This is a genomic window from Frederiksenia canicola, assembly GCF_011455495.1.
Classification (GTDB): Bacteria; Pseudomonadota; Gammaproteobacteria; order Enterobacterales; family Pasteurellaceae; genus Frederiksenia; species Frederiksenia canicola.
In genome coordinates this window covers 1,499,457-1,557,127 of sequence record NZ_CP015029.1, presented here as the reverse complement: position 1 = coordinate 1,557,127, position 57,671 = coordinate 1,499,457, and the positions used below count along the sequence as shown (strand labels likewise).

Annotated in this window: 56 protein-coding genes (2 of these 56 cut by a window edge); 5 read left to right on the top strand and 51 right to left on the bottom strand. The window is 43.7% G+C overall.

Annotated features, from left to right (window positions below):
• The 10 genes from A4G17_RS07625 to lolA all read right to left on the bottom strand — a co-directional run.
• Positions 1-522 carry the 5' portion of an SDR family NAD(P)-dependent oxidoreductase gene (locus A4G17_RS07625; RefSeq protein ID WP_236940997.1) on the bottom strand. It extends 234 nt beyond the left edge of the window, so only the first 522 of its 756 coding nucleotides appear in the window; it begins with the start codon at positions 520-522; its stop codon lies off the left edge, out of view.
• A 73-nt stretch (positions 523-595) separates the two neighbouring features.
• Positions 596-1,678 (bottom strand): 3-phosphoserine/phosphohydroxythreonine transaminase, encoded by a 1,083-nt coding sequence (gene serC / locus A4G17_RS07620; protein ID WP_123956167.1) that lies wholly within the window; start codon positions 1,676-1,678, stop codon positions 596-598.
• A 62-nt stretch (positions 1,679-1,740) separates the two neighbouring features.
• Positions 1,741-6,201: a chromosome partition protein MukB gene (gene mukB / locus A4G17_RS07615; protein WP_123956168.1), complete on the bottom strand. Its 4,461-nt coding sequence runs from the start codon at positions 6,199-6,201 to the stop codon at positions 1,741-1,743.
• Positions 6,201-6,926 (bottom strand): chromosome partition protein MukE, encoded by a 726-nt coding sequence (gene mukE / locus A4G17_RS07610; protein WP_123956169.1) that lies wholly within the window; start codon positions 6,924-6,926, stop codon positions 6,201-6,203. Before mukE ends, mukB begins: the two co-directional genes overlap by 1 nt.
• A gap of 49 nt (positions 6,927-6,975) precedes the next feature.
• On the bottom strand, positions 6,976-7,914 hold the full coding sequence (gene tehA, locus A4G17_RS07605; RefSeq protein WP_123956170.1) for a dicarboxylate transporter/tellurite-resistance protein TehA: 939 nt from the start codon (positions 7,912-7,914) through the stop codon (positions 6,976-6,978).
• 15 nt (positions 7,915-7,929) lie between these two features.
• Positions 7,930-9,261: a chromosome partition protein MukF gene (mukF, locus tag A4G17_RS07600; protein ID WP_123956171.1), complete on the bottom strand. Its 1,332-nt coding sequence runs from the start codon at positions 9,259-9,261 to the stop codon at positions 7,930-7,932.
• Positions 9,262-9,343: 82 nt separating this feature from the next.
• Positions 9,344-10,261: an ATP-grasp domain-containing protein gene (locus A4G17_RS07595; protein ID WP_123956172.1), complete on the bottom strand. Its 918-nt coding sequence runs from the start codon at positions 10,259-10,261 to the stop codon at positions 9,344-9,346.
• Between the two features lie 10 nt (positions 10,262-10,271).
• Positions 10,272-11,039 (bottom strand): monofunctional biosynthetic peptidoglycan transglycosylase, encoded by a 768-nt coding sequence (mtgA, locus tag A4G17_RS07590; RefSeq protein WP_123956173.1) that lies wholly within the window; start codon positions 11,037-11,039, stop codon positions 10,272-10,274.
• A complete protein-coding gene (trpR, locus tag A4G17_RS07585) occupies positions 11,026-11,334 on the bottom strand; it encodes a trp operon repressor (RefSeq protein WP_123956174.1) in 309 nt (102 codons plus the stop codon). The genes mtgA and trpR overlap by 14 nt, the downstream gene beginning before the upstream one ends.
• 50 nt (positions 11,335-11,384) lie before the next feature.
• A complete protein-coding gene (lolA, locus tag A4G17_RS07580; protein ID WP_123956175.1) occupies positions 11,385-12,005 on the bottom strand; it encodes an outer membrane lipoprotein periplasmic chaperone LolA in 621 nt (206 codons plus the stop codon).
• A 286-nt stretch (positions 12,006-12,291) separates the two neighbouring features.
• Here lolA and A4G17_RS07575 point away from each other — a divergent pair, with 286 nt between their 5' ends.
• On the top strand, positions 12,292-12,861 hold the full coding sequence (locus A4G17_RS07575) for a YceB family lipoprotein (protein WP_123956176.1): 570 nt from the start codon (positions 12,292-12,294) through the stop codon (positions 12,859-12,861).
• Between the two features lie 78 nt (positions 12,862-12,939).
• Here A4G17_RS07575 and A4G17_RS07570 read toward each other — a convergent pair whose 3' ends face one another.
• From A4G17_RS07570 to icd, 3 genes are all read right to left on the bottom strand, one after another.
• Positions 12,940-14,223 carry a citrate synthase gene (locus tag A4G17_RS07570; RefSeq protein WP_123956177.1) on the bottom strand — a complete coding sequence of 428 codons (1,284 nt, stop codon included), beginning with the start codon at positions 14,221-14,223 and terminating at the stop codon, positions 12,940-12,942.
• 229 nt (positions 14,224-14,452) lie between these two features.
• Positions 14,453-17,056, bottom strand: a complete 2,604-nt coding sequence (acnB, locus tag A4G17_RS07565) for a bifunctional aconitate hydratase 2/2-methylisocitrate dehydratase (protein ID WP_123956178.1) — start codon at positions 17,054-17,056, stop codon at positions 14,453-14,455.
• A 203-nt stretch (positions 17,057-17,259) separates the two neighbouring features.
• Positions 17,260-18,510 (bottom strand): NADP-dependent isocitrate dehydrogenase, encoded by a 1,251-nt coding sequence (gene icd / locus A4G17_RS07560; RefSeq protein ID WP_123956179.1) that lies wholly within the window; start codon positions 18,508-18,510, stop codon positions 17,260-17,262.
• A gap of 380 nt (positions 18,511-18,890) precedes the next feature.
• Between icd and metF the strand changes: the two genes are divergently transcribed.
• Together metF and A4G17_RS07550 are read left to right on the top strand one after the other, a co-directional pair.
• Positions 18,891-19,772, top strand: a complete 882-nt coding sequence (gene metF / locus A4G17_RS07555; RefSeq protein ID WP_123956180.1) for a methylenetetrahydrofolate reductase — start codon at positions 18,891-18,893, stop codon at positions 19,770-19,772.
• Between the two features lie 367 nt (positions 19,773-20,139).
• On the top strand, positions 20,140-25,077 hold the full coding sequence (locus A4G17_RS07550; protein WP_123956181.1) for an exo-alpha-sialidase: 4,938 nt from the start codon (positions 20,140-20,142) through the stop codon (positions 25,075-25,077).
• 76 nt (positions 25,078-25,153) lie between these two features.
• Here A4G17_RS07550 and folC read toward each other — a convergent pair whose 3' ends face one another.
• Positions 25,154-26,464 carry a bifunctional tetrahydrofolate synthase/dihydrofolate synthase gene (folC, locus tag A4G17_RS07545; protein WP_123956182.1) on the bottom strand — a complete coding sequence of 437 codons (1,311 nt, stop codon included), beginning with the start codon at positions 26,462-26,464 and terminating at the stop codon, positions 25,154-25,156.
• Positions 26,464-27,375 (bottom strand): acetyl-CoA carboxylase, carboxyltransferase subunit beta, encoded by a 912-nt coding sequence (gene accD / locus A4G17_RS07540; protein WP_123956183.1) that lies wholly within the window; start codon positions 27,373-27,375, stop codon positions 26,464-26,466. Before accD ends, folC begins: the two co-directional genes overlap by 1 nt.
• A 215-nt stretch (positions 27,376-27,590) precedes the next feature.
• Between accD and A4G17_RS07535 the strand changes: the two genes are divergently transcribed.
• Positions 27,591-28,781, top strand: coding sequence for an amino acid aminotransferase (locus A4G17_RS07535; RefSeq protein ID WP_207948578.1), 1,191 nt, complete (start codon positions 27,591-27,593; stop codon positions 28,779-28,781).
• Between the two features lie 157 nt (positions 28,782-28,938).
• Positions 28,939-30,342: an asparagine--tRNA ligase gene (gene asnS, locus A4G17_RS07530; protein WP_123956185.1), complete on the top strand. Its 1,404-nt coding sequence runs from the start codon at positions 28,939-28,941 to the stop codon at positions 30,340-30,342.
• A 119-nt stretch (positions 30,343-30,461) separates the two neighbouring features.
• Here asnS and A4G17_RS07525 read toward each other — a convergent pair whose 3' ends face one another.
• The 36 genes from A4G17_RS07525 to A4G17_RS07355 all read right to left on the bottom strand — a co-directional run.
• Positions 30,462-30,986 carry an RICIN domain-containing protein gene (locus A4G17_RS07525; protein ID WP_123956186.1) on the bottom strand — a complete coding sequence of 175 codons (525 nt, stop codon included), beginning with the start codon at positions 30,984-30,986 and terminating at the stop codon, positions 30,462-30,464.
• Positions 30,987-30,994: 8 nt separating this feature from the next.
• Positions 30,995-31,834 carry a cytolethal distending toxin subunit B family protein gene (locus A4G17_RS07520; protein WP_123956187.1) on the bottom strand — a complete coding sequence of 280 codons (840 nt, stop codon included), beginning with the start codon at positions 31,832-31,834 and terminating at the stop codon, positions 30,995-30,997.
• Positions 31,835-31,842: 8 nt separating this feature from the next.
• Positions 31,843-32,544: a cytolethal distending toxin subunit A/C gene (locus A4G17_RS07515; protein WP_123956188.1), complete on the bottom strand. Its 702-nt coding sequence runs from the start codon at positions 32,542-32,544 to the stop codon at positions 31,843-31,845.
• Between the two features lie 403 nt (positions 32,545-32,947).
• On the bottom strand, positions 32,948-33,790 hold the full coding sequence (locus A4G17_RS07510; RefSeq protein WP_123956189.1) for a class I SAM-dependent methyltransferase: 843 nt from the start codon (positions 33,788-33,790) through the stop codon (positions 32,948-32,950).
• A gap of 52 nt (positions 33,791-33,842) precedes the next feature.
• Positions 33,843-33,953 (bottom strand): Com family DNA-binding transcriptional regulator, encoded by a 111-nt coding sequence (locus A4G17_RS10395; RefSeq protein WP_123956190.1) that lies wholly within the window; start codon positions 33,951-33,953, stop codon positions 33,843-33,845.
• A 260-nt stretch (positions 33,954-34,213) separates the two neighbouring features.
• Positions 34,214-34,504: a hypothetical protein gene (locus tag A4G17_RS07500; protein ID WP_123956191.1), complete on the bottom strand. Its 291-nt coding sequence runs from the start codon at positions 34,502-34,504 to the stop codon at positions 34,214-34,216.
• A gap of 63 nt (positions 34,505-34,567) precedes the next feature.
• Entirely contained in the window at positions 34,568-34,729 is a 162-nt protein-coding gene (locus A4G17_RS07495) for a hypothetical protein (protein ID WP_165894268.1), read from the bottom strand.
• Positions 34,730-34,743: 14 nt separating this feature from the next.
• A complete protein-coding gene (locus tag A4G17_RS07490; protein ID WP_123956192.1) occupies positions 34,744-39,027 on the bottom strand; it encodes a TipJ family phage tail tip protein in 4,284 nt (1,427 codons plus the stop codon).
• A gap of 2 nt (positions 39,028-39,029) precedes the next feature.
• Entirely contained in the window at positions 39,030-39,677 is a 648-nt protein-coding gene (locus A4G17_RS07485; protein WP_123956193.1) for a tail assembly protein, read from the bottom strand.
• Positions 39,614-40,375 carry a C40 family peptidase gene (locus tag A4G17_RS07480; RefSeq protein WP_123956194.1) on the bottom strand — a complete coding sequence of 254 codons (762 nt, stop codon included), beginning with the start codon at positions 40,373-40,375 and terminating at the stop codon, positions 39,614-39,616. Before A4G17_RS07480 ends, A4G17_RS07485 begins: the two co-directional genes overlap by 64 nt.
• A gap of 4 nt (positions 40,376-40,379) precedes the next feature.
• Positions 40,380-41,093, bottom strand: a complete 714-nt coding sequence (locus A4G17_RS07475; protein ID WP_123956195.1) for a phage minor tail protein L — start codon at positions 41,091-41,093, stop codon at positions 40,380-40,382.
• On the bottom strand, positions 41,093-41,425 hold the full coding sequence (locus A4G17_RS07470; protein ID WP_123956196.1) for a phage tail protein: 333 nt from the start codon (positions 41,423-41,425) through the stop codon (positions 41,093-41,095). Before A4G17_RS07470 ends, A4G17_RS07475 begins: the two co-directional genes overlap by 1 nt.
• Positions 41,426-41,489: 64 nt before the next feature.
• Positions 41,490-45,020 (bottom strand): phage tail tape measure protein, encoded by a 3,531-nt coding sequence (locus tag A4G17_RS07465; RefSeq protein ID WP_123956197.1) that lies wholly within the window; start codon positions 45,018-45,020, stop codon positions 41,490-41,492.
• A 75-nt stretch (positions 45,021-45,095) separates the two neighbouring features.
• Positions 45,096-45,413 (bottom strand): hypothetical protein, encoded by a 318-nt coding sequence (locus A4G17_RS07460; protein ID WP_123956198.1) that lies wholly within the window; start codon positions 45,411-45,413, stop codon positions 45,096-45,098.
• A gap of 95 nt (positions 45,414-45,508) precedes the next feature.
• Entirely contained in the window at positions 45,509-45,802 is a 294-nt protein-coding gene (locus tag A4G17_RS07455) for a HigA family addiction module antitoxin (protein WP_123956199.1), read from the bottom strand.
• 9 nt (positions 45,803-45,811) lie between these two features.
• On the bottom strand, positions 45,812-46,087 hold the full coding sequence (locus tag A4G17_RS07450) for a type II toxin-antitoxin system RelE/ParE family toxin (RefSeq protein WP_123956200.1): 276 nt from the start codon (positions 46,085-46,087) through the stop codon (positions 45,812-45,814).
• A 109-nt stretch (positions 46,088-46,196) separates the two neighbouring features.
• Complete coding sequence (locus A4G17_RS07445; RefSeq protein WP_123956201.1) at positions 46,197-46,550, bottom strand: hypothetical protein; 354 nt, start codon at positions 46,548-46,550, stop codon at positions 46,197-46,199.
• A gap of 30 nt (positions 46,551-46,580) precedes the next feature.
• Positions 46,581-46,970: a hypothetical protein gene (locus A4G17_RS10245; protein ID WP_207948544.1), complete on the bottom strand. Its 390-nt coding sequence runs from the start codon at positions 46,968-46,970 to the stop codon at positions 46,581-46,583.
• Positions 46,971-47,069: 99 nt separating this feature from the next.
• On the bottom strand, positions 47,070-47,297 hold the full coding sequence (locus A4G17_RS07435) for a phage tail assembly protein T (RefSeq protein WP_123956202.1): 228 nt from the start codon (positions 47,295-47,297) through the stop codon (positions 47,070-47,072).
• A gap of 44 nt (positions 47,298-47,341) precedes the next feature.
• The gene (locus A4G17_RS07430; RefSeq protein WP_123956203.1) at positions 47,342-47,743 is read right to left on the bottom strand and encodes a hypothetical protein; all 402 of its coding nucleotides are present in this window, start codon (positions 47,741-47,743) and stop codon (positions 47,342-47,344) included.
• A gap of 107 nt (positions 47,744-47,850) precedes the next feature.
• Positions 47,851-48,495: a phage tail tube protein gene (locus A4G17_RS07425; RefSeq protein ID WP_123956204.1), complete on the bottom strand. Its 645-nt coding sequence runs from the start codon at positions 48,493-48,495 to the stop codon at positions 47,851-47,853.
• 2 nt (positions 48,496-48,497) lie between these two features.
• A complete protein-coding gene (locus A4G17_RS07420; protein ID WP_123956205.1) occupies positions 48,498-48,845 on the bottom strand; it encodes a DUF3168 domain-containing protein in 348 nt (115 codons plus the stop codon).
• A complete protein-coding gene (locus A4G17_RS07415; protein WP_123956206.1) occupies positions 48,845-49,318 on the bottom strand; it encodes an HK97-gp10 family putative phage morphogenesis protein in 474 nt (157 codons plus the stop codon). Before A4G17_RS07415 ends, A4G17_RS07420 begins: the two co-directional genes overlap by 1 nt.
• Positions 49,308-49,634 (bottom strand): phage head closure protein, encoded by a 327-nt coding sequence (locus A4G17_RS07410; protein ID WP_123956207.1) that lies wholly within the window; start codon positions 49,632-49,634, stop codon positions 49,308-49,310. Before A4G17_RS07410 ends, A4G17_RS07415 begins: the two co-directional genes overlap by 11 nt.
• Before the next feature lie 39 nt (positions 49,635-49,673).
• Positions 49,674-49,994 carry a head-tail connector protein gene (locus tag A4G17_RS07405; protein WP_123956208.1) on the bottom strand — a complete coding sequence of 107 codons (321 nt, stop codon included), beginning with the start codon at positions 49,992-49,994 and terminating at the stop codon, positions 49,674-49,676.
• 38 nt (positions 49,995-50,032) lie between these two features.
• Positions 50,033-51,229: a phage major capsid protein gene (locus A4G17_RS07400; protein ID WP_123956209.1), complete on the bottom strand. Its 1,197-nt coding sequence runs from the start codon at positions 51,227-51,229 to the stop codon at positions 50,033-50,035.
• A 92-nt stretch (positions 51,230-51,321) separates the two neighbouring features.
• Complete coding sequence (locus tag A4G17_RS07395; protein ID WP_123956210.1) at positions 51,322-51,921, bottom strand: HK97 family phage prohead protease; 600 nt, start codon at positions 51,919-51,921, stop codon at positions 51,322-51,324.
• Positions 51,914-53,131: a phage portal protein gene (locus tag A4G17_RS07390; protein WP_123956211.1), complete on the bottom strand. Its 1,218-nt coding sequence runs from the start codon at positions 53,129-53,131 to the stop codon at positions 51,914-51,916. The genes A4G17_RS07395 and A4G17_RS07390 overlap by 8 nt, the downstream gene beginning before the upstream one ends.
• Positions 53,128-53,280 (bottom strand): hypothetical protein, encoded by a 153-nt coding sequence (locus A4G17_RS07385; protein ID WP_165894267.1) that lies wholly within the window; start codon positions 53,278-53,280, stop codon positions 53,128-53,130. The genes A4G17_RS07390 and A4G17_RS07385 overlap by 4 nt, the downstream gene beginning before the upstream one ends.
• A gap of 44 nt (positions 53,281-53,324) precedes the next feature.
• Positions 53,325-55,028 carry a terminase large subunit gene (locus A4G17_RS07380; protein WP_123956212.1) on the bottom strand — a complete coding sequence of 568 codons (1,704 nt, stop codon included), beginning with the start codon at positions 55,026-55,028 and terminating at the stop codon, positions 53,325-53,327.
• The gene (locus tag A4G17_RS07375; protein ID WP_123956213.1) at positions 55,025-55,510 is read right to left on the bottom strand and encodes a phage terminase small subunit P27 family; all 486 of its coding nucleotides are present in this window, start codon (positions 55,508-55,510) and stop codon (positions 55,025-55,027) included. The genes A4G17_RS07380 and A4G17_RS07375 overlap by 4 nt, the downstream gene beginning before the upstream one ends.
• Before the next feature lie 138 nt (positions 55,511-55,648).
• Positions 55,649-55,831 (bottom strand): HNH endonuclease, encoded by a 183-nt coding sequence (locus A4G17_RS10390; RefSeq protein WP_236940996.1) that lies wholly within the window; start codon positions 55,829-55,831, stop codon positions 55,649-55,651.
• A 148-nt stretch (positions 55,832-55,979) separates the two neighbouring features.
• Positions 55,980-56,369 (bottom strand): hypothetical protein, encoded by a 390-nt coding sequence (locus A4G17_RS07365; protein WP_123956215.1) that lies wholly within the window; start codon positions 56,367-56,369, stop codon positions 55,980-55,982.
• A 292-nt stretch (positions 56,370-56,661) separates the two neighbouring features.
• Complete coding sequence (gene lysC / locus A4G17_RS10385; RefSeq protein ID WP_418886387.1) at positions 56,662-56,877, bottom strand: Rz1-like lysis system protein LysC; 216 nt, start codon at positions 56,875-56,877, stop codon at positions 56,662-56,664.
• A complete protein-coding gene (locus tag A4G17_RS07360) occupies positions 56,855-57,187 on the bottom strand; it encodes a DUF2570 family protein (RefSeq protein WP_165894266.1) in 333 nt (110 codons plus the stop codon). The genes lysC and A4G17_RS07360 overlap by 23 nt, the downstream gene beginning before the upstream one ends.
• On the bottom strand, positions 57,163-57,671 hold the 3' portion of the coding sequence (locus A4G17_RS07355) for a lysozyme (protein ID WP_123956218.1). Its footprint extends 31 nt past the window's final position; the window shows 509 of its 540 coding nt (coding positions 32-540); the start codon falls outside the window, past its right edge; its stop codon occupies positions 57,163-57,165. Before A4G17_RS07355 ends, A4G17_RS07360 begins: the two co-directional genes overlap by 25 nt.

Below are 57,671 nucleotides of genomic sequence, written 5' to 3'. Positions count from 1 at the left end.
AAGAATGGAAATGTTGATATTGGTCTCTTTCAATTCGTAGCTTAAGGCTTTAGAAAATGAGGTCACAAACGCTTTAGTTGCATAATAAACGCTCATTTGCGGACCAGGCATAAAACTCGCTACCGAAGACACATTGAGAATTTCGCCTTGGTTACGGGCTTTCATCGGTTGCAAGTAGAGCTTGGTTAAAATCATCACCGCTTGAATATTGAGATTAACCATCGCCATTTCACGATCTAAATCCGTTTCGCTAAACTCACCAAACACGCCAAAGCCCGCATTGTTAATTAAACGGGACACTTGCCAGCCATTTTGCTCGGTGATTTCAAACAGTTTTTTCGCATTATTCGGCTCAGACAGATCCATTTCGACAATTTCAACATTCGCATAACGCTGCTGAAACTCGTCCAAAATCGCCTTACGACGAGCCACTAAAATCAATGGCTCGCCTTGCTCCGCATAGATTTTCGCAATTTCATAACCGATGCCCGATGTTGCACCGGTGATAAGGGTATATTTCATTTGCAAAATTCTCTTAAAATCTCACCGCTTGTTACCTAAATGTAGGGCGGGACTATGTGTCCACCACTACAGATTAGGCATTTTCACATTCAAATTTCTGCATAAAGGTAATCAACGCTTCTACGCCTTGAATTGGCATCGCGTTGTAGATTGAGGCACGCATTCCGCCAAGCACTTTATGCCCTTTCAATGCTTGCAAGCCATAAGCGGTGGCTTCCGCAACAAATTTTGCATTGAGTTCATCATTGCCGGTGGTAAAGGTCACATTCATCAATGAACGGTTGGCCTTGGCGACAGTGTTGCGGTAGAACGTGCTGTGGTCGAGATACTCGTAAAGTAGTTTGGCTTTGGCTTGATTGCGGGTTTCCGTAGCTGGTACGCCGCCTGTTGCCAGCAGATGTTTGAACACCAATGAACAGAGATACCACGCAAATGTGGGTGGCGTGTTGATCATGGAGTCGTTCTTTGCCTGCGTTTCGTAGTTCCAAATTGATGGTGTTTCTTTGCGGGCTTTGCCGATTAAATCTTCCCGTATGATCACAATAGTGATCCCCGCAGGCCCGAGATTTTTTTGTGCCCCTGCGTAAATAATGCCGAACTGGTTGATGTCGATTTCACGCGAGAGAATGTTAGACGACATATCTGCGACCAACACCGCATTGCCCACTTTGGGCACCTCAAAAATTTCCACACCGCTGATAGTTTCATTCGGGCAGTAGTGAACATAGTCGTAATTTTCGGCAACATCCGAAAAATCTAAATTGCCGATTTTTAGCACATCCCCCTGCTCCAAAATCTGAACTTCATCGACTTCGCAGAATGAGCGGGCTTCTTTCGCTGCCGTTGCCGACCAATGCCCGCTGTTGAGATACAAGGCTTTGCCCTTTTCGCCGATCAAGTTCATCGGAATAGCTGCAAATTGTCCTCTCGCCCCACCTTGTAAAAACAGGATTTTGTAGTTGTTAGGGATGTGATAGAGCGTGCGGAAATCTTGCTCCGCTTGGGTGATTAGCTCCATAAACGGCTTGCCACGGTGGCTCACTTCCATCACTGAAGTGCCAAGCCCTTGCCAATTCAGTAACTCTTTTTGAGCCTGTTCCAATACTGCCTGTGGCATCATCGCAGGGCCTGCACTGAAATTAAATACTTGTGTCATTGTGTTTGCCTCTTATCAATATTTGCAAAATGTTCGTCAAAACTGACCGCTTGTGGCCTGTGCTACGCTTGCCCGAACCCTTTCAATCCAACAACATGAACGTACTCTTGGTTGTTGGCGATTTTCCGCACTAGCTTATAGGTTGTGCCTCGCTCTGGGCTGATGTTTTCTGGAGCAGCGATAAGGAGCTGCATATCCAAACGTTCACATAGTTCAAACAAGGTGTTGATAGATGTTGCATCCAAACGGGCTGCTTCATCAAGGAACAGTAAGCGAGCAGGAAGAATATCTTTGGCACGCAAACGGCGAGATTCCTCTTCCCAACTTTGCACTACCATTAATAAGATCGACATCCCTGTACCGATTGCTTCGCCCGTTGAAAGTGCACTACTCTCGGCACGCATCCAGCCATCGGCACCACGGAAGGTTTCCACTTCTAAATCGAGATAGTTGCGGTAATCTAACAATTCTTCACCAATGGTTTGCGGCGTGCGTTGCCCCATTTCGATATGCGGATTGACTCGTTTATAAAGCATCGCTAAGGCTTCTGAGAAGCTCAATTTTGCATTGTCAAACAAATCACTGTTTTCTTCTCTTTGTGATAAGGCATTGAGCAAAATGGCGTGAGTATCACGAATATTGACCACCAAACGCACCCCTTTAACCTGACCGAAGGCAATATTTTGCAAACCTTGGTTAAGCTGCAAAATGCGATTTTGTTCACGTTGGATGGTTTTGCGTAAAATATTCGCCACGCTTTCGGCACTGATCGCCAATTTTTTCTCACGACTGGTTAGCTCGTTAGTTAAACGAGAAAGCTCAATTTCCATCTGCTCAATTGCATCAATCGGATCATCGGTTTTGATGATATCTTGACGAATACGCTCTCTTAAATGCTGATAAACCGAAATAAAGAAAGCCACTTTGTTTTCAGGCTTACGGCTGTCTTCTGAAGCTCGTAAGCTATCACGAAGATATTCGTTGTCCGCTACCGCTTGCCGTAAGGCACCAAGTGCTTTATCCGAAATTGAACGTAGCTCTTCTGCCGATTGATAGGCTAATTCACGGCGGTTGAGACGTTTTTCTACATCGCTGTTACGAGACAATTTCAGCACCAAACACCAGCTGACTTTGGCCTGCACCACAATTTCCCGCTGGGCGTGATAATCCCGCTCTGCTTTGCGAACCGCTTTGGTGAGATTGTCCATTTCTGCTTCGATAACGGCCAGTTGTTTATCCAGATAGTGCTTGCGTGAACGTTGTTGGCTCAAGCGTTGTTGAATTTCATCACGGCGAGCCGTGGCACGCTCTACCGCCTCAGGATCGTTACGAATGCCATATTCGTCCATTTCTCGCAAGAGCTCTTGCAGCATCTGATTTTTCGCATCATAAGAGCTACGCAAAGCGGTAAATACTTGATTGTATTCAGTTAATTGGCTTTGTGCTTGGCGAAGTTGGGTTTTGTAGTGTTCCCGCTCACGTTGTGCATTTTCCACACGCTGACGCAACTGTTCGTTTAATGCAGGGCCTTCTGTACCCACGGTTTCCTGATAGCTGAAATGCAAACGGCGTTGCATCACATCAGCAAGGCTGAACACTTTTTGGTTTAGCAATTTTTGTTGCTCAACTGACCGCTTGTAATCGGCTTGTAGCTGCTCAAACTGATGTGGATCGCTACGTAATGCCGCTGCAATCGGTTCTAATTGGGTTAAATAGTTGCCATATTGGCGGATAAATTGTTCATCATCTTGAGCCTCCAACAACTGTTCACGGCACTCTTCAACACGATCTTGTAAGGTGTCGTCCGCAAGCAAGCTGAGCTGTGGCAACACTTTATTCAGTAGTTGTAACTGCGTTTTGCTGCTTTCAAGTTGGTGACGAAGTTGCTGTTCCTGACTACTTGCGGCAGCTAATTCCCGCTCGATGTCGTTACGCTGTTGAGACAATTGCTGCATGACCACTTCAGGATCAGGCTGGAACGCCAAAGCTAAATGGGTACCGATAAATTGGCTTAAATGTTGGTGTAAGCGTTGGCACTTCTGTACATCAAAGGCTCGTTCTGCGTGTTTTTCAGCGGTTTCATCTCGCTCAATTTTCAGTTTTTCTAACTGTTTCTCACGAGACGCTCGCCCGAATACCGCAAATTCAGAGAACTTCGAATAACGCCATTGTCGGTTAGAAAGCTGCACCACCACACCATCGCCTAACTCTTCTACAGGGAAAACGTTGTCATCAAAGGCATTAGGATCTCCTTCGATCAAATAGAGATTATCAGGACAATCATCGAGCTGCGAAAGTTGGGCTTTAGTTGCTTCTAAATCCCGCACCACAATGGCATGGCGAGCTTCGCCGTAAAGTGCGGAGAAATACGGGGCATCCTCCAACGACACATCGTCATATAATTCCGACAGTAGCACGCCGCCAAATTTTTCAGCAAGGTGATTTAAACGGCTGTCCTCCGCACCATCTGGCTGGCTAAGGCGAGAAATTTGCTCATCTAATAATTGTTCACGACGAGCCAATTCATCACGAGCCAAAGTCGCTTCACGCTCACGGCTCAACGTATTTTGCATCGCTTGCATCACGGCTTGGCTGGAAGTAAAAGTTTCCCCGCACTGCTCTTGTAAACGAGAAAGTGCCGATTGTGCCGTATGCCACGCAGGTGCATTTTGAGCAAGTTGTTGATATTGTTGGTTAAATTGCTCACGTTGCTGACGTTGGGTAGAACGCTGATCGAGCAACTCCGCTAATTCCGCTTCCACATTTTCAACTCGGGCCTGCTGCTCGTCGTAATAGCTTTCAAGATCGTCCGCCGTTGCTAACTGCAACTGTGCTTTTTGGTTGAACTCTGCCAGCAAACGGTCTGCATGTTGTTGCTGATGCAAACGCTGTTCTAATTCGGCTAATTTTTGACGTAACACCACCGCTTGTTGAGCCTGCGATTTTTGGCTTGGGAAGTTTGAAAGCAATTCACGTGCTACGGAATCGGCTTGCAAGCGGTCAGTTTCGCCGACAATTTTGCAAACCAACTCATACGCTTTATCGAATTGGGTTTTCGCCATATCCGATACCGCCAAACGCTGCTCTAAATCGAACACGTTATCGGTAATTTCGTCCGCTTGGGCAGCAAATTCAGCGTGATAATCTTCCACATTGTGCAGATCCAGTTGTGGTAAGCCACACAACTGTTTGGCTTTTTCTAACGCATTAACCGCTTGTTGATATTGCAACGCACGGGTTTGTTGTGCATCTAGTGCCTGTTGATAATCCGCCATTTGCGAACGCAGATCTTCAACTAAATCGTCCGCTTCATCAGCTCTGGCTTGTACTTGCTCGACTTTCTCGGCGACTTCTTCCACCGCCATTTGTTGCTCTTCGAGTTTGCTTGCCAACTCTTCCACTTCGTCTTGATAACGTTCCACTTTTTCTTGATGGCGGAAGGCGTTCATCACTAAATTGAGCTGATGATTGGCGTTGTGGTATTCCGTTTCTAGCTCTGCTTCCGCTTCACCTAACTCTTTCACCTCTCGGCTAAATTCAACAAAACGTTGCTGTTCTAATTCGATTTTGGATTTAGCTTGATACCATTCTTGGCGTTTTTCGATTGCTGATTGCACATTGCCACGGCGTTCGTTGGCATTTCGCATATAGTCAGCGGAAACATAGTTGGTCGATTCGGTAATCAACTTTTTGAACATATCCCGATCGGATTGAGTGACTTTAATCGCTTCCAAAGTCATTCGGTTTTCACGCAATGCCGATTCCATATCCTGAAACGCTTGGCGAACCCCCGTATTTTCTGGCAAGAGATAGTCCCGCAGTGATTTGGTGATGACGCTTGAAATCCCACCGTATAAAGAGGCTTCGATCAATTTATAGAATTTGCTACGGTCAGAAGACGAACGTAACCGTTTTGGAATCACGCCCAAATCGAATAAAAAACTGTGATAATCAGTGATCGAGTTGTACTGTTTGAACTGTACCGCCGTGCCATCAAATTTGTCTTTCAATTCATTTAACGGTAGCACTCGGGCATTTTTTTCACCCACTTGCTCAGTTAAAATTGAAATAACTGATTGATTTTCTTCAATGTTTTGAATGGAGAACGAACGAATATCGACTTTTTTGTCTCGGCCTGCAATCTGCTGCAAACGCACGCCAGTCATAATTCGCTGTTTGCGGGAGTTTTCGCTTTCCAACACCGCATAACACACCCCCGCCTTCAACTTGCCGTACAAGCCTTTATCGCGAGAGCTGGACGTTGAACCCGCTTCCGTGGTATTACGGAAATTGAGTAAGCTTAAATCAGGGATCAAAGCGGTAACAAACCCCGCCATGGTGGTCGATTTACCTGCACCGTTACCACCTGATAGCGTTGTCACCAGTTCGTCTAAATCAAAAGTACGTGCAAAAAAACCGTTCCAGTTAATCAGGGTAAGAGAACGAAACTTCCCACGTGCGACGCCTTCAGGGCGAGCAAGCGGTGCGATAATCTGATTATTTTGCAATGCTACTTGTTCCATTATTCTTCACCTTGTTCTTCTGTGTCATCGCTGTCAGTTTCATTTGCAAGATCATCTTCAAAACTGACCGCTTGTTGCTTGAGTAATTCAGGAGTGGTGGCTTCGCCATCGCGGATTAAGCGTAATTGGGCTTCGCGTGGGTCATCGCCTGTTCGTACTTCTGCACCGAAACGGAAAGCCGCTTCAGAAATCACGAATTTTTTGCTGTGTTGGTCGCCAATGCGGGTAATGATGCCGATACGTTGCAAGCGGCGTAATGCTCCACCCACTTTTTCAGCGAGTTTAGCTTTGTCTAAATCAGAACCCGTTGAACGTGGGTTGATTGCTTTGAGCAATTTGCTTTCATCGGCAAGATTGAGCAATTCATCATAAACATCATCGAAGCTAAAAATTCCTTGCTGTGCCAAGCGTTCAGGGCTTAAATAGAGGTAACACAACACTTTACCGACTAACATTTCCATTTCCGACATTGCACTACGAGCGATAAGCGTAGACGCTTTCGGACGCAGGTAGAAAAAGCCTTCAGGGGCACGAATCAATTCAACATGATAGCGGCGATAAAATAGCTCAAGTTCCGCTTGGAAATCCATTAAAAAGGCGTGTTCGTCCAAAGCTTCAAGGCTGATGTGTCGCCCTGCTCGCAGTTGGCTGTCAAGGGCTGGGAAAATCGGATTGGCAATCGCTTGTGCCAATTTGGTTGGGATAAGATCTTGAGTGTCTGTCATTGTCTTTCTCTATTGGTAAAATTTCTTCAAAAAGTGACCGCTTGTTCAGCTATTTTAACCAGAATTTGCCTTGCACGATTTTCAGTAAAGTGCCAAGACAAAGTAATAAAATCATTAAGTTAGCAAAGGCAAAAACGCCAATAGCAAAAGGGTGTAATTCGCTGTGATGAGCAAAGGAAACGGCGGTATTTGCCATTGAGCCTAAGCCAAAGGAAAATGCCCATAAGCCGATGGAAAACTGTCTTTGGCAGATCCAAGGGAAAATACGGGCTAAAAAAAGCAGTTGTAAAAAACCGTACCCCCATAAAAATTTGATGAACAGATCAATCTCTCCACCATTGATCGTGAGATATGCCGCCCCGCCAACAAAGCTAGGGGCAAGTACAATCCCCAAAGATGAACGAATAGCAGGGTCAATCGTTGCTTTTCTTAAATGTTGTAATAAAACCGGTTCGAACATCACCCAAGCGATAAACCCTGCACCGAGGAAAAAATAGGCAATGTCCGTATAGCCTAATAAGGCTAGTGAGGTAGCACTGGTAAAGTTTGCCGCGACGGAAGGCAAATAAAAAGGTGGGACGGTGGCGTTTTGGGTAAATTTCTCATTCTGCCATAATCCGCCAAGTTGCACTGTGGCATAGCTAACCTGTGCAACTACGCCAAGCCAAACCAATACTTCACCAAAAGCAAGCTGCCAATGATAAAACAGATCGCCAATCAACATCGTAGTGATCGGAATTAACGCCACATAGGAAAAACGAACAGGGCAATTAAGTTCCTCTTTAACGAGTTCAGGATAGCGAATAATTTTGTAAGCATACAGGCTGATAAACAGTAACCAAATCGCAATCGCGATTGTGCCAAGGACACTACCAACGGTTTCCGCAAATGGAAATAATTCCGTAGCATGAAACCATGCAATCGAAGTCGCACATAAACCAAGTACTATTGCGAAATATTGTGTTGGCATTGGGAAGGGTTTGGACATTATTTTTCCTAATCACTACTTATTATACTGATCAATCACATTCGCCTGTACTTCTGCCCCATTGTCGTTAATGGCTTGCCAATGTGGGTAAATGGCTTGATTGTCTTGGCTGGCCATACCGAGTTTAACGGCTTGATCAACGATAATCCGAGCTACATCAAAATGGCGAGAAAGTGGATATCTCGCCAGTTGTTCTCGTAAAATTTCGCTTAAATCGAGCGGTTTCGCATGTTCACGGAAAGGTGCAAGTTGTGCTTGCATCATTGCCACGATCTGTTCTTGTACCTCAGAAAGTGATTCATATTCGAGTTCCGTTGGCAATTCGCCCACCGCTTCTGCTTCATTGAATTCAGTTTCATCATCACGCAAATCAAGTAAGCTATCGGCTTTGGCAATATAGAGCTGCCACGGGTTGTCGAAATAGCCTTGAATAGATTGCCGCAATCGCTGACCGAAGACGCGGTTTTTATCCATATCAATCGCCGTACGAATAAATTTGTGTACGTGGCGATCGTAGCCAATCCATAGGTCAATCGCCTGCTGCCCCCAGCTAATGATGCGGTCTAGCTTGTTTTGCAAATTGATTACCAAATCATCGACAAAATCCAAATCATCTCGTCCAATTAAACAGCTTTGGATACGCAAAAGTTGGGCTTGCAACTTATCGCCTGCAGCATTGAGCGTATCTTGCAATTCACGCAAATTGCCCGAAGTTTCATCTAATAATTGTTGGCAAGTGGCAATGGCTTCGTGCCAATTTTGGCTTAATAACGCCGCAATTCGCTCACGAATATCTTGCTGATTTTCGTCCATCATTCGTTGGGACAGATCGATGCTATCAAAAATTTCTGCCACTGAATATTTGAGTGGGGCGAACACCTGATTTCGCCAAAAACGCTCATCACCGCCTTCTTCTGCTGAAGCCGATGCACGCTGAATTTCGTCCGCCACAATTGAAAGCTGTATGGATAAACGCAAGGTCGAAAATTCCCGCTGACGAATGTAGTAGTCCGCAACACCTACACCAAGCGGGGTTAAGCGATAAATCGCCAAACCCTCCGTAAATTCACTGCTAAAACGATTAACAAAACGTTGTTTTACCAAATCATTAATTGCATTATTGGCACGTTGAGTTAATGTCGCATCGGACTGTTCAAAAGCCGCGGAAACATGGCGGAAAAGATCCTGTAAATCACTTTCAAGCAATTCACCATCGGTTCTCTCATTATTGTAAAGGGAAATCGCCAACAAAAATGCTAAGCGTTCTGTAGAAAGGGAAAGGGAAAACTCGCGATCTTTCGTCCACGAAATTAATTCAGGCAGCGTTTGAGCCAGTTCATCGTACATAGGCGGTTAGTTTTTGAGTAAGTCGTCCAAAAAATGGCGATCATTGTACTCTAAGTCAGGCAAAATGGGAAAGAAAATGGGGCTACAAGCGGTCAGATTCTATTAATTTTTTGCAAAAATCGATCATCTTGCCTGCAATATCCACGCCACTCACTTTCTCAATCATTTCTAAACCTGGGCTAGCATTGACTTCCAAGACTAATAACCCAGACTGGGATCGAATGAGATCCACTCCTGCCACATTTAAACCCAAGGCTTTTGTCGCTTGAATGGCAATGTGTTGCTCTGCGGTGGAAAGTTGAATAGAGGTGGCATGGCCGCCTTGGTGAATATTGGCACGAAACTCACCACTTGCTCCTTGGCGAACCATTGCTGCAACCACTTCATCACCAATCACAAAGGCTCGAATGTCCTGCCCGTGGGACTCGCTAATAAATTGCTGCTGTATAGTCGAAATTTGAGCGGCTTTTAAGGTATCAAGCAAACTCACAGAACTGCTTTTCTGATCAGATTTCATCACGCCAATGCCTTGCGAGCCACTTAACGTTTTAATGATGATCGGGTGAGAAAAACCATTCAAACTCGCTGAAGTGGCAAAAAGTTCGCCTGTAAATGCGGTATTTGGTACGGCAATTCCGCTTGCGATGAGGGTTTGCAGGCTCTGCCATTTATCACGGGCTAAACGGAAACTTTGGGCATTATTCAATACCGCTATGCCTTGTAATTCAAAATGGCGTAATACATTGCAGCCCATTTCGGTGCTAGCGGTGCCAAACCGCCCTATCACTGCAGCGTAGTTGGACAATTTTTCGGGCTCGGGACGACTTTTTTCGTAGCGTTCACCCTGCTGATAATAGCAAGTCAATACTCCGTTTTCTAAACGTAGCTGGAAGCGGTTCGGATCAAGAATATCCATTGTACAGTCCCGCTGCTCTGCTGCCGTTTTTAAACGTTGGCAGCTGTATAAACGGGGTTCACGACAAAGCATTAACAGTTTCATTTTCAGATCTCTAATCAAGTTTTTCCAAATAGTGGCGACCGCCTAAATTTTGTACTTGTCGGATAATCCATTGTTGGCGTTTTCGCATGGTGTTATTTGGTCGATTGACTTGATAAATAAATGGATTCGGCAAAGATGCTGCCAATAATGCGGCTTCTTGTTGCGTGAGATTTTTCGCTGATTTGCCGAAATAATGCTTTGCTGCCGCCTCTACACCAAAAATACCTCGACCAAATTCGGCAATATTCAAATACACTTCTAATACTCGCCGCTTGCTCCATAGGCTTTCAACTAAAAAGGTGAGTGGTATTTCCAGCCCTTTTCTCACCCAACTCGTGCCGTGCCACAAATAGAGGTTTTTCACAGTTTGTTGCGAAATGGTCGATGCCCCACGCGGTTTTTTATCACTTTTCGCATTACGTTTTAATGCAATCAACACGGCATCCACATCGATCCCGAAATGGTTATCGAAATTTTGATCTTCACCTGCAATCACCGCCATTTGCATTTGCCATGCAATGTCGTCAATGCTAACCCAATCGTAATCAATGCGATAATCGCTATGCAGCAGGTTTTCAACTTTTTTCTGCACCATATAGGCAGAAAATGGCACAGGAATAACGGAAAAAATCAGCGTTAAGCAGAGATAAAAATTCGCCACGGCGAAACCAATTCGACTGGTTAAAAACCATAACCATGCTTTGACGCCATGCAAATTTTTAGGCACAAAAAAACGGCGTAAAAACCCTTGTTGCATTCGCTTTTTACGCTTTGTCATGTAGTTTTTCGCTTACCCAATCACGAATATTTGGATCAACGATTTTAAGCATATTTGAGCCACGAGTTATCGTTGCTGCACTTGTATTGAGTTGCTGTTGAATTTCTCTTTGTGAAATCTCACTGTTTAACAACGCATTGACGATTTGCACCCGTAACCCTAGAGAATTACGTTCATCTGTCGTTAAAAACATTTCCAACAACGCTTCTAATCGCTCTTCTGCAACCGCTTGTTTGAGTAATTCGACAAATTGTTGCCATTCGGCAGGATCACGTTGCTGGTAAATTGCTTTCATTATCGTCTTCTCCATGTGCAAAAAATTGATAGAATCTGACCGCTTGTAGGCTACTTCCGCTGGTCGTCCAACTCTACCCCTTTCGGTACAGTAAATTTAAACATTTCTGTTGGAATATGAGCGTTACTAATATTACGCAAGACATATAAATTGCTTTGTCCGTCACGTTCAATGGTACTAAAACCTTTCATTAAGCCGTTTGAATCAATACGCACATCAAATTGTTTGATGCTGCTTTGTTTTGATTTTGGTTTCAGTATGAAAGTATCCGCATTTTGAGTAACATCGTATTTATCCCAATGGTTTTTATCATTGCTGGTGAGCAATACAAATGGCGTGTTATTCACGGCATCTTTCACCCAATTTGCCGTCACTTGTGAGACGAATGGATCGTAGAACCAAAGCGTTTCACCATCCGATACAATGGTATTTTCCTGTGGTCTCAATGTTTCTAGATGAAATAAGTTTGGGCGTTTGACACGAAATTTTCCTTTTCCTTTTTGAATTTCTTTGCCTTTGCTAGAACGAACGGTTTGATCAAAGTCTGCATTATATTGATCCACTAAATCTAAGCGTCTTTGTAATTCAGTAACAGCTTGTGCATCAGCAAATGCCACTTGGCTTAATGTAAAAAGCGATAATCCCAATAGGGATGCGTTAAGTAATTTCATATTAAATCCTTATGTTAGGAAAAACTGGCTATTTGAACATTCATTATCAGAAAAGTTCGTGTTAGAAGCTTATACCTGTTCCGATACCAACGCCTACACCAAACCCACTTGAACCGCTACCCGCATTCACACTACCACCGACCGAACACGCTGCCAACATGCATATTGCACAAATTACCAACATTTTTTTCATTTTTTATTTCCTTTCCAATAAAATTATTGTACCGTTGAAATATCAACTGCTCACTAGTTTAAAGAGAGCGATACCATTTTAAAAGGGGACAGGATGAAATTTTTACGAAAATCTGCATTAGTTTTACTCCCACTTACCATATCCATCTCTCATGCCGCACCAATTTCAATTACGGAAGCTGAAATTAACCACTATCTTTCGAGAAATCTAGCGAAAAAAATCGCACTTAATGATCGTGTCGGCATTCCTAATCTTTTTCAACTGGATTATAAATTGCGTAACGTTGCCACGAAAATTGGCCAAACCGAAGAAAAACGAGTGGAAGTGATGGGAAATGTTGATGGATTATTAAAACTGAAAGGCAAACAATATGATATTAAATTACATTTGAACTTGGATACATTGCCCTACTACGATGCAGAAAAAGGAGCATTGTTTCTCAAAGATATTCGTTTAATTCACTGGACGCTCTCCCCTGAAAAATATCATTCGGAAATCTCTCCCTTTGTCGCCCCTCTTGTACAAGGGCTTGCCAGTATTTTAGATAACACGCCAGTTTATACTCTTGATGAAACCAAATCCAAAGAAGCCTTATTCAAAAAATTTGGTCAGAAAATTACAGTAGAAAAAGGAGCGATTCGCTTAGAAACATCTATTTTTTGAACCAACAAGCGGTTAGATCCGAGCCGTTTTTTGCAAATTGCTATAATGAAAAGGACGCCACTAGGGCGTCCTTAATTTTTAGTCTTCAATATGGCGCTCTGTATGGCCCGTATAAATTTGACGTGGACGAACGATTTTAAGACTTTCTTCATACATCTCTTTCCAGTTTGCAATCCAGCCAACGGTTCTAGCTAAGGCGAAAATCACCGTAAACATCGAAGTTGGAATTCCAATTGCTTGTAAAATAATGCCTGAATAGAAATCCACATTCGGATAGAGTTTTCGCTCAATGAAGTATGGATCGCTCAATGCAATACGCTCTAATTCCATCGCCACTTCCAATAGCGGGGTTGATACGCCCAACTCTTTTAATACTTCGTGGCAAGTTTCACGCATCACTTTGGCGCGTGGGTCGTAGTTTTTATACACACGGTGACCAAAGCCCATCAATCTGAATGGGTCATTTTTATCTTTCGCACGTGCAATAAATTCAGGAATACGATCAACCGTACCAATTTCTTGTAACATTTTGATACAAGCTTCGTTTGCACCACCGTGGGCTGGTCCCCAAAGAGAGGCGATCCCTGCTGCGATACATGCAAATGGGTTTGGACCTGAAGATGCTACACCACGCACCGCTGAAGTAGATGCATTTTGTTCGTGGTCCGCATGCAGGGTAAAAATTCTGTCCATTGCTCGCTCAAGCACTGGGTTTACCACATAAGGTTCGCACGGAGTGGCAAACATCATATATAAGAAATTGCCTGCGTAAGAGAGATGATTTTGCGGGTACATAAACGGACGACCAATGCTGTATTTGTAGCACATTGCCGCTAAGGTTGGCATTTTGGCCAGCAAGCGAAGTGCCGTTTTGTAGTGAGAATCTTTGCAATTGAGATCAACAATATCGTTATAGAACGCAGCCAACGCACTACTTGCCGCACACATTACCGCCATTGGGTGAGAATCACGGCGGAAACCTTGGAATAAGCGGGTAAACTGTTCATTCACCATATAATGAGAGGTGATCTCTTTTTTGAAGTCCGCTAACTCTTTTTCTGTTGGCAGTTCGCCATTTAACAATAAATAACAAACATCCAAATAGGTTTTGCGGGTTGCTAATTCATCAATCGGATAGCCACGGTGCAATAAAATCCCTTCATCACCATCAATATAAGTAATGCTTGATTCGCACAATGCGGTAGAAGTTAAGCCCTGATCGTAGGTAAAAAGATGCTCTTTTTGTAACGATTCCACCCCAATCGCATCGTAACCTAGGTTACTTTGGTAAACGGGCAGCGAGAATTTACGGCCATCGCTTAAATGAAGTTCTGCGGTTAAGGTTGGATGTAGTTTTGGCATAGTGTTCCCCTTCTTGTTTTGGGTTGTTTATAATTTAGTTGGTTAGGTTTAACCCACCAATGACCACAACAAGCGGTCAGATTCTTTAAAAGTTTTGCAATCGTTTGGGATTTTTTAGTAAGGGCAGACCGATTGTATCTGCCCGTTCTATTTGTAAAAAATCATTCAAAACTGACCGCTTTTGGTGGGAGGACACATAGAGGTCCGTCCCTACAGACTTATGTTTTATCTAACAACTCGTCTGGAAAATCAAACCATCTGCTTTTTGCATATAACTGTTGATTTCGTTGAAGTTCATATAGCGGTAAGTATCCTCTTTATCGCTGTCTAAGCGTTGAACATATTCCAAATACTCTGCTGGGGTTGGGATGCGTCCAAGTAAAGCACAAACAGCGGAAAGTTCTGCCGAAGCGAGATAGACGAATGCACCTTTACCCATACGGTTCGGGAAGTTACGGGTAGAGGTTGAAATGACGGTTGCACCGTCGGCTACGCGAGCTTGGTTCCCCATACAGAGTGAACAGCCTGGGATTTCAACTCGAGCACCGCTCTTACCATAGATGCTGTAATAACCTTCTTCAGTGAGCAAAGCAGCGTCCATTCGTGTTGGTGGCACGATCCACAAGCGAGTTGGGATCATTCCTTGATTTTGGTTGAGCAATTTACCTGCTGCTCTGAAGTGCCCGATATTGGTCATACAAGATCCGATAAAGACTTCATCGACTTTGTCACCTTGAACGTCAGACAGTTTGCGGGCATCATCAGGATCGTTCGGAGCACACACAATTGGCTCTTTGATGTCGTTCAAATCTATGTCTATCACGGCTGCATATTCGGCATCCGCATCGGCTTCCATCAATTCAGGGTTAGCAATCCACTCTTCCATTCCTTTAATACGGCGTTCAAGGGAGCGAGGGTCACCATAGCCTTCAGCGATCATCCATTTCAACAACACAATGTTCGAGTTGAGATATTCAATAATTGGTGCTTTGTCGAGTTTAATTGTACAAGCTGCAGCGGAACGCTCTGCCGAAGCATCGGAAAGTTCAAAGGCTTGTTCAACTTTGAGGTGTTCTAACCCTTCAATTTCTAAAATTCTGCCTGAGAAAATATTTTTCTTACCCGCTTTTTCCACGGTGAGCAAGCCTTGTTGAATCGCATAATATGGAATAGCGTGAACTAAATCCCGCAAGGTGATCCCAGGTTGCATTTCACCTTTGAAACGCACGAGCACTGATTCAGGCATATCCAGCGGCATCACGCCCGTTGCTGCGGCGAAAGCAACTAAACCAGAACCTGCCGGGAACGAAATTCCGATTGGGAAGCGAGTGTGTGAATCGCCACCAGTGCCGACTGTATCAGGTAAGAGCATACGGTTTAGCCACGAGTGAATAACGCCATCACCAGGGCGAAGGGAGACACCGCCACGATTCATGATGAAATCAGGTAAAGTGTGATGGGTAACCACATCAACTGGTTTTGGATAAGCCGCGGTATGGCAGAAGGATTGCATTACTAAATCGGCAGAAAAGCCTAAGCAAGCTAAATCTTTCAACTCATCACGGGTCATTGGGCCAGTGGTGTCTTGTGAGCCAACAGAAGTCATACGGGGCTCACAATACTGTCCTGCTCGAATACCTTCCACACCACAAGCACGACCAACCATTTTTTGTGCAAGGGTATAGCCTTTGCTGTTATCCCCCGCTGCTTGCGGTTTCACAAACACATCACTTTCTGGTAAGCCGAGTTCAACCCGAGCTTTGTGTGTTAAGCCACGCCCGATAATTAGCGGGATACGTCCGCCTGCACGGACTTCATCTAATAACACGTCGGTTTTTAGACTAAATTCTGCTAACACTTCGTCAGAATTGTGTTTACAGATTTTGCCTGCGTATGGATAAAGATCGATCACGTCCCCCATATGCAATTTACTTACATCAACTTCAATCGGCAGCGATCCCGCATCTTCCATTGTATTGAAGAAAATCGGAGCAATTTTACCACCTAATACAACGCCACCAGCACGTTTGTTAGGAATAAACGGAATATCATCACCCATTAACCAGAGGACTGAGTTGGTTGCCGATTTGCGTGATGAGCCAGTACCAACCACATCACCTACATACACCAGTGGGAAACCTTTTTCTTTGAGTTTTTCGATCTGCTTCATCGGACCAACCACACCGGGTTGATCAGGCTCAATACCATCCCTTTCATTTTTCAACATTGCTAATGCGTGCAATGGAATATCAGGACGAGACCATGCATCTTGTGCTGGCGAAAGGTCATCCGTGTTGGTTTCTCCAGTGACTTTAAAGACGGTGAGTGTAATTTTTTCGGCAAGTTTCGGGCGAGATAAAAACCAATCCGCATTTGCCCAAGACTCTAAAATTTGTTGAGCAAATGAGTTGCCCGCTTTTGCTTTTTCAGCAACATCGTGGAAATTATCAAACATCAATAAGGTTGAAGAAAGAGCTTCAACAGCAAGTGGGGCAAGATCAGGATTATCTAAGGCTTGAACAAGTGGTTCGATATTGTAGCCGCCTTGCATTGTGCCCAGTAATTTAACTGCATGTTGGGCTGAAATCACTGGTGAAGAGGTTTCGCCTTTGGTGAGTGCGGCAAGGAAAGAGGCTTTCACATAAGCGGCTTCATCTACCCCCGCAGGAATACGGTTTTCAAATAATTCAACAAGCACTTGAGTATCATTATTTTCAGGCTGTTTAAGTAATTCTACGAGTTGTGCTGTTTGTTCCGCATTCAGCGGTAAAGGGGCGACACCCTGTGCAGCACGTTCTTCAATGTGTTTTTGGTAATCAGTTAGAAAAGACATATAACATGTTCTCCACTCAAAAAGAAAAAGGTATAAATGAGAAACGGGCTAATAATAGCCAAAGGAATAAAAATAACAAGGATTCACCTTAATTATTTTTACAATTTGATAACAACTTCACAAAATTGCAGTTCATTAGAACAAAAAAGCAACTTAATTTGGATAAATTAAGTTGCTTTTGGTTGATTTACATCAAGGTGAAATTACATATTATTAACAATGTCTTGAGCAAACTCTGAAGTTGAACGCAAAGTCGCCCCTTCCAATGTTTCAGCAAAATCAACTGTGACAGTTTTGTTAGCAATGGTTTTTGACACTGCATTGACAACTAAATCTGCTGCTTCTAACCAGCCTAAATGACGGAGCATCATCTCGCCACTTAAAATAATCGAACCAGGGTTAGCTTTGTTCTGCCCTGCAATTTTTGGGGCGGTTCCGTGGGTTGCTTCAAAAATCGCTGCTTCAAAACCAATATTCGCCCCTGGGGAAATCCCAATACCGCCAACTTGTGCCGCCAGTGCATCAGAAATGTAATCACCGTTTAAATTCAGCGTCGCAATCACATCATAATCCGTTGGGTGCAATAAAATTTCCTGCAAAAACGCATCAGCAATACTGTCCTTAATGATGATTTCTTTGCCTGTTTTTGGGTTTTTCAGCTTATGCCAAGGGCCATTATCAATTGGTTCTGCCCCAAACTCTTTCGCCACTTGATAGCCCCACTCTTTGAATGCCCCTTCGGTAAATTTCATAATATTACCTTTATGGACTAAAGTGAGCGAGTCACGATCATTATCGATCACATATTGCAATGCTGCACGTACTAAACGTTGAGTGCCTTGTTTTGACACAGGTTTAATCCCTATTCCACAATCTTCAGTAAAGCGGATTTTTTTCACGCCCATTTCATCTTTTAAGAATGCAATAACTTTGTTTGCCTCATCAGAACCCGCAACCCATTCCACACCAGCGTAAATATCTTCGGAATTTTCACGGAAAATCACCATATCGACTAATTCAGGGTGTTTAACTGGGCTTGGCGTACCTTCATAGTAGCGAATTGGACGCAAACAGTTGTAAAGATCTAACCCTTGACGCATTGCTACATTTAACGAACGAATACCACCACCGACTGGAGTCATCAAAGGACCTTTGATGGCAACATGATAAGCTTTAATCAATTCCAAGGTTTCATCAGGTAACCACGTATTTTCGCCATAAACTTGGTTCGCTTTTTCGCCAGCGTAAATCTCTAACCACACAATTTTACGCTCACCGCCATAAGCTTTTTCGACTGCCGCATCAACTACCGTCCGCATCGCAGGGGTAACATCGACGCCAATGCCATCACCTTCAATAAACGGAATAATCGGATTATTTGGCACATTTAGTGATCCATCTGAATTTAAGCTAATCGCTTGACCTTCTGTAGGTTTTTGCACTTGACTCTGCATAGAAACTCTCCAACTTGACTGTTTTTAGGACTTATAACGGTCAAATAGCATAATCTATCCATGCTTTTTTTACAAAGTTTTTACATTTTAAATGTGAGCTAGATCTCAATTTCAATAAAATTTCTTCTAACATGAATTTCATTCATCTAAAAATGAAAAGAATAGAATTGACATCATAGTACCATTCTTTTAAAGTTTAGCCATCTAAACGGCTAGACTTCGAAAATATAAGAATAGATCAAAATCGATGATTGCAAAAAATCACACAAAACTTACCGCTTGCACAAGCGGTCAGATTTTGAGAAAGTTTTGCAAATGCCGAACAGTATGCAAACTAAACCTTATACAACAATAAAAATCCCGAAACATAGGAGTTTCCAATGAGTTATGCAAAAGAAATTGACTTGCTAAATCAAAGCGTTGCCGACTTAAATGGCAAAATTAACGTCTCTTTTGAATTTTTCCCACCGAAAAATGAAAAAATGGAAACATTGTTATGGGACTCTATTCACCGCTTAAAAGTGTTAAAACCCAAATTTGTGTCGGTGACTTATGGTGCAAATTCGGGTGAACGAAACCGCACACATACTATTGTAAAAAGTATCCAACAAGAAACGGGAATTGTTGCTGCACCACATTTAACTGGAATTGATGCAACACCTGATGAGTTGAGAGCAATTGCAAAAGATTATTGGGATAGTGGCATTCGCCACATTGTTGCCTTGCGTGGTGATGAACCTGCAGGCTACGCCAAAAAACCGTTTTACGCTTCGGATTTAGTTGCGTTGTTAAAAGACGTGGCCGATTTTGAAATTTCAGTGGCGGCATACCCTGAAGTGCATCCAGAAGCGAAATCAGCACAATCGGATCTGCTCTATCTCAAACAGAAAATAAATGCGGGAGCAAGTCGGGCAATTACTCAATTTTTCTTTGATATTGACAGCTACTTACGTTTCCGCGATCGCTGTGCAACCGTTGGCATTGATGTGGAAATTGTGCCGGGGATCTTACCTGTTTCAAACTTTAAACAGCTCGAAAAAATGGCAAAAATCACTAACGTAAAAATCCCAAGTTGGATGAGTAAAATGTACCAAGGCTTAGACGACGACCAAACCACTCGCAATCTTGTGGGTGCAAGCATCGCAATGGATATGGTAAAAATTCTTTCAAAAGAAGGGGTAAAAGATTTCCACTTCTACACACTCAACCGCTCTGAATTAAGCTATGCAATTTGCCATACGCTTGGGGTGAGACCTGAGTAATGAGAGTCTTACAAGCGGTCAGATCACCTAAAAAATTTACAACAACTGGCCGCACCTTACTCTATCAATCACTGCTTTCTAATAAATTAGAGTCTATAATTCTTTTTAATGAAAAGTAAATATCAAATGTAGCAAGAAATGATTAACTTTTTATCAACATTTTGCAGAAAGATAAAAAAACTCCAAAAAAACTTTAATATTTTGAAATAACGCCCCAAAATTAGATTAAAAAACAAACAAAAATACACAATTTATGTGATCGCTGTCATACTTTTGAAATCCTTTATTTTACTCCATTTTTTCTGCCGATAATCTCATTGTGCATTTTTCAATTATTTTTGGAGAACATTTATGAAAAAAAACGGCTTTGGCACTTTTTGTAGCTACTATCTCAGCAAATATCGCATTAGCGCAGACTGATGATAGCTACGTATTTAATTACAGTAGCACAAAAGATCTTTTTAAACCGCTCAATTTAACCGAGAAATTTGTTGAAAATGATGCGTTTAGACTCGAAAGTGGCTCTTTGACATTTAGAATCAAATCTGGTGGCGGTTTTAGTTCTGTGTTTGGTGTTGCAAATCCAAACTCTCCTCTTGATTTCCTGTCATTTTATTCTCATAGACAGAACAACAATACTGATACATTTGGCATTGAAATTAAAAGCAATAATGTTAATTTAATTAGTAATAGTGATATTAGAGCAAATATTGAGAATAATTCGAAATTTAGAAATATCACTTATACATTTGATAAAGATAACAATCAAATTAAAATTTATATTGATGGTACACTTGTTAAAACCCATACAGACTCTAAATTTTTTGCCAATATCACAACTTTAGGAAATGCTTATTTGGGTGAGACTCATAGACCAACTTCTTATAAAAATAAACCATATAGCCGCTGGCGTTTTAGTGGTGATGTTTTTCATGCTGACTTAGATAAAAAAGTGCTTACTGAAGAAGAAATTCATGAGAAACATTCTTACCTTAGTAAATTTCACGAGTACTCTTTATCAAGAAGAGCCCCCCTTGGTGCTGTTAAAAATCAACCTCAGGATATTTTCATGCCAGGGCAAGAAAATTCAGTCTCCTATCGTATTCCATCCTTACTTACCACAAAAAATGGTGTCCTAATTGCAGCCATAGATAAACGTAATCAGCATCACTCTGACTGGGGAAACATTGATACAGCTATTCGTCGTAGTACTGATGGCGGCAAAACTTGGAAAGAAGATCAAGTCATTATCGATTTAGCTAAACAACCGTATGATATTGATTACCACGGAGAACACAGAGGAAATAAACAATATCACAACTCTGCATTTTTAATTGACCCTTTGATGGTTGAAGATAAACGTAATGGTAGAGTATTTATGCTACTTGATATGTTTCCTGAAACTAGAGGGTTCTTCAGTGTCAATAATGTAGCAGGTTCGGGGTCTGGTTATAAATTGATTGATGGAAAACACTATCGTATTTTAACAGATAACACTAATAACCTTTATACCGTTCGTGAAAATGGTATTGTTTATGACGATAATAATGAACAAACAAATTATCGTGTTGAAATTGAGGGTAACAGAGAAATTGGTTTCAGAAATCTAGGCGATTTATATGAAAACGAAACTCGAGTTGGTAATATTTTCTTAAATAGTATGCATAATGATCATGACAGTGCCCCATTAAGTGCTGTGAAAACTGCATATTTATGGCTAACTCACAGTGATGATGATGGTCAAACATGGTCAACGCCTGTTGATATTACCCCACAAGTCAAAGCCGACTGGATGCGCTTCCTTGGTGTGGGTCCAGGTACAGGAATTCAGCTAAAAAATGGTAATCTTGTCATGCCAGTTTATTACACTAATGGAAAAGCGAATTCTCAAGCTGCAGCAGTCATTATTAGTAAAGACGGCGGGGTAACTTGGGAGCGAGGTGAGTCACCCATCGATCGCTGGGAATTTCATAATGGAGGCAGTCGCGAGTTGAGCCATGGTTCTAAAGAAATTACTGAATCTCAATTAATTGAATTAGATAATGGCGATCTAAAAATGTTCTCTCGTAACCGTATGAGTAACAGGGTCCTGATTTCTACCAGTAGAGACGGTGGTTACACATGGATAAATAGCCACCACATCGATGATGTATTATTGGAGCCTTATTCACAGCTTTCCGTGATTAAATATTCTAAGAGAATCAACGGCAAAGAAATGGTGATTTTTGCTAATCCACATTCTGATCCTGGATCAGGTACAGCCTGGGGTAAACGTACAAATGGTAAAGTGTGGCTGGGAGAAGTACAAAACGACGGTTCTATTGAGTGGAAATATAATACTACAATTACAACCGGCGACTATACCTACAACAGCTTAGCAGAACTACCAAACGGAGATATTGGTTTATTGTATGAAGATGATGGTAGTACAAATCATGATCACAAAATCCGCTTTATTTCATTAAATCTACAAGAGCTTGTTTGGCACGATAATTTAATTTATCGTGATCGTAGAGACACCGATAAAGATCGCCAAAAAGTTTCACTTGATTCACTATTTTCTGAAACATTCTACAAAATTGGTGATGGTGAAATGGTTAAACTGGGGAAGGGTGCTAACCCAGCCCATCTAGTTATTGAAGAAGGATCGACATTATTAAACCAAACTGCAGACTCTGAGAATAAGAAACAAGCTTACGAGACAGTATTAGTCAAAGAAAATACAACTTTACGCCTTGGAACTTCTGATCAAATGCCACTGGATAAAATTTATCTTAATAATGGTACGCTAGATCTTAATGGTAATGATATATCTGTTAGTATGGAGAACCAGCTAAAAACTGCAGTAAGTGATCAAAATATAAATGAAATCCTAGGAAACATTGTAAATGAGAACAACTCTGCATCAGCAACCTTAACTTATACCTTAACTGGTAATAAGTCTATTACGGGCAATTTAGGAAATACTCTAGGAGATTTAAATTTAACGTACAAACCAAACGCTGAAAATTCTAATCTTCTAGTTAAAGGAAATACTGTATTAAACGTAGTCGATGTAAAATCAGGAACATTGAGCTATGAAGTAAATACAAGACATGTAGCCCAAAAGCTAAATATTGCTGATAATGCCATCTTTGCTATTGGTGATAATAACACTGCAAACATTGTCCAAACAAAGCTTTCAGGGAAAAACAGCGCTGTAAATTTTGTTACTAGTGAAAATAACGTTACTGAATTCTCAACAAATTCATCTGGCGAAGGTAATTTTAATAAATCTGGAAATGGATTATTAAAATTAAATGGTAACATTGCCCATCATGGTTTAACTACACTTAGTGGAGGTAGCCTTGAATTCAATGGTACTTTAAACAATGGCCGTCTAGTATTAGAAAAGGGTACTACTTTTGGTGGAAACGCAAATATCAATGGAGATTCACTTTGGAAGCAAGGTAGTCTCATTGCCCCTGGATTTAACCAAGATACTCAAAACTTTGGTGCCCAAGTAATGCAATTTGCGAATGTAATCAATGAAGGGGCTCGGGTTTTACTTCGCGTTAATAATACCGTTGAAAATATCAGTAATTGGCAATATGACCAACTTATTGTAAATGGCCAAGTACAATCAGAAACCCCGATTCCCGTTGATGTTCAAATGATCGGTAACCACCAAGGAAATTCAGATAAAAACCAGAATGGTAAATACGATGTTGATGAGGGTATTTCTCTTATCAAGGTTGCCGCTGAATCTAACAAGCTACAACAGTTTGTTCTTAACAACCATAATACTCGTGCAAGATCTGGTAATAGTCTATTCCAATATGCTCTTGTTAGCGTAGATGAATCTATTGCTCAACGTACAGATCCAAATAAAAAATTCTTTGATTATCGTTTACAGACTCGATTAGTGGATGAGCAGGGAAATAGCCCAGAACCTGTTATTCGTAGTATTAAAAAAACAGGTTCATCGATTGCCACTCAAGATAAACCAGAGCTCAGCGAACTTGAAATTGCTAATTTAGTGCTAGAGCAAAAACAACAAGAGCTTGCAGAGAAAACTGCTGAATTAGAACGTGCAAAAGCAGAAAAACAAGCCGCGGAGCAAGACTCTCAAAGATCTACCGCTGAAAAAGTTGCCGCCGAACAAAAGGCACAACAAGCTGCTGCTGAAAAAGCAATTGCTGAACAACAAGCACAACAAGCCGCTGCTGAAAAAGCAACCGCTGAACAACAAGCACAGCAAGCAGCTGCTGAAAAAGCAATTGCTGAGCAAAAAGCACGGCAAGCGGCTGCTGAAAAAGCTCTGGCGGAAGAAGCTCTCAGAACACAGCAGGCAGAAAAAGCTGCTGAGATAGCGAAAAAGCAGCAGGAAATGGCAAACTCAGCAAGACAATATCGTGCTGCCTTACATCACAAAGTACCATCATATCTTGTAGCAAACACTGCGATGTTAAACCAAGGAGAAAGTGTACACCGCCAATTTATGGACAACATTTGGTCTGGTGATAAGAAAGGATTCTATGTGAACCAACAAAATGGTCATTCACAATATACATCTAACCTTGGCTTCACGAATTATGGTTATGGTTACAAAGCAAATCAAAGTAGTACATTATTTGGTGGCTTCGCACCATTAAGCGACAATACTGAGTTACATGCTGCAATTGGTTTTAGTAAACAGACAGTAAAACCTCAAGCTGTCGATGGCTCAAGTGAAACACGTTATAAATCCACATCATTCTTAGTTGGTTTACACAACAAATGGGATAATGTGATTCTTAACACAACGTTTGGCTATCATTCCCATCGCGGTAAAGTCTCAACGAGTGAACAGAAAAACATTGGTCGTATTGATGGTTCACAAATGCAATTTGCTGGAGAAGTTGGTTATGAAATTCCTGTTGGTCAGTTCGCAGTAACACCAATGTTGGGTTTAAGTTACCAACAACTAAAAACAGATGTAGAAGATACGCAAGATCGTTGGAACATTGCACTCAAACCATACAATGTATTCAATCAACAACTAGGGACAAACATTAGTTGGAGAAATGATGTCGTTCGTTTAAGTGCAGGTGCATTCTATGAAAATAGCAATGGGCAGCCGAAAGCGGTGAGTATTGCTGCAAATGGTCAGTATGCAGAGTTTGCAACAGGTCGTCATGGTAATGCTCTACTCTTTAAAGTGAACAGTGATTTCACTCTCGCAAAACATCTCACTTTCGGTTTACGTATTGAGCATCGTCATGCATTATCTACTGCAAAACTTAAACAAACCCAGTTTGGTGGTAAATTAGAATATCGTTTCTAATCTTATGTAAATACAAAAGCCAGTTTGGAAACAAACTGGCTTTTTCGTTTCAAGCATATATGTTCTTAACAAGCGGTCACTTTTCTCCGTTTTTTTGCAAAAACAGCATAAAATCCGCAACAGTATGGAAAGAACCAAACACAATAATCAAATCTTGCACTGTGGCAAGTTGGAATACATTTTGGCTTGCAGCAGGCACATCTTCATAGGTTTGAGCGTTTGCGGTTGGTAAAACCTGCAACAATTTCGCAGAGACTTGCTCTGCCGATTGCCCACGAAAACCGTGCAGCCCTGCACAATGCCATTCATCAATTACCTCTGCCAAAGGTTCCACGATGCCGGAGAGATCTTTATCGACCAACACACTAAACACCGCATATATTTTTTGCGAAGGTGATTTCATTGCCTGCAAACGCTCGGCAAGATAACGTGCGGCGTGCGGGTTGTGTCCGACATCGACAATCACAGATGCAAGCGGTCGGTTTCCCGCAACGTTTTGCAAATCGGATTCGGTGAGTTGCTGAAAACGCCCCGTCATTTGTGCATCTGCAATGCCTTGAGAAATCAGTTCATCGCTAATCTCAAATGGCAAGATTTTTAACACTGCAATCGCTGTTGCGGCATTCGGTACAGGGATTTTTGGCAGCGGAAATTCGAGATTTTCGGTTTGGGTTTGCCATAACAAGCAGTCGTTTTTGAGCGAAAATTGCCAATCCACATCACGTCGATAAACCTGACAATTCAGCTCTTCAGCATAATCTAATATGCTCTGCGGGCAATCAGGCTCGCCAATCACCACGGGGATATTTGCTCGGAAAATGCCCGCTTTCTCTCGCCCGATCACCTCACGGTTATCACCTAAAAATTCAACATGATCAATATCAATTGAGGTAATCACCGCCAAATTAGGATCAACGATATTGGTCGCATCTAACCGCCCACCTAAACCGACTTCTAAAATGGCGACATCAACTTGTTGGCGACGGAAAATATCTAATGCTGCCAAAGTACCAAATTCAAAATAAGTCAGTGACTGTGATTTATGTTGCTCAATGAAATCAAAGGTTTGAATGAGATCTGTATCACTGACCATTTTGCCTTGCACACGCACACGTTCGTTATAGTGAATCAGATGCGGCGAGGAATAGACGCCCACTTTCAAGCCTTTTCCCAGCAACACCGTTTCCAGCAGTTTGCAGGTCGAGCCTTTGCCGTTGGTGCCAGCCACAGTGATTACATAAGGGGCGGGGTTAAGTAAATTGAGCGTTTCTGCGACAGCTCGAATGCGGTCTAAGCCCATATCAATCGGTTTGAAATGGGATTTTTCCAAATAGGAAAGCCACGTTTCCAAAGAATCCGTGGCTTTTGGGATGATTAAATCAGTCATTATTCGTTTACAACTTCCGCCTCTGCTTCTGTTTCAATCAATTCGCCCGTTTTAAATGGCGTCGGTTGGTTGGTGAGTTTTGCCACCAAGCGAGAAAGGGTATCACGCATCTGCTTGCGATGTACGATCATATCAATCGCCCCTTTTTCAAGTAAAAACTCACTACGTTGGAAGCCTTCTGGCAATTTCTCACGCACGGTTTGCTCGATAACACGTGGGCCTGCAAAGCCGATTAATGCTTTTGGTTCCGCAATGTTGATGTCGCCTAACATCGCCAAACTCGCTGACACTCCGCCTAAAGTTGGGTCGGTTAACACCGAAATAAACGGCACACCCTGCTCTTTCATTTTGGCTAAAATCGCACTGGTTTTTGCCATTTGCATTAACGAGAACAACGCTTCTTGCATTCTTGCTCCGCCCGATGCAGAGAAACAGATAAATGGAATTTTGTCAGCTAAGGCACGTTCTGCGGCTTTCACAAATTTCGCCCCGACAACTGACCCCATCGAGCCACCCATAAATTCGAAGTTGAACGACGCAACTACCACAGGCATGTCGTACAATTTGCCGTACATCACGATAAATGAATCTTTCTCGCCAGTCTGTTTTTGTGCCGCAGTTAAACGATCTTTATATTTTTTTAAATCTTTGAATTTTAAAACATCTTGCGGCTCAAGTTCTGCAGCAAGTTCTTCGGCAGAATCGGTATCAAGTAACTCTAATAAACGGGTGCGAGCATCGATTCGCATATGGTGATCACATTTCGGGCAAACTTGCATATTGCGTTTAAGCTCTTCGCTATACAACACTTGCTCGCAACTCGTACATTTTGTCCAAACCCCTTCTGGAATTTTTGATTTTGTACCATTTGATGATGAGGTTCTTCCTAAAATTTTTTCAATCCAACTCATTTTTCACCTACTTTTGTGTTGAGAAAATTGTGCGTATTAGACCATAAATGATTGAAAATTACTATATAAAAAGGTTTGACCTGGATTTCTGTGAAATAGCTAGCAAATTTGCAAAATTTTTACCAAAAATGACCGATTGCACTTGCTAAAAATCTCATTTCACCGTATAAATCTCCCGTTTTGCAAACATCATTTCAGAGGAAAAATCAATGGCTATGTTTAACCACATTCAAGCAGCTCCTGCTGACCCTATTTTAGGTTTAGGGGAAGCATTCAAAGCAGATTCTCGTGCCGAAAAAATCAACTTAGGTATCGGCGTATATAAAGACGAAAACGGACAAACCCCCATTGTCAAAGCAGTCAAAGAAGCGGAAACTCGCTTGCTTGCCAACGAAAATACCAAAAATTATCTCACCATCGACGGCATCGCCAATTTCAACCAACAAACTCAAGCCCTATTATTTGGCGAAAATGCAGAAGTGATTACATCAGGTCGTGCCAAAACCGCACAAAGCCTTGGTGGAACAGGTGCATTACGCATTGCGGCAGAATTTATCAAACGCCAAACTAATGCAAAAAATGTGTGGATTTCAACCCCAACTTGGCCAAACCATAATGCCATTTTCAACGCAGTTGGCATCAACATCAAAGAATACCGTTACTACAACAAAGAAACCAAAGCATTAGATTGGGATAATTTACTCGCCGATCTCAGCCAAGCAGAAGCTGGCGATGTGGTCTTACTCCATGGTTGCTGTCATAATCCAACCGGTATTGACCCAACGCCAGAACAGTGGCAAACCCTTGCGAATATGTCTGCTGAAAAAGGCTGGTTACCCTTATTCGACTTTGCTTACCAAGGCTTTGCGAATGGCTTAGAAGAAGATGCGTTTGGCTTGCGCGCCTTCGTGAAGAACAATCGCGAGGTATTGGTCGCCAGCTCATTCTCCAAAAACTTCGGTTTATATAATGAGCGTGTGGGTGCATTCACGTTGGTCGCAGACAATGCTGAAGTTGCAAACAACGCCTTCAGCCAAGTGAAATCTATCATTCGCGTACTCTACTCTAACCCATCTTCACACGGGGCAAGTGCAGTGGCATTAGTCTTATCTGATGCAACATTAAAAGCCGACTGGATTGCTGAACTTGCAGAAATGCGTAACCGTATCAAAGCAATGCGTGCTAAGTTCGTGCAACTGCTCAAAGAGAAAGGGGCAACACAAGACTTTGATTTCATTATCACCCAAAACGGCATGTTCTCGTTCAGCGGTTTAAGCCCTGAACAAGTAGATCGCTTAAAAGATGAATTTGCGATTTACGCCGTACGTTCAGGCCGTATCAACGTGGCAGGTATCACCGATGACAACATCGACCGCTTGTGCGAATCGATCGTCAAAGTGCTTTAATTTCTGATCACAAGCGGTTAGATTTGCAAAACTTTTTGCGAAACTGACCGCTTGTTTCCTAGCATTCCCCCCGAATTTTCCTTATAATTCTTAGCCTTTTCAATTTGCGTGATACATTGAAAACGACCGAATTTTTTACAGTTTCAAAGGAAAAACTATGTCTCAATTCCCTACAATTTCGGAAATTCTCAGCGGCAAAGTTGCCGTGGGTAGTGACGTTTCCGTGCGTGGTTGGGTTCGTACCCGCCGCGATTCCAAAGCTGGTTTATCATTTTTAGCCGTTTATGACGGTTCTTGTTTCGACCCAATTCAAGCGATCATCAATAACGATTTGCCAAATTATCAAGATGACGTGTTGCGTTTAACCGCAGGTTGCTCAGTGGTGGTGACAGGTAAAATCGTCGAATCGCCAGCAGAAGGACAATCCGTTGAATTACAAGCAAGCCACGTTGAAGTGGTCGGCTGGGTGGAAGATCCTGATACGTATCCAATGGCGGCAAAACGCCACTCTATCGAATATTTGCGTGAAGTGGCTCACCTTCGTCCACGCACAAACTTAATCGGTGCAGTAGCTCGTGTACGTCACTGCTTGGCTCAAGCGATTCACCGCTTCTTCCACGAACAGGGTTTCTACTGGGTTGCTACTCCGCTTATCACGGCTTCTGATACTGAAGGTGCGGGTGAAATGTTCCGTGTTTCAACGTTAGATTTAGAAAATTTACCACGTGGCGAAAACGGCAAAGTCGATTTCAGCCAAGATTTCTTCGGTAAAGAAGCATTCTTAACCGTTTCTGGTCAGTTGAACGGCGAAACTTACGCCTGTGCATTGAGCAAAATCTATACTTTCGGTCCAACTTTCCGTGCGGAAAACTCCAACACGACTCGCCACTTAGCTGAGTTCTGGATGGTTGAGCCTGAAATTGCCTTTGCTGACTTAGCTGACAATGCCAAACTTGCTGAAGATATGCTCAAATATGTGTTCCGTGCGGTGCTTGAAGAACGTAAAGACGACATGGCATTCTTCGCCAAACACGTCGACAGCAATGTGATCAGTCGTTTAGAACATTTCATCAATTCACCATTCGCTCAAATCGACTATACCGATGCGATTGACGTCTTGTTGAAATCAGGAAAAGCGTTTGAATTCCCTGTGGAATGGGGGATCGACTTATCGTCTGAGCATGAGCGTTACTTAGCGGAAGAACATTTCAAATCGCCAGTGGTGGTGAAAAACTATCCGAAAGACATCAAAGCGTTCTACATGCGTTTAAATGATGATGGTAAAACTGTGGCAGCAATGGATGTTCTTGCCCCAGGAATCGGTGAAATCATCGGCGGATCACAACGTGAAGAGCGTTTAGACGTGTTAGATAAACGCATGGTAGAAATGGGTTTAAACCCTGAAGATTACTGGTGGTATCGCGATTTGCGTAAATACGGCACCGTGCCGCACGCAGGTTTTGGTTTGGGCTTCGAGCGTTTGATCGTGTATGTCACTGGATTGCAAAATATTCGTGAAGTGATCCCATTCCCTCGTGCACCACGTAATGCAAACTTCTAATAAAATAAGGGCGGAAACGCCCTTTTTTCATTATGTAAAATATTTTCCTTTCTCAATCTGAGATTGCATAACACCTTCACTACATTCGCAAAATATTTGTCTAAAGTGACCGCTTGTCCCTATTTCGAAGGCATTTTAAGTAATTTTCCATCTCCAAATGGCGGCATAAGTGCCCATAAAAATGGTAAATCTTGAGACTTAATTTGCCCACGTAAACACTGTTCAAACCGTAAATCGCCAAAACCTCGGCTAGCAAGGCATGCACCTCCAGAGAAGGCTTGCTGAATAATGAATGCCCCAGTATCCGTTGGAACCAGAACAAAAGCAGTTAATGCGGTATCCTCACAATCTTGTACCAATCCTCCAGTAAAACATTTTTGCGTATTTGGGACTCTAAATTGAACTACATTCATATTACTCACGGTAATATCAATGAGTTCCCAATGTAGATTTTTCTCTGAATGTTCTCCATATTGTTGGTTCTCTAGTGGTGCACCTGTCAATAAACTCCGTAACGTTAGCACTGGTGGTGGAGTTACTTTTACATCCGGATAACTTGTCGGATCGGGGCCTAATGGTACCGAAAATCCCTGTAAGCTAAATATTGTGGTGAATATTCCAATTATTTTTATCCATGTTTTCATTTTTTCTCCTAACGATCTTTTACAAAGCTAACCGGAAAGTGATCTGAGGCAATTTGGGAACGCATCTGATTAAACATAATACTCGCACTCACATTGGTCGTTTGATGTTGTGGTGCCTGATCCGCATTATGAATCACTGCATAGTCTAAAATGCTACCTGAACGATGTGTTGGTTCTGTTGGTGCCACAATTAGTGTACTATTATCGACTCCTGGCTCACCTCTGAGCGCATTTTGTAAGCTCACGGGCGAGCGGTTAAAATCCCCAACTAACATCCAACTAATATTTCTACGTTCAGGATGTTCGCGATCGTTAAAAAAGTTAAAAACACCTTGTACTAATCTTGGGGCATCCGTACCACCAGAAGACAATGCATGTACACTGAAGAATGCATCATTGCCAATACGAATCCCAACTGCAGGACGTGCTTGTAATACTGGTACACCCGAATCAATCACATAAACTTCATCGGCTCTTGCTCGAGAGACAATCGCTAAATTGACACGATTTGCTCCTACATCAAGCCTTGAATAATAAATATACACAAAATCAGGTCGTCGGTTAGTCCCTAAATTCCACAAGTACTCTTCAATAGGAATACCAACCCCTACGGGCTGAATCACTCGTTGCGTTCTTCTTGCTGTTACCGGTAAAGATCCTGCTTCTTGCACCATTAAAATACCTGCCGATTGTTGGCCTGTAATAAGCTGCCTGACATTGATATTCCACTTACTTTCATTTGATGCCGATGATCCCTGCAAATTCCAAGTTGCAACCGTGTATTGATCTAATGTAGCAAAAGAAAATGAGCTAAAAAATAGTAATAATATAATGAGTAAATGACGCATATTTTCTCCTATTGAACAAGGGGTTCAGCAGATAATAATGGCGGAGCAAGATAGAAAGTTTGATCCTTCAATGGGGTAATGTGCTTATCATCACATTCTGAAAGCCATAATGTTGAGTAGTTCGTTGTACTGACCGGGTTATAGGTAATACAACGTTGTTGTGAAACGCTTTTGATAAAGACTGCCCCCCTATCAGTTGGCATCAATTCAAAGTCTTGATCTAAATTCTTAGGATCACAGCCATCATGAATAATTCCATTGCCATAAGCCTGCATACAAGTACCGAGAGCCTGATTTAAGAAACGAAAATGTTCACGACGGAAACTACGCTCTATCCGCCAATTGCGAATATTGCCGAAATGTTGTGAATTAATTGGTGCATAGCCCCATAACCAGTTACGTTTTGTTAATGCCCATACCGTAATAACGGTACCGTTTTGTCCCATAATAGTCATAAAATTAGAGGCGAGGGATGGGGTTGGACGAGGTAGTTGGTTATTACTGTCATGGCTTCCCGCTAACTGAGCTAAGGTTTGCGGCTTAGGTAATGATACTGCTCTTTTTAATTCTTCCATGGTCGGCGGGGTGGGATTGAGTGTTTGTTGAAATAAAGTTTGATCATCTACCTGACAATCACCGGGGCTACTTGAACAACTCACAATGCTTAACATAGCAAGGCTCAATGTCGCGTAGCGTAAAATACGTTTCATACGAACTCCTTCTAGGTCAAAATTTTGGGGGACGAATTAAATAGATTTTTTAGATGAAGTTCAAGCGAGAATGATACAGATCCGATCAGTAGCCATAATAAAAATAGGCTTTATTACAGAAAAATATAAAAAAGCCGAACATTCGTTCGGCTAATACAAGGATCAAGCGGTCAGTTTTGGGGAAAATTTTGCAAAAATAGAAATAATCTAGTAACGAAAAGGCTTGAGGCTATAAATCCGTTCCGAAAAAATTGGCTTTTTTGCGGTTTTAGGGCTAAAAATATCAAGAAGTTATGATTTATTTCGGAACAGATTTTGAGGGAAATCAGGATCGTGACAGGGTAAAGTTTGATTAAATTATAGCCTGTAAAATCCCTAAAACTCAAGCTAATTCGGAACAGTTTTACTCAAACTTATACACCAAATTGTCTTCGTATTTTCCTGTATAGCTGGTGGACGCATTGAGCGTGATCCGCTTGTAGCCGTCGAAGGTTTGCCAATTCTCTTTTCGGTTTTGGACTAAGTAATCAATAAACCGTACAAATTCACTTTTAGTTGAACTGAAAAAGAGATAAGGTGGTTTGGTAAGATCGATCAATTTGAGAAAATTGATTAGGTCAAAATAGCCTTCCTGCTTGTAGCTTGCTTGGTGCGTACAAAGATATGGAGGATCCAGCACCAACAGTACATTTTCATGATATTGAAACTTAGGGATCAATTCATCGAAAGATTGATAAACCACTTCAATACCATCCAAATAGCCGTCCGCCAAGGGATAATCACTTTGGCGTAGGCAATGCCAAAAATCCTTTTTGTAGAGTTCATCAAAGGTTCGAATTTGTTGTCCGCTGAATAGCAACCACGAGCAAAGAATATGGGGATCTTTGTAGCCGTCAAAGGCTTCAATAATGTCGATAATCTGTGATTTTTGGGTTGGATTCAATCGCTTACCTTTTGGGCAATCCGCCAATACAGCGGCAATTTGCTGCCGTAGTAGGTTGATCTCTGGAATATGAGCTAGACGTTCGGCGTAGCGGTCGAAATCATTGTAGATCACTCGCGCTTTCGGCTTTAGCTGCTTGGCGGTATGCGATAATAAGCCGCTTCCGCCAAATACATCGACAATGGTCCAGCCCTCGCCATCATTGTCGATATGCTCTGCTAAAAGTTGAGTGAAATGGGTGAGAAACATCCGCTTCTGCCCAATAAACGGAAGCGGCGCTTGTTTAAAAAGTTTGCGTGCCATAGTTTTACTCCAAGGCGCTCGGACGCTCTTGGCGTTCTGGCACTCGCAAACGTTAGAAATGATTGATAATTTTGCAGCGAACACATTTGATTTCTAAATGCGTTGCTGATCCTTTCGCCAATAATTTGTTACAACATCGGCATCTAAATTCTTTGTGTTGCATTGATCTATTCCCACAAGTGAAATTTATGCTACTCTGCAACCGCCCTGTGCGTTATTCGGGGTATAGCAGCCGTTCAATGCAGTCTGATTGCGTTGAGCCGACAAGGGATAGTGTTGGTCGCACGCCCTTGTCGCTATATTTCATCTAGATCATACACTTCTCCTTACTTTCCTATTTCTCTTACAACCTTTCTTCCCCACAAAAGGAAGAAGAGCTGATGACGATCAGCTCTTAGTTAAAAATACTCACACAAATCGCGATTATGCCTGCACCAAGTTATTTTCGCGCAGGTAGCTGTAAATCTTACCTAGCATCAAATCTTGAAATGGTTTGCCGATATCTTCTTTTTTCATCGGGGCCATAAAGATTTGCTGTGATTGCTCTTGGTCAAGGTATTTGTATTCGGTCACCAACGGGGTGAAATCAGTGACTTGCCCGTCGTTATCCGTGCCAGTGCCGATAACGTAGGTGGCGGAGATAGTGCCGTCTGGGTTCATAGCGAACGCGGTGACGGCAGAGTAAACAGGGCTTAAAATTTTATTAAATTGCATAAAATGCTCCTTATTGTTTGATAGATAAAAGAAAACCGCTCTTACGAGCGGTCTTGACGATAGTTACTGATGTCCACCAGAACCTATACAATTCTTACCTGGCGCTTGCTCTTGTGGGGCAAGCTGATAACAAAATGTTGGCTTGGTAGTGTAATCCGATTTAAATTGCGTTGAACACGCAGTTAAAAAACTAATAAAGATGAATGAAAATAAAATTTTTTTCATAAGTCCTCCTGTAATTAACAAATAGCAATGATAGGAATGTCTGGACAAGATACAGAACCACTGCCATAAATTGATGAGGTGTAGCTAATTTTTGTTGCAACATTTGCATTCACAACAAAAAAACCAGATAGAAAAACACTGTTGCTATTACCACTACCAGTTGCAGTCCCATTTCCTCTTACGTTTCCTCCCGCGGTACTACTAATAGTTACGGTTGCTGTTGCAGATACTGAAGCCGCTGCACTACCAGACGCATAACCAGCCCTAACAGTACAAAAACAAGCAGGAATAAGAATCACCCTTTTCTTGCCAAAAGGAGGGATTGTTAAGGTTTGGTTATGTCTTAGTGTAAATGCTTGAGCTGTATCATCAATTAAATTTGCAGCATAGATATTGCCATTAAACGTACCTGTCACCCCGTTAATTGAGCCGCCATTAATGGTAGTTCCCGAAATTGTGCCACCTCGAATGGTATTACCTTCAATGGTTGAACCCGTGATATGCCCTGCATTCACTCGTCCCAAAACCGAACTTGCTGCCGACAAACTCTGAATATTGAGCTTATCCGCTGACAGAGAACGCGTTTGGATATGCTGTGCACCAATCGTGTTGGCAGCGATGTGGCTCGCTTGCACGGCTCCCGCCACCAATTTTTCGGTTGTCACCGAACCTGCAGCAAGCTGTTGTGCAGTAATGCTTTGGGTCACAATACTGCCACCGTGAATCGCGGTCACGCCTGCATTTTGCCACGGGCTTGGCTCACGGGTATGTTCGGTGCATTCTTCGAGCATCGGGCGAGCGACAAACATTGTGGCAGACTCGCTAGCTGTTCTCACACGGTTGTGCATGATAAAATAGATTTTTGCGTATTGGGCATTTGCAGGCATTCGGAACTTGATAAAAACCCGATCAGCATCTTGAATGCCTCTAAATCTTTTATTCGCTCTGCAATCCTGTCTTACCGTGCCAACAACCTGGCCATTTCCAACAAAGTCCACATAAATTTCAACCTTTTGTGAACTATGATTTCCCATATACGCAGAGACGATGTACCACTTTGATGCAGTAAGTGGAAGACCTTGAAATAGAAGAGTGCGTTTTCCATCAACATCATATTCATTCGAATACCGAATTACATTTTCAGTCGGTAAATAGCCATCACGTCCCAATCCCCAAACAGGATCTTGAAAACACCGTCTTTCCCCGCGCTTTCCTATCGAAATTTCATCCCAAATGTGCCATCCATACGGTACACCATTCGTTGGATTAGCAAAAATCGGGTTAGTCAGGAGGTTTCCTCCAAGCCCAATTGCCAATTTATCCGCGGTGAGTTCACCCGCTGCAACGTGGTTGGCGCGGATTGCGCCTGCTTTGATATGCCCAGTTTCTACCGCATTTGCCGCAATCTTACCCGCGCTAATCGTATTGGCTTGAATATGGTTCGCAGCGATAGAGTTAGCAGCGATTTTACTCGCGACAACCGCATTCGCTGCTAATTGCTGCGTACCGATTGCGCCCGCTTGAATGGCGTTTGTGCTGACACTGTTTGCTGCCAATTGATGTGCAGCAATATGCCCAGTGAGCTTGGTGGTCGGAATCGGTGCAAGCTGATTGACAGATACCACACCCGCCAGCTTGTTCGCACTGACATTGCGAATTTGATTATCGCTAATCTGTCCCGACAGTTTGCTGGTAGGAATATCCGCCAACTGTGCAGGTAGGATTTTGCCGTCAATTTCGCTGGATGGGGTGCTGAATTCGTAGCTACGTCCATTCCATTTGTATAGACGATTGTCGGTTTGGTTTTTAAGCAAAGTATGACCCAAGAATTGCGTTTTGTTGGCAATGTTCGGGACAACCTTAATCATCTCAAGTTGACGAGCAGGGGCAGCCACATCAAATACTTTATTGATGATCGGCTCACTCAATTTTTCGTTGAGCACGCGCATTTCTTCGTCTATGTCGGTCCCCGTTTCACCGCGCAAACCTTGCTGCTGGGCAAAATCACCCACATTCTGCCCGCGTGTGTGGCGTAGCCAGTAGTAGCGGGTTTGATTTGCACCAACGGTGTGAGCGTAAAAACTCGCCAACACTTTCGCCACGCGTTTTGCGGTGCGGATGTCGTCCGTTTCGCTCGCCCAAATTTCCGTTTGGGTGAAATCATCAACATAGCCCCACGACAACGAAATATCACTCAAGCCGCCAACGACTTGCACGTTCTGCGGGAGCGGTGGGCGGTCAACGGTGAAGGGTTTGCTTTTTTCGCTGATTAGCTGACCCTTGGCGTTTTTGGCTTGGATGATGATTTCATACGAGCCGTTCGGTAAATCGTCCAATGTCAATTCGGGATTGTCTAAGCCCTTATGGAAAGCGTAGAGTTTGCCGCTTTTGAGAACACGGACATCATAAGTGAGCGTGCCAATACCACTGCTTGCTTGCCAGCCAATACGTGCTTTACCTGCGCCCACATCGACATCCAAATGCTCCACTTTGGGGGCAAGATGTGCCGTGGTGGAAACAGGTTCGAATACCGCGCCGTTATCCACAATCGCTTCTTTCTGCGGTTCGTGTTGCAGTGCCACGATGGTGTAGCTGCCGTTGTCATTTTCTGTAATGGTCATTGCCCGATAGAGGCGTGAACGGATTTTCTGGGTAGAAAGCGACCACACCCCCATTTCCGCCAAACCGACAGGCTCACGATCGAGAGTGATCACCTTGCCATTTACCTTGCTGATTTTGATGTGGCTATACTTCGCTTCGGCATTGATATAGCTGAAGTAGCTGTTACCGTCCAAACGGATGTCACGATCAAGGGTCACATTGCGGCCGCTGACTGCCACCATCCGCCCGCCAATCTCCGTGCCTGCATAGTGGTTGTCGGAAACTTGAATAATATCCCCTGGGATATGCATTAAGCCTTCCGCCCCCACACTAAAGGTCACTGTTTCGGTTTCAAGGCATTCAGTTTCTAAAATCCAGCGACCCGTACAGTAAGCCTGACCACGGTTGGTACAGCCAAACGCCACCACTTTTTTCAGATTGAGCCCATATTTGCGAATATCGTCATCGTTTGAAACGTATTCAATCGTTTTTTCGTAATTGTTCGCGGCGTCCTGATATTCCACTTGGATTGCGTTATGACGCGCCTTAACCGCAGAATACTGACGCGAAAATTCGCCGTTGATCACGTTTGCATTGGTATAAGTCCAAACTGGGTCGCTGGGTCTGTCCATAATGACAGTTAATTCTGTCCCGTTCCACACGGGCATTGCGCGGAAAATGGAACAGATGTCGTTGATCACATCATAGGCAGAGCGCTGCTCCGTCATCCACACATTACAAGTAAAACGAGGACGCATTCCGCCAAAACCGTCGGGGATCATCTGGTCACAATATTGCGCTGCTTGGTAAATTGCCCATTTATCCACCCCAAACTCGCCCAAGCGTTGCCCTAAACCGTAACGTTTGTTAGTGACAATATCCATCAAAATCAACGCGGGATTGTCACTGTAAGCAATTTTGAATGTACCGTCCCAAAGCTTTCCATAAGTACGCGTTTCAGGGTCGTAGTTACTCGGCACTTTGATTTTAATGCCGTAGATTTCATAACTGCGGGTCGGGATATTGGAAAAATATTCCGAGTCGAATTTAATCCCAACCAATGCGGTATTTGGATAGGCAAATTCGGTGTCGATAATTTCGGTGTAGCTTGCCCATAGGGTTTTGTTTTGTAACCGTTGGCTTCTGGAATCCTCTTGCACGCGCTCTACTTTGACCGTAAACGGCACAGGTGGCAAATGGTCGATCACCAAGTTACGCAGATACTGTGAGCTGTATTTGCCCTGAATGCCAAGCGAATACACGTTCCCACCAATGGTAATTTTAAAATCAACCGCAGAACCATAAGTGTCCCCGTTATCCTCTTGCTGAAAGAGAGAAGACACGCCCAAAGTCAAACGCAAACGACTGACTTTAGGATCGGTTATCGTGCGCGTGAGAGGTGTTTTTTTGCGGATTTCTGTGCTGACCGCCACTTCTTTTTCAGTGGCTTGAAATCCTTTCATCACGGCTTGATCTTGCGTACCAATTCGCCCCTCGGCGTGAATGTTGGTAAAGTTATAGCTGCCATCTTGGTTTTGAATCGGGGTATTATCCAAATAGACGGATTTCACTCCATCAACTAACCCCTGAATTTCTCCCTCAGACACCACTTCGACAATACGCACGCGCTGTTTTGAGCGCCCACTATCTGGTGCTTCGTATGGCGTATGTCCGCCACCACCACTACTTCCACCCATAATTACCCCTTACTGAATCCTACTGTTTGTTCTAATGCTTTTTCGCTTTCACTTTCCGCATCGTAGGTTTCTACGCCCTGCGAAATAATCCGTGAACCACAACGAATTCGCCCTACTGCAATCGGCACTGGCTGACCCTGTGCTGCCATATTTTGGATATCGCTAAAAGCTGTGGACTGTTTTTTCTCCGCATCACTACCGACTCCATCCAATGAAGGCGTTTTAGTCAGCATTAGGGATACGCCACTCAACATCATTGATACCCCAACCATGGTTCCCATCGTTGCCATACCATAGCCTGATGCACCTAAATATCCCCAACCAGCCGCACCGCCCGCATACCAAGAAGCCGCAACAAGCACTGCTCCGACAACTAAATTGAATACGCCCGCTCTCTTTGCCCCTGCGACCACAGGCGTAACGTGGATCGTCATTCCCGCTTTAAGCCGATAAAACAACCCCTGCTCGATGTAACGATTGTCGAGATACTGCCGCCCAATGCGAATTTTGTAGAACCCTTGCTGTACCGTTTGGCGCAGCTTCGGTATCTGCGAAAAGAGCGCACGCAACGCTTCGGCGGTGTCCTTTACATCAAGCTGAAAGACTTCGCCAAATGATTTAAGGGCACCGTAAAATCTAACTGTGACCATTGTTCAAATCTCCAAATGCTGTGTGTATGTTTTAGCCAGTAACCGTCGTATAAATCCCGTTTTGAAAGCCGTTTTGGGCTGTGGTGCAACACCATTTGATTGCCTAGATAAATACCCGCGTGGTTCGGCACATCGGCACCGACTTGCATCAAAATCACATCACCAATTTGCAAATTTTCGGCAGGATCTAACCGCTTGAAGCCGTGGCGTGTTATATTTTGCAGGTACAAATCCCCACCTTTTACCCACCATTCGTCCGTTCGTTCAAAATCGGGCAAATCTGCCCCCGCCAAATAGTAAAAATCGCGGAAAATGGTGTAGCAATCTGTCTGCCCGTGGACAAACTCCCGCCCTACAAGCGGTCGGATCACGGGAAAATTTTGCAAATCGCTGTTACAGACCAGCCAGAAATCCAGTTGAACGTTGTCTTGCATTTGGCGGTCGGCAATCGACAAGTGCATCTCGCCGTTCGGGTGCGAATGCACCACCGCCACAACTTCACCTTGTTGCTCCGCGCGGATAAAATCCTCTGGCAAGATTTCAAAATAGTTTTCAGAGTCAAGCGCCACGTTCTCACACGGCAAAAACTGCGGCTCACCCGTTTGGTAGCCCAAAACAACAAAACCGCAGGCTTCATTCGGCTCTGCGGTTTTGCAATAGGACAGGATTGTTTGTTTTAGATTGTTTGGTATTTTCATTTTTTTAGCCCAATTTGTTCACGGCGATAAATCCACCGTAATTACGAGTGTTGTTGCGAAGCTGGCAACCGCGCAAACAGCCGCTGCATTTGTCTTTTTTCGGGTCGGTGGTGGGCTGATCTTTCTCGTTCGCCACGGGTTGCCCCGTGTAACCGCACTCGCTGGAACGGTAAACCCAGCCACAGGTCACTAACATTGTGCGGCTGTTAATCAATGCGTTGTCCGTTTCGGTCGGCAGCGCTAGGGTGAACGTGGCAACTTCGTGAGTGAGATGGCTTAACTGCTCAATTAAGTAATAACTCACGCGCTCTTGCTGTGGATCTGCTTCACGGTTGCCATCTTTGAAATTGACTGCATCAAGAAACTTGGCGTAAACCTGCCGTCTGCGCACAATCGCGCCCAAACATTGCTCAAATTCGTGCGCCAATCCTGTGACAAAACCGTTTAGGTTTGCTACCGTCAGCGTCGGGCGGTTGCTTGGGCCCTGCCCCGATAATTCAAACCCTTCGGCTTTCACACCGAACGGCTGATAAGTATTCCCTTGCCACACAATCGGCTGTTGAAATTCGTTCGTGCCTGCGTAAAAGCGATACAATTCACCGCGATCGCCCGATTTAGACGTGAGATTGCGCAAATCCACCTCAAATAGGCTAAGTAGCGCGTTTTGCTCCAGCGCGGAAAGTTCCAGTTGAAACTTTGCAGAAATTGTCGTTGGCATTAAATCACCTCCTCAAATTCACAACTGAATTCAATATGCGTGCGTCCTGTTTTTTTCGACCACTTCGGGCAAACCACTTTTACCAGCTTGCCGCTGGCTTTGTCGCGGAAGTGAAAGGCTTTCACGCCGCCGTGATTTGCAAAAAATTGGTCTAAAGTGACCGCTTGTTCAAGCTTCAATTTAAAGGTCAGGCTAAATTTGCGTTGCAACGGATTCAAACCGTCTGCGATCCGCTGTTGATAGCCATCACCAAATTGATTCACCTTGCGCCGCGGCTCGCTTTCCGTGGCGTAGTTCGGCTGCGGGCAAAAAGGGAGTGTTTGTAAGGTCATTGTTGCTCCGATCTAAAAAGCCCAGAGCGTTTGCAGCACTCTGGGCTTTGTTTTTTGTTACATTTTAGTGTGCCAATATGCCGCCATTACGGCGTTCTTTGGCGATCACCTCCAGCACTTTCGCTTGAATTAGGTTGCCAAGCTGCTTGCCTTGTTGTGCTTGCTGTTCAAGGCTGGTGTTGGTGTTGCCGTCTTTGTCGATATGCACCGAAATGGTCACATTGTTATGTGTTTCTCCACTCGAACCGCCAACCATAGGCGAAACAGGCACACGAGGCACTGCTACTCCGCCGCCACTGGCAAAACCGCGTTTGCCGTAGTTCAGGTAGTTGAGATAATCCAACCCAATGCGGCGCGTGGCTTCTTTGGTGATAACGTACTCGCCGCGGTGGACGATGCCCGCAGGCACATATTTGCCGCCGTCGCCAGTGTAGCCGCCTGTGGCGAAATCACCACCAACAAAACCACCATTTGAGAAACCACCAAAAGCACTCATTCCTGATTTTATTGCATTAAACAACATCATCTTAACGGTCATTGCTGCAATATCTTTTAGGATTGAAGTCGCCATATCTCTAAAATTACCTTTGCCCGTTAAAACAAAATCTGTCAGAGCGTCAGACATACTATTGAACGCATTCACAGTAATGTTCTGCATATTTCCAGCCACATCAGTTACACGGTCTTCTATGTCAGCCCATCCAGCTTTAATACCTTCTACAGGATCAGAACGTTTCTTTTCTTGCTCTTGCTGTAAAATTGCATAACGCTCTTTTAACTTTGCAATTTCTTCATCAAGTTTAGCAATATTTTCTTCAGTCATACCAATTCGCAGTTTTGCAGCTTCTTGCTCTAACTGATAACCATACTGCAATAATTCTTGTTCAGAACGAGTTTTGCCTAACAAGGTTAATTCAAACTCCATTGCTTTGATTTTTTGTGTATTGTCATACCCAAATTTTGCAATTTCTAATTTCTGGTTTTCCGAATCAATTTGTGTGGCTAAAGATTTAAGCTGTTCTACGCCTTCAATACCGAAGTTTTTATACTTCTCTGCATTCAGCGTAATATCTTCCGTCAGTTTTTTAACTTCTTGATATTGTGACACCTGACCGAACATCTGAATATCTTTGGCATTGGCTTTCAGTTCAGATAAGCGATAAGACATTTCGCCAAATTGTTTTTGGAAATCATTGCTTTTTGGCGTTTTACCTTTCCCACTACCTTTTGCATTACCCTGAGCTTCTAGTAGAGCGAATTCAGATTTCTTTAATCTCTCAAATTCGGCTTTACCCGCATCAGTATTGAGATCGATACCCAGATTTTGGGCTTTTTGCGTTGCGTTGATTTCTGATTGCAACTGATTAGCTAGCTTTTGGTTGCCTGCTGCTCTTGCTTTGTAAACTGCGATTAGTTTTTCATTATCTGCAATGTGTGCATCTAGTTTGGTGTTGCCCGAAATCGCATTGTTCATTTGCAGAACAGCGAGTGCAGCGTTGATTGCAGATTGGGCAATGCTGCCAACTGCACCAGAGAACTTCAACGCCTCTGCCGTTGCAGACGGTAGTTTCAGGGTAAAGTCACCAATCGAAACATTCAGCCCATCGACTTTGATTTTGGATTGCTCGATATTAGGGAAAAGTTCGGCGAAGCGATCGCGGAGTTCGGCAATGGGGATATGCGCCTGCATATCGCGTTGATTTTCATAGGCTTTGTTTAAATTGCGTTGCTTTTCTTCGACTTGCTCCGTCACTAAAATGAGATCTTCTTGCTCTTTGGCTAACTGTTCGGCTGATTTTTCCGTTTCAGACAGCATGCCTGCAAATGCATCATACTCTCGGATAACATTTTCTCTAACCGATTTCTGCAACTCACTCTGTTTTCGGATCAACTTCTCTAACGCAGCTTCTTCTTCCTGAATATATTTCTTATTACGAACCAGCTCCGCATCCACTTGCGCCTTGGTCATCTGCTCAATTTTGGCTTTGACCTGATCAAGTGAATCGGCATAACGCAAGGCTTCTTCGCGTGCTGCTTTTTGTGATTCCGTAAAGCCCCAAAATGCCACCGCGGCTGAACCAGCGACGAACGCTAAAGTCATAATCGGGTTTGCCATTGCAGCCGCGGTCATCAAGCGAATTTCATTGGTTGCAGCTGCCGTCACTCGACTAAATACGGTAGTCGTGGTTGCTGCGGCAGCAGTGCCGGCAATCGCCCGACTTTGCGCAAACGCATTTTCTGCATAAGCAACTTTTAAGGCTTGCTTGGTTGCCACCAACTGCTTTTCCGCATTGATTTTTTGCTGTGTTAGCTGGATTTCTTGCGCATCTAATGCTTTGAGCTGATTAGATAACGCAATCCGTTCAGCGCGCGTCGCCGCACCTTGCACTTCAACGGCGATTTGTTCACGATCTTTTGTGATCTTCTGCTGTTGGAGAGCAATACTTTCCAAAGTGGCTTTGTTTTGGTTGTAAGTTTCAAGGGTATTGGCTAACTTTGCCGATGTTTGCTTTGCCAGTGTAATATTTTCTTCTAATTGCGTTGCGATTGCCGCTTGTTGGGCTTTCTGCTTTTCAATAATGGCTTTCTTTTCATCCGAGATTGCCGCTTGTCTTTTGATGAAATCTTGAACTTTATTTTTACCATGGTAAAGCGCCCAGCCACCAGCAGCAATACCGAGTACAGAACCAAGTTCATCCAAATGTTTTGCAGTAAAACCTAAGACTTTAACCGCTTTTTCAGATGCTCCTGTTGTTTTGTCAATTTCGCCCACCCATTTTTCTGCGGCAGTCGATAGGTTTTGCATTGCTCCACCAATGGTGGATGAAGTCTTACCGTAGAGGTCATTGACGGAACTTTCGGCTTTTTTCAGCCCTTCCACCATTTTTTCAGCGGTCAATTCGCCTTTATCGACCATTGCTTTGAGTTCGGCGGTCGTTACCCCTAGACCTTTTGCAATGGCTTGAACCACTGATGGTGTTTGGGTCATCAACGAATTAAACTCTTGGGCTTTCAATTTCCCCATAAGCAACGACTGGCTAAACTGTACCAATGCATTTGATGCCGTTGCGGAGCTTGCCCCCGAAATCGCCACGGCTTTTGATACTGTTTCGGTTAAACGCGCCACATCGGACTGCGCTAAGCCGAGATTTTTCGCATTTTGGGCAAAGGTTTGGTAAACCGATGATGTCGCTTGGCTACTTTGTGCCGTTTTTAGTGCAATGTTATACACATCCGCCATTGCGCGTGCGTGTTGAGCTTCGCTATTAGTAACTAACTGCAATTTATTCGCAAGTTGAGTATATTGATCGGCATATTGCGAAAATTGTGACCCCAGCGACTTAAAGCGCTCGATATTACTAAAACGAAACTCCCATTTGGTCGCCGTATTGATATTCTTCGCAGCCTGTTCAATATTATTGAGATAAGATGTTGTTCTATTTGCAAATTGCTTAGCTGAATTTGCCATTTTATCCATATCAACCTTGAAATTTTTTGCAAATTTCTGAGCCTGATAGTCTGATTTCGCCAAGCCTTTTTCAAAATAGACAGAGTCAAGAGTAAGTTGGATATTGAGTGAACCGAGTGAAGACATGATTTTCTCCCATAAAAAAAGCCCGCTAATTAGCGAGCTTTGTCGATATATTCGTTTAAATGCGTTCAGCATTCATTATTTTCGGAATTGATTTAGGAATTTTTCTGTTCTTTCCCGATCTTCCTGCATTTTTCGTGCATCTTCTGCCATTTTTTGTTTAGCTTGCGCGATATTTCTTAATTGCCGTTTATTATCAAGCGACATTAGAAAAAACCAAACAACCATAAAACCGATTGGATATATCATCCAGCCTGTTTCAATCGCTTTTCCTAACAAAACAACGAGAAAAATAGCACCAATGGCAATAGCGGCGATGATAAACCAGCCGTAAAGCCCATACACCGCACTTTCAACAAACATTTTTGGCATTTCTTTGAAGTCATCTTTCATCATCTATTCTCCTTCTTGCCTATTTACCCATAAAATAATACCGATCGTTCATCATTTCAAGGGAAACCGCTTGAAAAACCTCAGGAATTCAGCTAATGCTAAGCAAATACAGCATTCCCAAAATCAAATGGCTGAATGGTGCTGACTCGGTTTTGTTTTAGCGCCCACACATCATAAGCGGATTGCAAACCAAGCCACAATTTAGCGGTGCTGATACCAGCATCTTCCAACGCCAGTGCAATATTAGCCGTCATCGGGGCTTTACCGTGGACTAAGCGGGAAATAGTTTCTCTTGAAAAGCCAAGGTGATTCGCCAGTGCTTTGATTTGAATATTGTGTGGCTCAATAAAGCCGTCAAATAACACAATACCAGGGTGAGTTGGTTTTCTCATTGCTTGCTCCTAATGGTAATCTTCATAATTGAGAATATAAGCATCGCCGTTGATAAATTCAAAGGTGATCCGCCAATTTCCTGAAACCGTCATCGACCAAATGCCGTCTCGGTCGCCTTTGAGTTTGTGGCATTGATATAACATTTGGAAATCAGACACTTGGCTTGAGCGGTCGATCAAATCCAAAATACCGCCAATTTTACGAACGTGGTCGGCTCGTAATCCTTTGGTAATACCGTGCTCAAAAAACTGCTGCAAGCCTTTGTGCTTAAAACTCTTAATCATCGTGTTTTTCTCTTTTTATGTGATTATATTACATCACATAAAAAAAGCAAGTATGATAGCTATATTACAAAGAAAAATCCCTTTAGAGAGAGCTAAAGGGATTTGCACTTTAATATTTTGTACAATTCTCAATAGGAAATAATATGTCACCTAGAGCGAAAGTTGTTCGTGTCCCATTATAAAATTTAACCCGCGACCCGCCATTTTCTTCTGTAATATCTAGTATGAATCTAATAATGCTTTTGTTTGGTGTTGCAAGCAGCCTTATTCCATTTGGTAGTTTTTCTTCACTATATCCCAAATGATTTATCCACACTGGTTTTATACATTCAAAGTATTTATCAACCGTTTTACTTGAATAAAGATTTAATTCAGGTTTAAGTTTTAGTAATTCATCTTTTGGAAGCCCAGCACAACCAACTAATAAAGCACTGAAAAATCCAACTAGCACTAATTTTTTCACTTTTAATCTCTCCATTATTGCTAAAAAGTCTTATCTATACCGTTTATTTCCACCTGATGTATAGCAGTAAGTACCACCGCGCGGCCCTACACAATCAATAGAACCTGAACAAGGGCAAGAACCGCCGTAACTCGATCTTGAGCTACTCTTTTTAGGTTTCGATACAGATTTTGTCGATTTACTTGATTTGGATTTCGGTAATGGGCTTGATTTAGCCGTCAAATTAGACTGTGATTTAAACGGTTTAATGCTACCAGTGTAATCTTGCACATTTTGGCTATTATTCCCAGTTCTGAAAATGGAATCGTAGCACGCTAATCGTTTAATATCTGCATCAATTTTGGCACAAGATTGACCTGTTTCAAGCGCACCAACAGAAAGGGGCAACAACAATAAAGAAAGTAATAACTTTTTCATCATAGCTTCAGACCAAATTAAAGAGCTTACATTTTACCTCCAACAGCAACATTTTTCTGTGAACTAGATCACAATTCCCCTGATTGCTCAAGGGAATTGGATTTACCGCTTCGCCAAATACTCCGCCACGCCGTCGTCTGCGGTGTCGTCGTCCGAGCTGTCGCGGAAGAACGGCATATAGTCCGCCAAGGCCGGTGGTTCGGCTTTCGGGTCGCGGTTGATCATCGCGAGAATGTGGGCGATTTGAGCGGTGCGGTAGTCGTCGCGCCACAGACCAAAAGGTTGTTCTTGGTAGAACCGCTCGTATTCTTGGTAGTGGCGTTCGGGCATTTGTTCGATTTCGGCAAGGGTTTTGCCGAGCGCGAGCGACAGGGTTAGCTGGAACTTTCTTCGCTCGCTAAGGCTTTTGGGGGCGTAGTCGCGTTGCTGAACGCCACGAACACTTGGCTATCAAGGGCGGCAATGGCGTTCAGGTCGTCCACGTTGTTTGGGTCGAACAGGCGGTCGCCGTTTTCGTCGCACAGGCGCGAAGCAATGCTACGAGCAAGGCTATATTTTGCGCCGAATTGTTCGAGTGCGGCATCAAAACCTTCATCTTGTTCGTCTGGCAGCTCCACACCTTCAATTTCGGCTTGTTTGATTAGCCATTGACGTTGCTCAAAAATGAGATGGTTCATATCGCCGACGGTGGCATCGCGCAGATAGTAGGTTGTGCCGTTGATGTCGACAGGTTGGGTTTTGGGTTTGTTGGAGAGAAGTTGATCGCGTAGGTTCATTGGGGTTCCTTGGTTGAAATTCGTTCGTGCGATTGGTTACAAGCGGTCAGATCCGCTCAAAATTTTGCAAAAAATGGCACGCGCCAAAAGCGCGTACCATCAGGATTTTACGCAGGCAGCAAATAATCGCGCCCTGCTGGCTTGATTGATACCGAGCCGTCGAATTTGCCTTTGACTTCGCCGCTGAAACCGTTGCCCGATTCGATGAAGCCGCGGCCGTAGGTCGTGCCGCTGTCGTTTGGCAGTTCGAGTTTGTAGGCGAAGGTTTCTTTGTCGTAGAACAGCTTGCGCAGGCGTTTTTGCATTTCGGTACTTGGCGCATAGAAGAAGCTGAGTTTGAGTGAGCCGAATTCGATTTCGCCTGGTTCAGTTTCTGTGCCTTCGGAGCAGACGGTGGTCACATCTTCTTGGCTCAAGGTGTCGTCCGATTTTTCGATGTTTTTGATCGCACAGAATTGCCCTGACCACTGCACGCGCGCAGCTTTGACTTGTGAATAGTTGGTCGGCAAATCTTTGCCCGTCCAGTTCACTTCGTCGCAGAATTTCACTTTATCGCCCGTCACCGAAAGCACAGGATAAACGCCGTCCAGCGCACCTGCGCCCGTGATTTCAATCGCATCGCCTTTTTGGTAGCCCGAACTGGCGACGGTGATTTCGTTAGTGGCAAGGGTGATCGCGGTAATCGCTTTTTGCGCTTCACGGCCCGTGCCGATGCGGAATTTTGTGCCTTTAAATGGGGTGGTTTTTGCCATAATTAGTTGTCCTCATAAGCTATTTGATAAGAAAACATACGCCGATGTAGCTTGCTATCGGCTTCGTAGTCGCTGAAATCTGACTGTCGTTCTGCAAAATTGAAGGCGGAAGTGACCGCTTGTTGAATCGGTTTGCGCAGGCGGAAAATATCGTCAGGATTTCGGCTGTAAACATCAATTTGCACCGTGAAATCGTCTAAATCGCCGTCTTCCAGTGCGGAATTAGGCGAGATGTTAGGAAACTGATAGACAATCACGGGAAATTCGCGGTGATCTTCGGGAATCACTTCATAAAAACAATGCCCTGCCACCAACGGCGACAGGGCTTGATAGAGTGTTTGTTGGATCATTAACTGTTCTCCATAATTTCGCGGCGCAAGGTGGAAATAATGGCCTTGGCGGCTTGCCCTTTGCTCTGCTCAAAAGCGGGTCTGAGAAAGGGTTTCGCGGGCATTTTGCTGGTGCCAAATTCCACAAATCGCCAGTAATACGGATCGTGGGGGTTGTACGCCCCGCTCTTTCCTTTTTTGGTTTTAAACGCCGCGATGCGTTTGGAGCTCAAGGCTCTCACGGAAATTAAGGTGGTGGTTTTGCCGTTTTTGCCGACTTTGGTGCGCTCAACAATGGATTTTTTGAGTGTACCTTTGCGGCGGTGCGGTACGTTTTCTTGCAGCACGGGTGCTTTGGCACGGGCGGTGTCGCGCACAATGCGTCCGCCTGCGCGCATTGCTTTGGCGGAAATTTTGTTGCGCACTGTTTTATCCAACGCCTGCAAGTTTTTGCCCAGTTCTTTCAAGCCATTCACTTTCACGCTAACGGTCATCTGCCACTTCCTTACACTGCAATAGCAGGGCTTTGTTCAGAGATTTGTAGTTGATCACGCTGACAATTTCGTAAATTTGTTCGTTAAAGACCACTCGCATTGTGCTATCAACATTAGGCAAATAGCGTAGCCAAATTTGCGTGGTTACTTCCGACTGAATTTGCGCTTCTGCAAAATACTCTCTGCCTGAGAGCGGTTTTACTTCCGCCCAAACGTGATGCACATCTAGCCATTCGGCAATAGTGGCACCATAATCGCTTGGGCGGTTGCGTTGTTTCTGCAACCTGATGCGGTGGCGAAGTCTGCCGATATTCAAAAATCCCCCTTAATCCCCCCTTGATAAAGGGAGAAATGGTTACAATGTGATAAACCGATACCGTTGAGCAATGGCTTCTACGGTAGGTGGAATAGCAAAATTCGGTGAATTATTCGCTTCATTCCAACCGCTTCTATTTTCGTAGTAGTGAGCGGTTAGCATTAAAATGGCTAATTTAAGATCATCATTGATCTCTAAGGCATCAGTCGGCGGTTGTGATGGTAGTTTGTCGAACAAGGTGCGATTCGTTAGATTAGCGATGGTGGCTTTTGCTGAATTTAGATAGGTTGTCAGCAAATCATCTTCCAAATCGTGTTCAATTCTGCACTGTTGTTTGACTTCATCAAGGGTAATTTTCATAGCACCTCACAAATAAGGTGGGATTACCCCACCTAAAACTATTTACCCACTAAGGCTTTGATTGCCGATGTATCTTCCAACACACAGTCGAAACGGTGGAAGGCAAGGAAACCAACCTGATCAAATTCCGCATAGCGTTCTACAAGACGTTTTAAGGTCATATAAGATACTCGGCGAACGATGAAACGATTGAAATCGCCTAAGTAGATGAATTTGTTACCTGTACCAATATCTTTGATACCTTGGTCGATCACATATTGGTGGCCTAAAATGGTCGCAGGGGCAACACCACGAATATCAGGTAACCAAATTGGGCGTTTTTGTGCATCTTCCATTTCTTGTAAAAGGCGGAAGGTGTTATCGTTAAAGGCTAAACGAGTGTTACCCGCACCACGATAGGCAGGGTCAATAGAGTGAATTAAAGCGTTGATGTCTTTCCAGTCCACTTTGCCTGCGGTAGCGGCGGTGGTTGTGCCTGTTACGCTCACTTCTAAGCCTTTTGGTTGAGCTGGTGAACCTACACCTGTACCTTGAATTAAGAATTTCGCTTCTGCACGACCGATACGTTCGGCAATGCGTTGAGCAAGGTAGCCTTCAATATCAATCGCACTGTCTTGCAACAATTCGTTTGAAACACGAATAATTTTAGAGGTGAGCTTTTTCACACCTAAGCTTGCCACACCAAAACTGGTATCCATTTCGGTTGCTGCTTGGTTTTCACCAATCAATTCACCGATTTCAGCGGTGCTGTCAGCTGTGATCCATTCGATATTACGACCATCTGAGGTGGTGAGAATTTTACTGACCGAAGCAATACCGCCGTAGGCTTTCATCTGCTCAACGATGCGTGCTTGGAACTCTTTGGGGACGGTGTAGCCCCCTTGTTCATTTGTACCAACAGATTGGGCACGCATTTCCGCCAAGATCTTACGCTGTTCAGGCGACATATCCGCCATACCACGACGTAGGAACTCATCAAAGACATTGCCTTGTTCTGCTTGTGCCTGACGTTGTTCATCTTGTGGTGGAGGGGTTTCTTCGACAAAGGTTTTGTCTAAGGCTCGTAAATCTTCTTCACGCTGAATTTGGGTGTCGAGATTATCGAGTTCCTTTTTCATATTTTCCCAAGTGGTACGTTGATCTACCGTCCATTCGTTTTCGCCGATGGTTTCGTGAAGATTACGCATATTACCTGCAAGGGCGGTACGTTTTTGTTGAAGTTCTTTTAAACTCATAGTGGTTTCCTTTTGTGATGAAGAGGGGGAATAAAAAAACGGTCAGACTTGCAAAAAATTGGCAAAATCTGACCGCGTGTAAGAGGCGAAGATTAAGCTGAAATCAGCTGTAAAAACCGCTCCCGTGCGGCACGTTGGTTGATGGCATTTTTGATTGCACCAGAGTTGCGTGCTTCTTTCCACGCTTCCAAAGAGCGAACAGTACTGCTCGCTTCTTGGTAAGCGGGGTAAGTAACGGGGCTAACATCATACAGTCGGGAAATTTTATGGATTTCACGAATGATCACGCCATCATCATTTTCATACCAATCATCGCCATTTCGAGCAATGCGGAACGCAAATGATGATTGAGTAATGTCGCCACGTTGCAAGGGAGCAATCACTAAATCCCGAATAGTTGGGGTATCTGGGGCAATGATGTCGTATTTTAAGCCTGTTTCATCAACGGATAGGCTTAGTGTACCAGCGGTGCTTCTGCCTAAAATGAAATTTGGATCGTGGTTAAATAAGCCACGCACATCATCATTTAGGCAATCATCAAATGCCCCTGGCATAATAATTTCACGAAAGCCCCACATGACTTCCGATTTGCTGTTAAATACCGAGCCATAACCGATAATATGGGTGGGTTCATCTTCTCGTTTTTCTGCTCGGACTTCGCCGAGATAAGATCGTTTTTCAATATCACTCATTCGGTTGCTCCTGTTGGTTGTTATCTTTGATTTGTTGTGCGGCATTGACACTAACAAGGAATTCATCTAAACCTTCGACGGGGTTCATATCTTCAAACATTCGGGCTTCGTTACGGCTCATCCAGCCGTCAGTGATGGCGTTATGGTAAAAGGCAGCACGTTCCGTTGGTGTACCACGCATAATGCCCGATAGGTTGAATTTGACGAAATAGCCAGCTTTTCTTTCCGCTTCAGTAAAGACTTTACGGTTGATTTCTTGCTCCCAATTCACAATCCAAGGCATTAGGCTGTAGCGGATAAATTGGATAGTTTGCTCGGAAATGTTAGAAAAGGTGGCTTTTTCTAAGTCGTTGATCATATGTGCTGGTACATTGAAAATCCCTGCAATTTCCGAGCGGTTGAGTTTCATCATTGAAAGTAACTCGGTATCGACTGGAGAGATTGTTAGAGCCTTATAATCTAAGTCCGCAGGTAAAAGAATGGTTTTGTTCTCTTTTTTGCGTAGCTCTAACTGTGCCTTTTCCCACATTTTTTTGAAGTTATCCCACGCATTGGCATTGACTTGCTGTTTCATTGTGACAATGCCAGACGGTCGAGCATTGCCATTGAAAAAGCCTTTGGCGAAATCTCGTGCATCTAGCCCTAAACCAATGGTTTCAGCGTGTTGTTGAATCACTGATTTACCCTGTTTGAGTGATGTACCTAAGGCTTTAATGTGGATCATCTCATCGGGGTTGATGGCAAGCGTTTCGTCTTCATTATAGTAACCATAAACATAGCGATGACCATTTTTGAGCAGTTGCACGAGCCAAGGCTCACGGGTTTCTAGGCTAGTGACTTCGCCTTTTTTATTGCGTTCGATATGTAAGTAGGCATTGCCATAGAGCAATACGGCACTTTGGTTGTATTCCCGCATTTTATAGGACGTTTGCCAAAAATTCGGACTATCGTGCAATAAGTAAAATAGTGGGTGATCTCTTGCACTTTCTATTTTATCTTTATCTTTGCGTAAAACGTGTAGCGGTAGTTGAGCCAGTGAGCTTGCCAAGACATTCACACAGGCGTAAACCGCTGCCGATTTCATCGCAAGATCAGGGCTAACCGTTCGCCCGATACCACCGCCAAAGAGTTCATCAACGGCATTTTCTGCCGAAAGTGGCACTTGCGGATTTTCTAGCGAGCGTGGCTCGAAAAGTTGGTCGAAAATCATCGTTTACTCCGTGCGGAAAATAAGGCGTAAAGTAATAGCAGACCACCGCCAACCATTAAGGCAATCGGTAAGCCAAACTGTAGGTAAACGCCATAGCAAAGCATTGCTGTGCCAGCAATACCGATAAGATCAGTGAGAAAGTTTTTCATAGGGTTTCCGTTACAAGCGGTCAAATGTAGGAAATTTTTTGCAATTACAATGTGAGAATTTCATCAGGCATATAGCCGTCATCATCATTGAGCATAAGCCGTCCGATTGCCATCATTAAGCCAACTGCTCCGTCAATTTTATTTTCAGGGATTTCTTTGACGGGGCGGACAATATCGTCGTTTCCTGCGGCATATTTGCCGACCACATTACCAATACACCAAGTCATAATCGGGTTGCCATCGTGATGAAATCTGCCCGCTTCAATAGCGGCTTCCAGTTCTTTCATCGGGTCGGATAGGTTGGTGTAGTTTTGGGTAATGGTTATCGGATTTAAGCCTTCGTCCGCTAAGTCGTGGCTGATAGCAATTGCACCGTGTGGGTCAATCGGGCAACTCACAACTTTATGTTCTTTGTTGGTGTCTTTGATCGTTTCCAAGATCTCTCGGTAATCGACTTCTGCTCCGTCTGTTGCCGTAAGATGTCCGCTTACTACCCATTTTTGATATTTATCGACAACACGTTTGAGTGCGGTATCGGTACTAAAAATAGTATCTTCTGGCACGAAGAATTTTGGGGAGATACAGTAATAGTGGCGTTTGCCGTCTATCATTCGGGTAAATACAGGTACTAGGCTGTTCATATCGAGCTTGCGAGCCATATCTAAGCCGAGTACCACATCTTCGCCAGCAAAATCATCAAGGGTTAGGCTGTCATCACGACAATTTTCCCAACTTACCATATTGAAGAAACTCTCTTTTGCCGATACCCAAACATTTAAGTGCTTGGTTTTGAATTTGTTGGTAAAACGTGGGTTGTTGATTGCCTGTTTTTGTTGGCTTTCAAGGTAATCACCGTAAACGGAAATATCAAAATTGGGGTTGGCTTTGCGTAAGATTGCAGGATCAGTCCAGTCGTCATCTTCGTCAATGGTGTAAATCATTCCAAACAATTCATCATTCGGGGTTGTACCATTGAGCATATCAATCACTTCTCGACGTTTGTCATAGCAAGGCCCTTCAATGTTGTAACCTGCTGTGGTGATGATCCACATTAAGGGTTGTTTTCTTGCCCCCATACCTGTGAGCATGGTGGTGTAAAGCTCGTCATCTTTGTGTTCGTGATATTCATCGACTATCGCACAGCTTGGGGATTGCCCATCGCCTGGGGTGCCGATTAAAGGTTCAAAACGTGAGCCATCGGCAGGGCGATTTAGGTTCGATGCATTGACTTCAATGCCAAAGGTTCTACAAAGCAAGTCTGTCTTTTTACACATTAGTCTCGCAGGACGAAATACTTCCCAGGCTTGCTTTTCGGTGGTTGCACCTGAATAAATTTCTGCACCAAATTCGTTATCCATACAAAACATATATAGCCCCACACCTGCGGAAATCGCTGATTTTCCGTTTTTGCGTGGAATTTCCGTATAAACTTGGCGATATTTGCGTAAGTTGTTGGATTTTCGCAACCAACCAAAGGCATTTGAAATAATGAATAATTGCCACGTTTCAAGTGTAATACTTTGTCTTCGTAGTGCCCAGTCACCTTTGGTATGTGGCAAGCATTGGATAAACTTACAGGCTTTTTCCGCTTTTTCATTGTCGAAATAGTAAGGAAATGCGAGATCTTGCTGTTTTTCCAAGTCGTCTAAATGGCGCTGGCAGGCTTTTTTGATGTAACGGCAAGCAGCAATTTTGCCAGATACCACATCTTGGGCATATTTGTTGGCTTTTTCTACGTTGGTCATCATTGTAATAGCTCTGCAAATGGGTTGTTGTGTGCTTCGTCTGCTTTACCGATAAGCCGTTGGCGACTGCTTGGGTCTAAGCCAAGTAGCGATCCAAAGGTGGACATCTGGCGAACGGCTTCATTGAAAACAGTAAATGCAGGATTTTTTGATAATCCGCCATTGCTGTTCTCAACAAAAGTGCCATATTTATCAATATCTTTACAGGCGATGTTGCGGTTTTGGTAAGCAAGGCAGTAGTTAGCAACGGTTTCAAGATCCGTTTGAAAAAGTACGCCTTGCGGAAGTAATTCTTTCAATAAAAATGCCCACATTCGCTGACCATCTTCGTTGAGTTGGGGCGGTGGTGGGCTGTTTTCGTTAAATTCGCTGAATTGAGGTTCACTTTCATTCAGCTTGCGTTTACCAGGGTTGCCTCGACGTTCTTTCACTTTCGTCGGGGTGGGTTTTCTACCTCGCCCTGGCGTAGTGGCTTTTCCTGTCATTTGGCATTTACCCTAAAATTTTAATTTCGCGGTTGTAAAAATTGAGTTCCAGGGGCGGTTTTCGGGGCGAAAGGTGGTAGAGATTTCTCCACCCCCTCCCCATTTGCAAAAAATCAGTAGGATCTGACCGCTTGCAACTCACTTCAACCGCTCGCGCGCCGTTTTAGCTTTATGGCAGTTATCACACAAACTCTGCAAATTTGAAAGCGAATCCGTGCCGCCATGCGCTTTTGCTACGATGTGATCGACCGTTGTCGCCGTCACATAAAAACCTTGTGCTAAGCACGCTCGGCATAGATAGCGATCACGTTCCAGCACCATTGCCCGCAGCTTGCGCCATTCCGCGCCATAGCCACGCTGCGTCGCCGTTTTACCGCGTTGATGCCGCTGCCAACCACAACCGCGATGCTGCTCACAATAGCCCGAACGGTCAGTAGTCGAGTGCGGACAGCCTTGCTTACGGCAGGCTTTAGGTATGCGAGCGACCATAACCACCCACCGACACGCCGCTCTCCGTGAGCAGCTCAATGCGATCATCGCCGTAAATAAACTGATAATGTACGCCACCAAAGGTTAGCTCATCGTCCGTTACCAGCACCGCCACAGACACACCAATAACATCGGTACGAACAGTAGTGGCAATCTGTTCAGGGCAAAGTAAGGTTTCGCCCAGTTCATCGACATAGCTTTCAGGTGTGTAGAACACACTGTCAAACGGCTTATCCCGATCGGCTTCGGTCAATCCTTTATGGGCGTAAAACAACGCTTGCTTAAAGGCTTCGCTCGCAGGGTAAGCAATCACAGCGTTAGTAGCATGGCTAAAACTCTGATAGTATTTAGTAGATTGTTTGATAATCATTGGTTGTCCTTGTTATATAAGCTTACCTTTATACTCAACACTAAACATAAAGATAAACTCTATTGAAATGGCGGAAGTCCCTGCCGCCAACAGGTAAATAAATTTCACATTGTCATTCTGCTTAATTTATTTATCATCATACGAAAATCGGGCAACGTCGTATTAAGCCCCAAACAGAAATCATCATTGTTTGACTACACAATGTCATCTGCATTTTGACGCACGGTTGCAGATAACCGCCAAAAGAAAAAGGGGAGCTTAATGCTCCCGTGATAGCGGCTACTCCGCCACGCTATTTAAACCCGCCTTTGACCTGTGCCATCCATTCCCTGATGCCATCAACTTGACTCGCACACAAGTCTCGTTCGCTAGTCACTTTGATCAAGTGCTCAATGGCATCACCGTAGGTTGTGCCGCTAAAGGAAGACCGCTCGCAAGGGATGGTGTACGCTTGCGGTGGGAATAAATATTGTGTGTGAGTACGGCTAGTGCAGCTGCTCAATAACACCGTCAGGCAAAGCAGTGTTAGCACACGGACTGTCTTTGAAAATAACTTTGACTTTCTCACGCTTACTCTCCACTTGTTTTCGTAACTGATTTGCAAATTTTTCTCGGGATCTGACCGCTTGTTGCTCGTGTAGAAGTGCCTGCTCCAAATGTTGCTGCGAAGCTTCTAACCGCAAAATAGTTTGGGCTTGCGTTTGGTTCTCGGCTGTCAGCCTACCAATCTTCTGATATTGATACCCAGACCATACACCCAAGCCCAAAATCACTGCGGCAAGTCCGCCATAGATTATCCTGTTAAATCCGCCAAACATAACGCCCGCTCTTTCTCTCGTCTGATTACCAAACCTTTTAGCACTTTGTTGCCCGCTCGAACCCATTTCGGTAATTCATTGCACGCCCCGACATAATCACCACTGCGGATTTTACGAAACATTGTTGAATCACGAGTTTTCCCACACCCAACATTAAAAGTCAGTGAAACTGCTGCATCAAAAACACCTTGCGGAATCCAATGACCATTCGCATACCGATTCACGCACTGTTCGGCAATCTTAATATCGTTCTTCCACCGCTCTGCAATTTCCAAATCCGAATAGCGTTTCTTTGGATCAATCGGCTCGCCACCGGCTTCCGTCGAGCCAATACCAACAGTCAGTACATCGGCAGGGCAAACATACGGATCACGCCGACAACCTTCCGCATCACCGATAATTTCTAACGCTGCTTCACTGGTGCGAAACTCACTGCTGAAATGCTGCTGCATTACAGCGATAACGGCGGTTACAGAGCAAACAA

Coding starts and splice junctions, on each gene's coding strand:
- A4G17_RS07520 (WP_123956187.1), bottom strand. CDS start 31,834: ATGCGTCATTTACTCATTATATTATTACTATTTTTTAGCTCATTTTCT.
- A4G17_RS07485 (WP_123956193.1), bottom strand. CDS start 39,677: ATGGTCACAGTTAGATTTTACGGTGCCCTTAAATCATTTGGCGAAGTC.
- A4G17_RS07470 (WP_123956196.1), bottom strand. CDS start 41,425: ATGACCTTACAAACACTCCCTTTTTGCCCGCAGCCGAACTACGCCACG.
- serC (WP_123956167.1), bottom strand. CDS start 1,678: ATGACACAAGTATTTAATTTCAGTGCAGGCCCTGCGATGATGCCACAG.
- A4G17_RS07450 (WP_123956200.1), bottom strand. CDS start 46,087: ATGATTAAGAGTTTTAAGCACAAAGGCTTGCAGCAGTTTTTTGAGCAC.
- A4G17_RS07425 (WP_123956204.1), bottom strand. CDS start 48,495: ATGGCAAAAACCACCCCATTTAAAGGCACAAAATTCCGCATCGGCACG.
- lolA (WP_123956175.1), bottom strand. CDS start 12,005: ATGAAATTACTTAACGCATCCCTATTGGGATTATCGCTTTTTACATTA.
- folC (WP_123956182.1), bottom strand. CDS start 26,464: ATGACTGATTTAATCATCCCAAAAGCCACGGATTCTTTGGAAACGTGG.
- A4G17_RS07390 (WP_123956211.1), bottom strand. CDS start 53,131: ATGATTTTCGACCAACTTTTCGAGCCACGCTCGCTAGAAAATCCGCAA.
- A4G17_RS07515 (WP_123956188.1), bottom strand. CDS start 32,544: ATGAAACGTATTTTACGCTACGCGACATTGAGCCTTGCTATGTTAAGC.
- mukF (WP_123956171.1), bottom strand. CDS start 9,261: ATGTACGATGAACTGGCTCAAACGCTGCCTGAATTAATTTCGTGGACG.
- metF (WP_123956180.1), top strand. CDS start 18,891: ATGAGTTATGCAAAAGAAATTGACTTGCTAAATCAAAGCGTTGCCGAC.
- A4G17_RS07475 (WP_123956195.1), bottom strand. CDS start 41,093: ATGCCAACGACAATTTCTGCAAAGTTTCAACTGGAACTTTCCGCGCTG.
- A4G17_RS07420 (WP_123956205.1), bottom strand. CDS start 48,845: ATGATCCAACAAACACTCTATCAAGCCCTGTCGCCGTTGGTGGCAGGG.
- trpR (WP_123956174.1), bottom strand. CDS start 11,334: ATGAAAGCAATTTACCAGCAACGTGATCCTGCCGAATGGCAACAATTT.
- A4G17_RS07430 (WP_123956203.1), bottom strand. CDS start 47,743: ATGAACCTACGCGATCAACTTCTCTCCAACAAACCCAAAACCCAACCT.
- A4G17_RS07385 (WP_165894267.1), bottom strand. CDS start 53,280: ATGAAAAACTTTCTCACTGATCTTATCGGTATTGCTGGCACAGCAATG.
- asnS (WP_123956185.1), top strand. CDS start 28,939: ATGTCTCAATTCCCTACAATTTCGGAAATTCTCAGCGGCAAAGTTGCC.
- acnB (WP_123956178.1), bottom strand. CDS start 17,056: ATGTCTTTTCTAACTGATTACCAAAAACACATTGAAGAACGTGCTGCA.
- A4G17_RS07465 (WP_123956197.1), bottom strand. CDS start 45,020: ATGTCTTCACTCGGTTCACTCAATATCCAACTTACTCTTGACTCTGTC.
- icd (WP_123956179.1), bottom strand. CDS start 18,510: ATGCAGAGTCAAGTGCAAAAACCTACAGAAGGTCAAGCGATTAGCTTA.
- mukB (WP_123956168.1), bottom strand. CDS start 6,201: ATGGAACAAGTAGCATTGCAAAATAATCAGATTATCGCACCGCTTGCT.
- A4G17_RS07455 (WP_123956199.1), bottom strand. CDS start 45,802: ATGAGAAAACCAACTCACCCTGGTATTGTGTTATTTGACGGCTTTATT.
- accD (WP_123956183.1), bottom strand. CDS start 27,375: ATGAGTTGGATTGAAAAAATTTTAGGAAGAACCTCATCATCAAATGGT.
- A4G17_RS07405 (WP_123956208.1), bottom strand. CDS start 49,994: ATGAAAATTACCCTTGATGAAGTCAAACAACAGTGCAGAATTGAACAC.
- A4G17_RS07510 (WP_123956189.1), bottom strand. CDS start 33,790: ATGGCACGCAAACTTTTTAAACAAGCGCCGCTTCCGTTTATTGGGCAG.
- A4G17_RS07365 (WP_123956215.1), bottom strand. CDS start 56,369: ATGATTATCAAACAATCTACTAAATACTATCAGAGTTTTAGCCATGCT.
- A4G17_RS07570 (WP_123956177.1), bottom strand. CDS start 14,223: ATGCCAAAACTACATCCAACCTTAACCGCAGAACTTCATTTAAGCGAT.
- A4G17_RS07525 (WP_123956186.1), bottom strand. CDS start 30,986: ATGAAAACATGGATAAAAATAATTGGAATATTCACCACAATATTTAGC.
- A4G17_RS07395 (WP_123956210.1), bottom strand. CDS start 51,921: ATGAGTGATATTGAAAAACGATCTTATCTCGGCGAAGTCCGAGCAGAA.
- A4G17_RS10245 (WP_207948544.1), bottom strand. CDS start 46,970: ATGATGAAAAAGTTATTACTTTCTTTATTGTTGTTGCCCCTTTCTGTT.
- A4G17_RS07500 (WP_123956191.1), bottom strand. CDS start 34,504: ATGCAATTTAATAAAATTTTAAGCCCTGTTTACTCTGCCGTCACCGCG.
- A4G17_RS10395 (WP_123956190.1), bottom strand. CDS start 33,953: ATGCAACACAAAGAATTTAGATGCCGATGTTGTAACAAATTATTGGCG.
- A4G17_RS07360 (WP_165894266.1), bottom strand. CDS start 57,187: ATGTTTGGCGGATTTAACAGGATAATCTATGGCGGACTTGCCGCAGTG.
- A4G17_RS07490 (WP_123956192.1), bottom strand. CDS start 39,027: ATGGGTGGAAGTAGTGGTGGTGGCGGACATACGCCATACGAAGCACCA.
- A4G17_RS07460 (WP_123956198.1), bottom strand. CDS start 45,413: ATGATGAAAGATGACTTCAAAGAAATGCCAAAAATGTTTGTTGAAAGT.
- A4G17_RS07435 (WP_123956202.1), bottom strand. CDS start 47,297: ATGCCCGAACGCCACTACCAAGAATACGAGCGGTTCTACCAAGAACAA.
- mukE (WP_123956169.1), bottom strand. CDS start 6,926: ATGACAGACACTCAAGATCTTATCCCAACCAAATTGGCACAAGCGATT.
- A4G17_RS07415 (WP_123956206.1), bottom strand. CDS start 49,318: ATGACCGTTAGCGTGAAAGTGAATGGCTTGAAAGAACTGGGCAAAAAC.
- A4G17_RS07495 (WP_165894268.1), bottom strand. CDS start 34,729: ATGAAAAAAATTTTATTTTCATTCATCTTTATTAGTTTTTTAACTGCG.
- A4G17_RS07595 (WP_123956172.1), bottom strand. CDS start 10,261: ATGAAACTGTTAATGCTTTGTCGTGAACCCCGTTTATACAGCTGCCAA.
- A4G17_RS07575 (WP_123956176.1), top strand. CDS start 12,292: ATGAAATTTTTACGAAAATCTGCATTAGTTTTACTCCCACTTACCATA.
- A4G17_RS07375 (WP_123956213.1), bottom strand. CDS start 55,510: ATGACAGGAAAAGCCACTACGCCAGGGCGAGGTAGAAAACCCACCCCG.
- A4G17_RS10390 (WP_236940996.1), bottom strand. CDS start 55,831: ATGGTGCTGGAACGTGATCGCTATCTATGCCGAGCGTGCTTAGCACAA.
- A4G17_RS07380 (WP_123956212.1), bottom strand. CDS start 55,028: ATGATGACCAACGTAGAAAAAGCCAACAAATATGCCCAAGATGTGGTA.
- tehA (WP_123956170.1), bottom strand. CDS start 7,914: ATGTCCAAACCCTTCCCAATGCCAACACAATATTTCGCAATAGTACTT.
- mtgA (WP_123956173.1), bottom strand. CDS start 11,039: ATGACAAAGCGTAAAAAGCGAATGCAACAAGGGTTTTTACGCCGTTTT.
- A4G17_RS07535 (WP_207948578.1), top strand. CDS start 27,591: ATGTTTAACCACATTCAAGCAGCTCCTGCTGACCCTATTTTAGGTTTA.
- A4G17_RS07480 (WP_123956194.1), bottom strand. CDS start 40,375: ATGAAAATACCAAACAATCTAAAACAAACAATCCTGTCCTATTGCAAA.
- A4G17_RS07400 (WP_123956209.1), bottom strand. CDS start 51,229: ATGAGTTTAAAAGAACTTCAACAAAAACGTACCGCCCTTGCAGGTAAT.